Here is a 56452-nt window from a genome sequence, read left to right as displayed (position 1 = left end):
TCCCCTGGCGGAACGCGTTCCTCACATTCCGGCGATCAGCTTCTCCACTCGTTCGTCCACCGAACGGAACGGGTCCTTGCACAACACGGTGCGCTGCGCCTGGTCGTTGAGCTTGAGGTGCACCCAGTCGACGGTGAAGTCGCGGCGCTGCTCCTGGGCGCGGCGGATGAAGTCGCCGCGCAGCCGGGCCCGAGTGGTCTGCGGCGGAACGGACTTGCCCTCGAAGATCTTCAGATCGTTGCAGATCCGGGCCGCTTGTCCCTTTTTCTCCAGCAGGTAGTACAGGCCCCGTCGGCGGTGGATGTCGTGGTAGGCGAGGTCTATCTGGGCGACCCGCGGGTGCGACATGGTCATGTTGTGCTTGGCCCGGTACCGCTCGAGGAGCTTGTACTTCATGACCCAGTCGATCTCGGTGCCGATGCGGTCGAGGTCCTCCGACTCGATCGCGTCCAGGGTGCGGCCCCACAGCTCCAGGACCTGTTCGACGGTGCCGGTGCGGATGCCGCGGCGCTCGCAGAAGTCCAGGGCCTTCTCGTAGTACTCGCGCTGCACCTCCAGCGCGGACGCCTCCCGGCCGCTGGCCAGGCGCACCTTGCGCCGGCCGGTGATGTCGTGGCTGACCTCGCGGATCGCCCGGATCGGGTTCTCCAGCGTGAGGTCGCGCATCACGGTGCCCGCCTCGATCATGCGCAGCACCAGGTCGGTGGCGCCGACCTTGAGCAGCATGGTCGTCTCGGACATGTTCGAGTCGCCCACGATGACGTGCAGCCGGCGGTAGCGCTCGGCGTCCGCGTGCGGCTCGTCGCGGGTGTTGATGATCGGCCGGGAGCGGGTCGTCGCCGAGGAGACGCCCTCCCAGATGTGCTCGGCCCGCTGGCTGACGCAGTACACGGCGCCGCGCGGCGTCTGCAGCACCTTGCCGGCGCCGCACAGCAACTGCCTCGTCACCAGGAACGGAATGAGGATGTCGGCGAGCCGCGAGAACTCCCCGTGCCGCGCCACGAGGTAATTCTCGTGGCAGCCGTAGGAGTTGCCGGCGGAGTCGGTGTTGTTCTTGAAGAGGTAGACGTCGCCCGCGATTCCCTCCTCGTGCAGGCGTCGTTCCGCGTCCACCAGGAGTCCCTCGAGAATGCGCTCGCCGGCCTTGTCGTGGGTGACCAGTTCGGTCACGTTGTCACATTCCGGCGTTGCGTATTCCGGGTGTGACCCCACGTCGAGATAGAGGCGGGCGCCGTTCCGCAGAAAGACATTGCTGCTTCGGCCCCATGACACGACACGGCGGAAGAGGTACCGCGCCACCTCGTCAGGCGACAGGCGGCGCTGTCCCCTGAACGTGCACGTGACGCCGTACTCGTTCTCCAGCCCGAAAATGCGGCGGTCCATGAGGGAACATTACGCCCGATCCCCCGAGCTGAAACGAGGTTCGAGGGCACGGTTCGGATCATTTTCCGAACGAGCCGCAACCACCGCCCGCCCGGCGGGAACTGCCAGTACCCGTCCCGTGGCGAGCAAAACCAGCAGACCCACGCCGCCCGCCAGCCCCGGCACGGCGAATCCCCACAGGGTTCCGCCCGCCTCGACCACCGGCCCGGTGAGCCCCGTACCGACCGACGCACCCACGGTGAACGTCGTCACCAGCCAGGAGAACGCCTCCGTGACCGTGCCCCGCGGCGCGTGCCGGTCGACCAGGACGAAGGCGCAGGCGATGGCGGGCGCGAGGAACAGTCCGGCGACCACGGTGAGCAGCGTCATCGTCACCGGGCCGGGCATCAGCATCAGCGGCAGGTAACACACCGCCAGAAGGGCCACCAGCACCTGCAGTCGCCGCGTGGGCTCGCCGGTCCACTGCCGGGCCCCGTACGCCGTCCCGCCGATGAGTGCGCCGAGGCCGATGCCGGCCATCAGCCAGCCGTACACGTGGTCACCGCCGTGCTCGTCGGCGTACGACACCGCCGCCACGGCGATCGATCCCATGGCGCCGCCCACCGCCAGGAACGCGCCCAGCAGCGCGAGCAGTCCCGACGAGCGCAGCGCGCCCAGCCAGTGCGCCTCGCGCGGCGCGGACCGCCAGGCGCGCGAGGGCGGCGAGACGACCACGGACAGGGCGCCCAGCACGCCTATGCCGTTCACCACCAGCAGCGCGCCCTGCGCCGACCACAGGGAGACGCACACCGTCACCAGCAGCGGCCCGACGGTGAACATCACCTCCTGCGCCACGGCGTCCATGGCGTACGCCCGGTGGACCTGCTCCTCCTTGGGCAGCACCGAGGACCACAGCGCCCGCAGCCCGCCCTCCAGGGGCGGGGTGAAGAGCCCGGCCGCGGCCACGGCCGCGTAGGCCACCGCGAGCGAATCGGTTCCGGCGAACGCGAACACCGCCATCGCCAGGGCCGACAGCACGGCGGCGGGCAACTGCACCCGCGGCTGTCCGCGCAGGTCCACCAGGCGTCCGAGCACCGGCTGCCCGACGGCGTTGGCGACGCCGTACACCGCCGCCAGCGCACCCGCCAGGCTGTACGTGCCGCCCTCCGCGCGCACGAAGAGCACGATCGCGATGGCGGCGGTCGCGTTGGGCAACCGTCCCACGAGCGTGCCCACGAGCAGCCGGGTGGCGTGCCGTGCCCGGAGGATCTCCAGGTATCCCGTGGCCATGCCGACCCCTTCAGTCAGCCCCCGATGTCCATCGGAAGCATCGAAGTGTTACGTATAACGAGCGACTCCATACGTACCATGTCCGCTGTTCACCAGTCCAGACGAAGGAGCGGCCCGACGGTGCCACGAGCCAGCACCCGCCCCACGAGCCGGGACGTCGCCCAGGCCGCCGGAGTCTCCCAGGCCGCGGTCTCCCTGGTCCTCGGCGACAAGTGGCGCGGCCGGGTCTCCGAGGCCACGGCGGAGCGCGTCCGCGAGGCCGCGCGCACGCTCGGCTACCGCCCCAACCTGGCCGCGCGGAATCTGCGCCTGGGCCGCACCCGCACGGTGCTGCTGGTGGTGCCCGCGCTCACCACGGAGTTCTTCGCCGGTGTCTACACGGGAGCGGCCCGGGTCGCCGCCCGGAACGGCTTCGGCGTGGTCCTCTACCCGTCCCCCGAGGGCATCGGCCCGGCCCGCGACCCGTTCGCGTCCGCGGAGGCGGCCCTGGACGGCGTCATCGCCTCCTCCATGGCGGCGGAGGCGCTCACCGCGATCCGCGGCGACCAGTTGCCGCTGGTGATGCTGGACAGCGATCCGGAGGGCAGCGTGGGCGCGGCGACGGTCAACCTCGACATCGCCGACGGCGTCCGCCAGGTCACGGATCATCTGCTGGGCCTGGGCCACCGCCGTTTTCTTCACCTGGCGGCGGACGTGGCGTCCTGGACCTTCGAGGTGCGGGCCCGCGAGCTGGCCTCGCGGCTGCGTGGCGTCCCCGGCACCTCGCTGCGCACGGCGCGGTCGCCGATCTCCATCAGGGGCGCGGAGAGCGCGGCGGAGGCGGCGCTGGCGCATCCGGACCGCCCGACGGCGGTGGTCTGCGACGACGACCAGCTGGCGGCCGGCATGTACAAGGCGGCCCGCCGCTTGGGCCTGCGCATCCCGGAGGACCTCTCGGTCACGGGGCTCGACGATCTGGCGCTGGCGACGGCGATCGACCCGGAGCTGACGACGGTCCGACTGGACGCGGAGCTGTTCGGCGAGCGCGGCATGCACGCGCTGCTGGCGGTCCTGGACCAGCGCACGCCCGAAGCGGGTGACATCCCGGTCGACCTGGTCGTACGCGGCTCGACCGGCCCCGCACCCTCACCGACCTGACACACCTCGCCCCGGCAGCCGGCGGCCCCCGAGGACGACGGCCGACATCCTCCCCCTGGAGGGAGCCGGCCGCCGACGGCGCCCATCCTCCTCCCCTCTGGAGAGAGACGGCCGCCGACGGCGCCCATCCTCCTCCCCTCTGGAGGGAGACGGCCGCCGACGGCGCGGAGGGGCCGGGGCGGGGGTGTCCGCCCGCAGTGACTGGCGCGTCAGCACCCCGCGCTTCCGAACCGACCGATTCCGCGCCGGTCCGAGGACGGACACCCCCGTCCCGGCCCCGCCCCACCCACCGAACGCGGGCGCTACCCAAGCCCCCACCGGACGGACCCCTGCGCCGCAGGCATCCCCCCACCGGAGTCGGTCCCGGCCGACCACAGGCATCCCCCGCCCGGCCGAGGCCCAGAGGCCCAGCGAACCAGCGGACCAGCGGACCAACGGACCAACGGACCGGACCGGACCGGACCGGAGAACTACTCCACGTCCCCGCCGGAGTCCGTCTCGTCCTCCGCCTCGGAGGCCGTCTCCGCGCCCCCGGCCTCCAGGAGACGCCCCAGCTGCCGCCCACCGATCCGCTTGAACTTCCGCTTCTGCGGCCGTGTACGGTCCAGCACCGCCACTTCCAGCCGCTCCGCGGGAATCTCCCGCTCACTGCCGTTGGTGTCCCGCGACAGCGCCTGCACCGCCAGCTTCAGCGCCTCCGCCAGCGTCATCCCGTCCCGGTGGCGCTGGTCCAGGTACCCGCTGATCTGCTCCGCGTTGCCGCCCACGGCCACCGAGCCGTGCTCGTCCACGATGGAGCCGTCGTGCGGCAGCCGGTAGATCTGGTCCTGCTCCGGGGTCTCCCCGACCTCGGCCACGACCAGCTCGACCTCGTAGGGCTTCTCCCCCACGCTGGAGAAGATCGTGCCCAGCGTCTGCGCGTACACGTTCGCCAGGCCCCGGGCGGTCACGTCGTCCCGGTCGTAGGTGTAGCCCCGCAGGTCGGCGTAGCGCACGCCGCCGATCCGCAGGTTCTCGTACTCGTTGTACTTGCCGGCCGCGGCGAAGCCGATCCGGTCGTAGATCTCGCTGAACTTGTGCAGCGCACGGGACGGGTTCTCACCGACGAACACGATGCCGTCGGCGTACTGCAGCACAACCAGGCTGCGGCCACGGGCGATGCCTTTGCGGGCGTACTCCGCCCGGTCGGCCATCGCCTGCTGAGGTGAGACATAGAACGGCGTCGACACCGGTTATCCGTCCCTTTCTGTCGAAGTCACTGGACCACCCTGAACAACAAACGCCCGCGGCCTACAGCAGCGAGGCCCGCGGACCGTCCGGCTGCTCCAGCCGCCGCTCCAGGACGGACCGGGCGATCCCGGCCGCCTCGTCCTCGGAGAGCCGGCGGAAGCCGTCCTCGGTGATCACGGTGACGATGGGGTAGATCCGGCGGGCGACATCGGGACCACCGGTCGCCGAGTCGTCGTCTGCCGCGTCGTACAGCGCCTGCACCACCAGCGTGGTGGCCTCGGCCTCGCTCAGGTCGTCCCGGAACAGCTTCTTCATCGCACCGCGCGCGAAGATCGATCCGGAACCGGTGGCGGCGTATCCCTGCTCCTCCGACCGGCCGCCCGTGACGTCGTAGGAGAAGATCCGGCCCTTGTCCCGGTCCACGTCGTACCCGGCGAACAGCGGGACCACGGCCAGGCCCTGCATGGCCATGCCCAGGTTCGAGCGGATCATCGTCGAGAGCCGGTTCGCCTTGCCCTCCAGCGACAGCTGAGCGCCCTCGACCTTCTCGAAGTGCTCCAGCTCCAGCTGGAACAGCTTGACCATCTCGACGGCCAGGCCCGCCGTACCGGCGATGCCCACCGCGGAGTACTCGTCGGCCGGGAACACCTTCTCGATGTCCCGCTGCGCGATGACGTTCCCCATCGTGGCCCGCCGGTCACCGGCGAGGACCACACCACCGGGGAACGTGACGGCGACGATGGTCGTGCCGTGCGGCGCCTCGATGGCACCCTGCACGGGCGGCAACGTCCTCTTGCCCGGCAGCAGTTCCGGCTGGTGCTCGGAGAGGAAGTCCATGAAGGAGGAAGAGCCCGGCGTCAGGAAGGCAGCCGGCAGACGCCCGGTGCTACGAGTGTTGGCTTCCACGAAGTTCCTTCCAGTATGCGGCTGCCCGACGAACAGCGTCGGGAACATCTCCCAACTTGCCGATGGCCGAATCGCAGTTGCAGCACATTACGCCACGGACCCTACCCGCCTCACGGCAATGATCCACATGCTCGGCGGAGGCTTTCGAACGGCCTCCGGCGGCGCGGAGGCGGCCCGGGGCGCGGGCCGGGTGGCCCGCGCCGCGAACAGCGCTCCGCACCACCGCCGGCTCACGCCCCGGACGCCCCCGCTGCCTTCGGGCCGAAGGCTACTGGCCGCCCTTCTGGACGAACGACCGCACGAAGTCCTCGGCATTGGCCTCGAGCACGTCGTCGATCTCGTCCAGGACGTCGTCGACGTCGTCCGACAGCTTCTCGTGACGCTCCTTGAGCTCCTCGGAAGCCTGCGCGTCCTGCGCCTGCTCCTCGACCTCCTCGGTGGACCGGGTGGCCTTCTGCTGTCCGCCGCCGGTGTCCTTGGTCGCCATCACCCTCACCCCGCTCGGTTCGCCCGACACACTTGCTCGGTCAAGATCAGACCCTACAAGCCGGGTCCGACAATGCCCCCGCAGTTGCTCCAACGTACGGGGACCACCTCGATGATTCCCGGACCGGGGATTTTCCACCCTGTCCGGCCCGTCCTTCACGGATACCCGCAGGTACCCCCTGAGCCCCGGCTCACCCGCCGGACAACACCCTGACCAGGTCTTCCGCCGTCCGGCAGCGGTCCAGGAGCTCCTTGACGTGATTACGCGTTCCGCGAAGCGGTTCCAGGGTTGGGACCCGCTGCAGGGAGTCCCGGCCCGGCAGATCGAAGATCACCGAGTCCCAGGAGGCCGCGGCCACGTCGTCCGCGTACTGCTCCAGGCACCGTCCGCGGAAGTAGGCGCGGGTGTCCTCCGGCGGGCTCGTACGGGCCCGCTCGACCTCGGCCTCGTCCAGCAGCCGCTTCATCCGTCCGCGGGCCACCAGTCGGTTGTAGAGGCCCTTGTCCGGGCGCACGTCGGCGTACTGCAGGTCGACCAGGTGCAGCCGGGCCGCGTCCCAGTCCAGGCCGTCCCGGCGCCGGTAGCCCTCCATCAGCTCCCGCTTGGCCACCCAGTCCAGCTCGCCGGCCAGGCTCATCGGGTCGTTCTCCAGCCGCGTGAGCGTGTCCTCCCAGCGCGCCAGGACGTCCTTGGTCTGGTCGTCGGCGTCCGCCCCGAACCGTTCCTCCACGTACTTGCGGGACAGCTCGTAGTACTCCATCTGGAGCTGCACCGCGGTCAGCGTGCGGCCGCTGCGCAGCGTGACGAGCCGCTTGAGCGTGGGGTCGTGCGAGACCTGGTGCAGCGTGCGCACCGGCTGGTCGACCGCCAGGTCCACCGCGATGAAGCCGTCCTCGATCATCGACAGCACCAGAGCCGTCGTACCCAGCTTCAGGTACGTCGAGATCTCGGACAGATTCGCGTCACCGATGATCACGTGCAGTCGGCGGTACTTCTCCGCGTCGGCGTGCGGCTCGTCCCGCGTGTTGATGATCGGACGCTTCAGGGTGGTCTCCAGGCCCACCTCGACCTCGAAGTAGTCCGCACGCTGGCTCAGCTGGAAGCCGTGCTCGTGGCCGTCCTGGCCGATGCCGACACGGCCGGCGCCGGTGAAGACCTGCCGGGAGACGAAGAACGGCGTCAGGTGGCGCACGATGTCCGAGAAGGGGGTCTCCCGCTTCATCAGGTAGTTCTCGTGCGTGCCGTAGGACGCGCCCTTGTTGTCGGTGTTGTTCTTGTACAGGTGGATCGGCTGGGCGCCGGGAAGCTGGGCGGCCCGTTCCGCCGCCTCGGCCATGATCCGCTCGCCCGCCTTGTCCCACAGGACGGCGTCGCGCGGGTTGGTCACCTCCGGGGCGCTGTACTCGGGGTGGGCGTGGTCCACGTAGAGCCGCGCGCCGTTGGTGAGGATGACGTTGGCCAGGCCGATGTCCTCGTCGGTGAGCTGGCTGGAGTCGGCGGCCTCACGGGCGAGGTCGAAGCCTCGCGCGTCCCGCAGCGGATTCTCCTCCTCGAAGTCCCAGCGGGCCCGGCGGGCCCGGTGCATCGCCGCCGCGTAGGCGTTCACGATCTGGGACGAGGTGAGCATGGCATTGGCGTTGGGGTGGCCGGGAACGGAGATTCCGTACTCCGTCTCGATGCCCATTACTCGCCGTACGGTCATGCGGCCCTCCTTGCCCGGCGGCGTCCCCGGTCGGGGGCGCTGCTGTACCGCTGGCGCTCCGGTGCGTGTGCGGTGCCCGACCCCGCACTGCGCGACTCGGCGGTACGGACGAGCCTAGAACGCCTTCGCCCTGGTGGGGAGATCATTTGCGTCATTGCTGTGCTCCAGCCGTGGCACCGAAAAACAGTCGGCTGCGGGTACCCGCTGAGGGCACCCGCAGCCGCCCTGGCTTTTACAGGTACTGACCGGTATTCGCCACCGTGTCGATGGAGCGTCCGGTGTCCGCGCCCTGCTTTCCGGTGATGAGCGTACGGATGTACACGATCCGCTCGCCCTTCTTTCCGGAGATGCGGGCCCAGTCGTCGGGGTTGGTGGTGTTGGGCAGGTCCTCGTTCTCCTTGAACTCGTCCACACAGGCCTGGAGCAGGTGCGAGACGCGAAGACCCTTCTGGCTCTTCTCCAGGAAGTCCTTGATCGCCATCTTCTTGGCGCGGCCCACGATGTTCTCGATCATGGCGCCGGAATTGAAGTCCTTGAAGTAGAGGACTTCCTTGTCGCCATTGGCGTAGGTGACTTCCAGGAAGCGGTTCTCCTCGGATTCGGCGTACATCTGTTCCACGGCGGTCTGGATCATGCTCTGGACCGTCATGGCCTTGTCGCCGCCGTGCTCGGCGAGGTCGTCGCCGTGCAGCGGGAGGCGCTCGGTGAGGTACTTGCCGAAGATGTCCTTGGCCGCCTCGGCGTCGGGACGCTCGATCTTGATCTTCACGTCCAGCCGGCCGGGCCGCAGGATGGCGGGGTCGATCATGTCCTCACGGTTGGAGGCGCCGATCACGACCACGTTCTGCAGGCCCTCCACGCCGTCGATCTCGGCGAGCAGCTGCGGGACGATGGTGTTCTCCACGTCCGAGCTGACACCGGAGCCACGGGTGCGGAAGAGGGACTCCATCTCGTCGAAGAAGACGATGACGGGCGTGCCCTCGCTGGCCTTCTCCCGGGCCCGCTGGAAGACCAGGCGGATCTGCCGCTCGGTCTCGCCGACGTACTTGTTCAGCAGCTCGGGGCCCTTGATGTTGAGGAAGAAGCTCTTGCCGGCGGCCTGGCCGGTGACCTCGGCGACCTTCTTGGCCAGCGAGTTGGCGACGGCCTTGGCGATGAGCGTCTTGCCGCATCCGGGCGGCCCGTACAGCAGCACGCCCTTGGGCGGCCGCAGTTCGTGCTCCTTGAACAGGTCCGGGTAGAGGTACGGCAGCTCGACCGCGTCGCGGATGGCCTCGATCTGGTTGCCGAGGCCGCCGATCTGCTCGTAACCGATGTCGGGGACTTCCTCGAGGACGAGCTCCTCGACCTCGCTCTTGGGGACGACCTCGTAGACGTACCCGGAGCGGGGTTCCAGGAGCAGGGCGTCGCCGGGGCGGATGGTGACGTCCAGCAGCGGCTCGGCGAGCCGCACCACCCGCTCCTCGTCGGTGTGCCCGAGCACCAGGGCCCGCTCGCCGTCCTCGAGGATCTCCTTGAGGGTGACGATGTCACCGACACGCTCGAACTCCATGGCCTCGACCACGTTGAGCGCTTCGTTGAGCATCACTTCCTGGCCGCGCCGGAGCTCCTCGAGCTCGACGCCGGGGCTGACGTTCACCCGCAGTTTGCGACCGCCGGTGAAGATGTCGGCCGTGCCGTCCTCGTTGGCCGTGAGGAAGACACCGAAGCCGGCCGGGGGCTGCGCCAGCCGGTCGACCTCCTCCTTGAGGGCCACGATCTGGTCGCGGGCCTCACGGAGCGTGTTGGCGAGTCGTTCGTTCTGGGCGGACACGCCGGCCAGGTTGGTCTGCAGCTCGACGATCCGCTCTTCGAGAATCCTCGTGTGTCGCGGAGAGTCGGCGAGCTTGCGTCGCAGGACGGCGATCTCCTGCTCAAGGTAGGCGATCTGCCCGGCCGGGTCGTCGGACCCGCGTCCCGGGCGGATGCCGCGGTTCATGTCGTCGTCGTGGGCTGCCACGGTCCTCACCTCCTCCAAGGGGAGCTGGACGCTTCCAGACCCTACCTGGGCGGGTGTCGATTGAAACCCCTAGATCACAAAGACGGTCGGGGTGTGTCCGATCTTCACCCTTGCGCTCTCCCTCACGCCAGGGGAATACCCACCGATGATGATTGGAACCCAGGCGAAGGTAGGGTCGACGTGTTCAACACCCGTCAGAGCTGGCCGGATTCCCGCCCGGCTCGACGTGGCAGACGACAGGAGAGACGGACGTGCAGCAGGAGGCCGGAGCCCGCGGCGAGGACCTGGAGGTCTGGATCGACCAGGATCTGTGTACCGGCGACGGCATCTGCGCGCAGTACGCGCCCGAGGTGTTCGAGCTGGACATCGACGGTCTGGCCTATGTGAAGAGCCCGCAGGACGAGTTGCTGCAGGACAGGGGGGCGACAACGCCCGTGCCGCTGCCGCTGCTCACGGACGTGATCGACTCGGCGAAGGAGTGTCCGGGCGAGTGCATCCACGTCCGTCGGGTTTCGGACAGCGTCGAGGTGTACGGACCGGACGCCGGGTGACCGTCGTGACACGGCCCGTCACAACCGTCTGATTCCTCACACTCCGGCGCGCGCGTCCCGCCGCGCGCCCGCGCACGGGTCACACGCTCTTGGCCGCGGACGGGGCGGAGCGCACGAACGCGCCGTTCTGCCAGCGCCACTTCACGCTCTCGCGCACGTCCGGGCAGCAACTGGGCACGTCGGCGGACGAGTAGCCGAGGAGCGAGGCGGTGACCTCTCCGTCACGTACGGCGAAGTCGTCGACGTTGGTGCGGTCCTTGGGGTCGACGAGGGTGGCGACCACGCGCGGCTCCGCGCCGTCGGCGCCCCGGGTGAGGACGTACACGCCGTCGGGCGGGGTGCCCATGGGCGCGTCGCAGTGGACGACCGCCACCGTCTCCGGCCGTCCGTCGCCGTCGAGGTCGCCGGACGCCTTCCTCTTCACCACCACCTCCACCGGGCCGCAGTCGAGCGGGAACTCGACGGCAGCGGGGTCGGGCGGCGCGGCGTGCGCCGGAGCGCTCTGCGTCCGAGGTCCGGAGGGCTGGGCCGCGGTGGCGGCGTCGGGCTGCAGGACCGAGGACAGGGCGACGACGCCGGCGACGGCCGTGGCGGTGGCGACCCAGTGGATGGGCCGGGCGTGCGTGTGGGCGAGTTCCGGGACGGCGGAAGGCTGCACGAGGAGTGTCTCCTGTGAGGGCTGTGCCGGTGGGGGTGGCCAGCATCGTGCCACACGTCACAGGACGGAGGGAACGGCGGGGGTGTGCAGTTCCGGTGCCGGGGAACCGGGAGGGGGTGTGCGCCTGCCGTGGTGTCAAGGCGAGGGCGCCGTGGCGCAGTTCCGGGGCGGTTGCCGGGAACTGCGCCACGGCGCCGGTGCGTTGTCCGGGTGGCGGGCCGCGTCAGCGGGCGGCGCCGCCGTCGGCGTTGGGGCCGGCGTAGTCCTCGCCGTAGGCGCCCTTGGCGGGGCGGCGGCGGCGCATGGGCGGCTCGACGCCGTCGGCGAGGCGGCGGGCGGTGAGGAGGAAGCCGGTGTGGCCGATCATCCGGTGGTCCGGGCGCACGGCCAGGCCCTCGATGTGCCAGTTGCGGATCATCGTCTCCCAGGCGGTCGGCTCGTTGAAGCAGCCGATCTCGCGGATGGACTCGACGGTCCGGGCGAGCTGGGTGGTGGTCGCGACGTAGCAGCAGAGGATGCCGCCGGGCACGAGCGCCTTGGAGACGGCCTCCAGGCACTCCCAGGGGGCGAGCATGTCGAGGATGACGCGGTCGACGTCGGTGTCGGACAGGTTGTCCTGGAGGTCGCCGACGGTGAGCTGCCAGGCGGGGTGCGGGCCGCCGAAGTAGCGCTCGACGTTCTGCCGGGCGATGTCGGCGAAGTCCTCGCGGCGCTCGTAGCTGTGCAGCATGCCCTGGTCGCCGATGGCGCGCAGCAGGAAGCTGCTGAGCGAGCCGGAGCCGACGCCGGCCTCCACGACGCGCGCGCCGGGGAAGATGTCGGCGAAGGCGAGGATCTGCCCCGCGTCCTTCGGGTAGACGACGGCTGCCCCGCGGGGCATGGACAGGACGTAGTCGGGGAGCAGGGGGCGCAGCGCGAGGTAGGCGACGTTCCCGGTGGTGCGGACAACGCTGCCCTCGGGAGCGCCGATCAGTTCGTCGTGGGGGAAGGAACCCTTGTGGGTGTGGAAGTTCTTCCCGGCCTCGAGCGTGAACGTGTAGTGGCGGCCCTTGGGGTCGGTCAGCTGAACCTGGTCCCCGACCTTGAAAGGCCCGCGCCTGCGGGCGGCACCGGTCGGTTCGGACATGTGACCAGCCTACCGGTCCCGGCGGGGGCCGCCGACCACGTGGCGGCCGGGGCCGGCCGCGTGACGGTCAGGAGGGACGTGCCATCGCCTTGACGAAGGCCCGCTCCACGTCCGCCGCCGACAGCACGCCGTAGATCTCGCCCGTCTCCTCGACCACGAGGTACTCGGTGGCCGGGGTGGCGCGCAGGGCGTCGAGGAGTTCCTCCCCGGCGAGCTCGGCGGAGACCCGCATGCCGTCGGTGAGGTCCTGGGCGAGTCCGCTGACCGGGACCCAGGGCCTGCGGTGCTCGGGGACGCCGACGATGGCGGCCTCGCGGACCAGGGAGAGGGGGACGCCGTCGGGGTCGACGACGACGAGTGCGCGGGCGCCGGCGGCGTTGGCCCGGCGCAGGGCCTCGGAGAGCGGGGTGTCGTTCTCCACGGGCACCGCGCGGCGGGTGAGCGTGCGGGCGCGCAGCTCGGGGAGGTGTTCGCGCAGCCGGGCCATGCGCAGGCTGTTGCCGGCGCCGGTCCAGATGATCGCCGCGAGGATGGCGGCGAGCAGGGCGTCCAGGACGGTGTCCATGCCGACGTTGTCGACGGCGTCGGAGCCGAGGGCACCGGACTGGGTGAGCAGCGGCAGGCCGATCAGGACGGAGACGGCGAGGGCGCGGCCGACCCAGGCGGCGGCGACGGTGCCGGTCATCGGCTTGCCGCTGATCGCCCAGACGACGGCGCGGAGCATGCGGCCGCCGTCGAGGGGCAGGCCCGGGAGGAGGTTGAAGACGGCCACGATGAGGTTGGAGATCATCAGGCCGGCCAGCAGGACGCCGGGGACGCTGCTGGGGTCGACGGCCAGCAGCGCGAGGTAGAACAGGCCGGACAGCACCAGGGAGAGCAGGGGTCCGACGAAGGCCAGCACGAACTCGCGCCCGGGTGTCTCGGCCTCCTTCTCGATCTCGGAGACGCCGCCAAAGAACTGGAGCTGGATGCGGCGCACCGGGAGTTTGAAGCGCAGTGCGGCGAGGGTGTGGGCGAGTTCGTGGACCAGCACGGAGGCGTAGAAGGCGACCGCGAAGAACAGGGAGACCAGGTAGCTGGCGGCGCCGAGCTCGGGCAGCACCCGGTCGATCTGTCCGCCGAACACCCAGGTGATGAGGATCGCGACGAGGAACCAGCTGGGCGCCACGTAGACGGGCACGCCGAAGGGCCGCCCCATCAGCAGTCCGCCGCGCCGGTGCTCCTGCGGCCGCTGCGGGCCCGCTCCCGGGCCGGACCCGGAGGGGGTGTGCGGCCGGTCGGCCGCCTGGCCGTCCGCGGCGCCCCGCCCGGTCCCGGCCGTACGGCGGTGGTCGTCCTCGGCGTTCTGCGGGGGCCCGGCGGGCGGCGGGACGGTCTGGTGGCCGGTGTCCTCGGCGGGCGGGGCCGGCCGCGGCTCGGACGGGGTTTCGGCGGCGGCCGCGTCCGGCTCAGCGGGCCGGCCCTGCTGTCCGTCGGAAGGCGTGTCGCCGGACGGTCCGGTCTCCGGGGCCCGGTGGTCCTGCGCGGTGGCAGGGGTGGCCGGGGAGGTGTCCGACGGGGCGTCGGAGCGCGGGGGCGTCCCGGGCGCGTGGGGCGTGGGATCGGACGCGGCCGTGGGGTGCGCGCCGGCGTCGTCGGAGGCCGGGACCCGGGGTCCCGAGTGCTCGGCCGACTCGTCGTTGCCGGACCGCGGCTGCCCGCGCCCGCCGCTTACGTCCACCGGTGTCCCCTCGATCGCTGCGTCTCCCGTGCCTGCCGGACGGAAGGTCTCGGGTCGATGGTATGCGGCGTTCGTCGCCCGTTCCGCCCCGGCACCCCCGTCCCGGCGCCTCCTTCCCCTTCTCCCCCGTCTCCCCCGCCGGACACACACTGTCGGTGCCGGGCCGTAAGGTCTTGGGTCATGGAGACGAGCACCGAGGGCGCGGCGCCGCCCGGCAGCAGCGCGGTCCCGGCGGAAGCGGCGGCGGAGACGGCCGTGGTGACCGCGCCCACCGCCCTGCCGCCCGCCTCGCTGTCCCCCTCGCGTGCCGGTGACTTCATGCAGTGCCCCCTGCTGTACCGGTTCCGGGTCATCGACCGGCTGCCGGAGAAGCCGAGCGAGGCGGCGACCCGGGGCACCCTGGTGCACGCCGTGCTGGAGCGCCTGTTCGACGCCCCGGCGGCCGAGCGCACCGCGCCGCGGGCCAAGGCGTTGATCCCGGGGCAGTGGGACCGGCTGCGCGAGTCCCGCCCGGAGGTCGCGGAGCTTTTCGCCGACGACCCGGAGGGCGAGCGGCTCGCGCGCTGGCTGGCGGAGGCGGAGGCGCTGGTCGAGCGCTGGTTCACGCTCGAGGACCCGAGCCGACTCGAACCCGCCGAGCGGGAGCTGTTCGTCGAGGCTGAGCTGGACTCCGGGCTGAGACTGCGCGGCATCATCGACCGCTTGGACGTGGCGCCCACCGGCGAGGTGCGGATCGTCGACTACAAGACGGGCAAGGCGCCCCGGCCGGAGTACGCCGAGGGCGCGCTGTTCCAGATGAAGTTCTACGCCCTGGTGGTGTGGCGGCTGAAGAACGTCGTCCCGCGCCGCCTCCAGCTCGTGTACCTCGGCAGCGGTGACGTGCTGACCTACGATCCGGTGCTCGCCGACCTGGAGCGGGTGGAGCGCAAGCTGCTGGCGCTGTGGGACGCGATCCGGCGGGCGACCGAGACGGGCGAGTGGCGGCCGCGGCCCACGAAGCTGTGCGGCTGGTGCGACCACCGGGCGCACTGTCCGGAGTTCGGCGGCACTCCTCCGCCGTACCCGCTGCTGCCGGTGAGGGCGGCTGAGTCCGACCCGGCCCAACAGGGCAGAATGGGGCCGGACTAGCGAAGGAGACTTACGTGGCCATCCGCGTCCTACTGGTCGACGACCAGCCGCTGCTGCGTACCGGCTTCCGGATGATCCTGGAGGCCGAGCAGGACCTCGCGGTCGTCGGCGAGGCCGGAGACGGCCTCCAGGCCCTGGACCAGGTGCGGGCGCTGCAGCCCGACGTGGTGCTGATGGACATCCGCATGCCGCGGATGGACGGGGTGGAGGCGACCCGGCAGATCACCGGGCCCGAGCGGGACGGGCCGGCGAAGGTGCTGGTGCTGACGACGTTCGATCTCGACGAGTACGTGGTGGAGGCGCTGCGCGCGGGCGCCAGCGGCTTCCTGCTGAAGGACGCCCCGGCCAACGAGCTGGTGCAGGCGATCCGCGTGGTGGCCGCCGGGGAGGCCATGCTCGCGCCGAGCATCACCCGCCGGTTGCTGGACAAGTACGCCACGCATCTGCCGTCCGGTGACGAGCCGGTGCCGGACACCCTGCACACGCTGACGGAGCGTGAGGTCGAGGTGCTGAAGCTGGTGGCGCGCGGGCTGTCCAACGCGGAGATCGCCGCCGACCTGTTCGTCAGCGAGACAACGGTGAAGACGCACGTCGGTCACGTCCTGACCAAGCTGGGACTGCGCGACCGGGTGCAGGCGGCGGTGTACGCCTACGAGAGCGGGCTGGTGCGTCCCGGCGCGCAGTAGCGCACCCTGTGCGGTGAAGCGCCGAGGGCGCCCTCCCCAGCGGGAGGGCGCCCTCGGCGCACGGACGGCTTCGCCGTTCCTGGTGCGTCAGCCGCTGACGCCGCGGCCGAGCTCCCACAGCTGGAGCGCCGACGAGGAGTTGAGCGTGTAGGCGGTGCCGGTGATGTCGTCGCGGGCGGCGACGTACTGCTTGCCCTGCCACAGCGGCAGCACCGGGACGTCCGCGGCGACGATGTCCTGGATCTCCGTCAGGCTGTCGGAGGCGGACAGCCGGTCGGCCTGGCGGCGCGACTCGGGGATCAGGTCGTTGCGGATCTCGGTGTTCGCGTACGGCGAGTTGAGGAAGTTGTCCTCGTCCAGGAAGGGCGCGAGGAAGCCGTCGGCGTCCGGGTAGTCGGGGAACCAGCCCATGCCGTAGACGTCGTACTTGCCCTTCTGGCCGGCGGGGCGGAACGTGGACCAGGGGGTGCCCTCGATGTCGGTCTCGAACAGGCCGCTGTTGTTGAGCTGCTTGCTCAGCTGCTCGAACTCCGCCTTGGTGGCGGGACCGTAGTGGTCGGTCGTGTAGTGCAGCGTCAGCTTCACCGGGGTGCTGACGCCGGCCTCTTCGAGCAGGTCGCGGGCCTTGGCGGTGTTCGGGTCGCCGTACTTGTTGAAGAACGCGTTGGAGTGGCCGGTGATGCCGGCGGGGACCAGCGAGTACAGCGGCTCGGCCTGGGAGCCGTAGACCTTGCCGACCAGCTCGCTGCGGTTGACGACCTGGGCCATCGCCTGGCGGACGGCCTTGTCCTTCACCGTCTCGGCCTCGGTGTTGAAGGCCAGGTAGCGGATCTCCAGGCCGGGCGACTCGACCAGCTCGATCTCGCTGTCGGTGGCGTTGCCGAGCTCACGCACCTGTTCCGGCGACATGGTGCGGGTCATCACGTCGATCTCGGCCTTCTCCAGCGCGTCGCCCATGGCGTCGGCGCTCTCGAAGGAGACCATCTCGACCTTTTCGTTGTTCATCTTCAACGCGCCCTTGTAGGACGGGTTCTTGGTGAACACGGCGCGGACGAGCTCGTTGTTCTCGACCTTGCCCTCGAGGACGTACGGGCCGGAGCCGTCCACCTCGAAGCCCTCGCGCAGCTTGTCCTTGGCGTAGTCGTCCGGGTTGACGATTCCCGCGACCGGGGTGGACAGCTTGTACGGGAAGGTGGCGTCGGCCGTCTTGAGGTGGAAGATCACCTCGCGGTCGCCCTGCGTCTCGACGGTGTCGATGGTGGACAGCAGGGCGAACACACCGCTGTCGGCCTTGATGGCGCGGGCCCGGTCGATGGAGTACTTCACGTCGGCTGCGGTGATCGCGTCACCGTTCGCGAACTTCAGGCCGTCGCGCAGGGTGCAGCTGAAGCGCTCGTTGCCGGCGTCGGTGAACCCGCAGGTCTCGGCGGCATCGGGGACGGGTTCGCCGTCGCCTCGGGGCTGGACCATCAGGGTCTGCACGGTCTGGCGCAGGATGTTCCAGGTACCGACGTCGTAGGCGAAGGCCGGGTCGAGGGGCGCGAGGCCCTCTTCCTCCGATGCGGTGAACCGGTCCGTGGTGCCCACGACGATCGCATCGCCGTCGCCGCTCCCGCCCTCGGTGTCGCCGCAGGCGGCGAGCACCGGCGCGAGCAGGCCCATCGCGGCCGCCAGCACCAAAGTCTTGCGGTTCATGCTCGAGTTTCTCCAGGACTGTCGACTCCGTGTATCCGGCACGCAGGGGTTGTTGCAGCGGATCACGGGATGGGGGCGAGGTTCTCGCGACGACATTAGTCCGCGCCCGCAGCGGGGTTCGCGGCGCCCGGAGTTGAGGGCTCATCACGCAGTGAAACCGGGTGTGAACGGATCGACGAAGGTGCGCCGGGAAGGATTGGTGCACCTTCCTACCAATCGGGACACAAGGGCGTACGGAGAGCCACCGAAACGGGACGGACTGCACAGGTGGACATCGTTGTCGACCCTCTGTCGTGTGGCGAACATCACAAGTGAAAAGGCCTGCAGGGGCAGGAATTCAGCCGACCGGAACGGATCGAATTCTTTCGGAACCCGGGGCCCGCCGACCGCTCCGAACGGCCTGAATTCCGCCGGTAACACGACTGCACGCTGGGTGAACGTCTAGCGCATTTCCGTCATCAGACCGTGCAGGAATGACAGGTCCACGTCTTCCAGTGAGGACACGACCGTGCGCCGGGCGGCCGGGGTGATCGGACCCACCGACGGCACCGCGACGACCTGGCAGCCCGCGGCCTCGGCGGCGGTGACACCGGTCACGGTGTCCTCCACGACGGCGCACCGCACGGGGTCCACACCGAGCCCGGCGGCGGCCGCGAGATACGGGTCGGGGTGCGGCTTGGTGCGCGGCACCTCGTCGCCGGCGACCGACAGCGCGAAGTGCTGCGGGCCCAGGGTGGTGAGCACCCGGTCGATGATGCGCCGGTGGGAGGCGGAGACCAGTGCCGTGGGGATCTCGTGCTCGGACAGTTCGGCGAGCAGCCGCGCGGCGCCCGGCATCAGCGGCAGGGCGTGGTCGATACGGGCCTCGAAACCGTCGTTGAGCAGCACCGTCAGTTCGGCGAGGCCGATGTCGGCCCCGGTCGCCTCGATGAGGAACCCCGCGCTGCGGGTCATGGGGCCGCCGACCACGACATGGCGCCAGGAGTCGTCGAGGGTGTGGCCGAGGGAGGCGAAGACCTCCACCTCGACGTCCCACCAGAAGCCCTCGGTGTCCACCAGGGTGCCGTCCATGTCGAGGAGCACGGCCTGCAGGGCCGAGCCTTCCCCCGTACGGATTCCGAGCGCGGGGACCGTACTGGTCATCCACGTACCTCCTTCAGGGACGATCAGGCCGGTTCCCACGAGGGGAACCGGCCTGCAGTGGACCGACCAGTGTACGACGTACGGGACGCGAATGCCTGGTGTGACCGGTGCGGCGGCGCGCCCGGGCCTCAGCGGGCGTTGAAGTACTTCGCCTCCGGGTGGTGGATCACGATGGCGTCCGTGGACTGCTCCGGGTGCAGCTGGAACTCCTCGGACAGGTGCACGCCGATGCGCTCCGGCCGGAGCAGGTCGGCGATCTTGGCGCGGTCCTCCAGGTCGGGGCAGGCACCGTAGCCGAGGGAGAAGCGGGCGCCCCGGTACTTCAGGGCGAACATGTCCTCCATCGCGGCCGGGTCCTCCCCGGCGAAGCCGAGTTCCGAGCGCACCCGCGCGTGCCAGTACTCCGCGAGGGCCTCGGCCAGCTGCACGGACAGGCCGTGCAGCTCCAGGTAGTCGCGGTAGGCGTTGGCCTCGAACATCCGGGCGGTCTCCTCGCCGATGCGGGAGCCGACGGTGACGACCTGGAGGCCGACGACGTCGGTCTCGCCGGACTCCTCCGGGCGGAAGAAGTCGGCCAGGCACAGGCGGCGGCCGCGGCGCTGGCGCGGGAAGGTGAACCGGGTGCGCTCGTTGCCCTGCTCGTCCAGGACGATCAGGTCGTCGTCCTTGGAGACGCACGGGAAGTAGCCGTAGACCACGGCCGCCTCCAGCAGGTTCTCCGTCTGCAGCCGGTCCAGCAGGCCGCGCAGCCGGGGCCGGCCGTCGGTCTCCACGAGCTCCTCGTACGTCGGGCCCTCGCCGGTGCGGGCCTGCTTCAGACCCCACTGCCCCTTGAACAGGGCGCCCTCGTCGAGCCAGCTCGCGTACTCCTTGAGCTGGATGCCCTTGATCACGCGGGTGCCCCAGAAGGGCGGCTCGGGGACCGGGTTGTCGGTGGCGATGTCGGAGCGGACGTGGCCGGCCTCGGGGCGTTCCTCGACCTCCACGGCCGTCGCGCGCACGCGGCGCTGCCGCAGCTCGGGCAGCTGGGCGCCGGGCACTCCGCGCTTGATGCCGATGAGGGCGTCCATCAGGCGCAGGCCCTCGAAGGCGTCGCGGGCGTAGCGGACCTCGCCCTGGTAGATCTCGTGCAGGTCCTGCTCGACGTAGGCCCGGGTGAGCGCCGCCCCGCCGAGGATGACCGGGTAGTCGGCGGCGAGTCCGCGGCTGTTGAGCTCCTCGAGGTTCTCCTTCATGATCACCGTGGACTTGACCAGCAGTCCGGACATGCCGATGACGTCGGCCCTGTGCTCGGCGGCGGCGTCCAGGATCGCGGAGACGGGCTGCTTGATGCCCAGGTTGACCACGTTGTAGCCGTTGTTCGACAGGATGATGTCGACGAGGTTCTTGCCGATGTCGTGCACGTCGCCGCGCACGGTGGCGAGCACGATGGTGCCCTTGCCCGCCTCGTCGGTCTTCTCCATGTGCGGTTCGAGGTGGGCGACGGCGGTCTTCATCACCTCGGCGGACTGGAGCACGAACGGCAGCTGCATCTGGCCGGATCCGAACAGCTCGCCGACGACCTTCATGCCGTCCAGCAGGGTGTCGTTGACGATGTCGAGCGCGGGCCGCTCGCGGAGGGCCTCGTCCAGGTCCGCCTCCAGGCCGTTGCGCTCGCCGTCGATGATGCGGCGCTTGAGGCGCTCCTCCAGCGGCAGGGCGGCCAGTTCCTCGGCCTTGCCGGCCTTCAGCGACTTGGCGGTGGCGCCCTCGAACAGCTGCATGAGCTTCTGCAGCGGGTCGTAGCCCTCGCGGCGGCGGTCGTGGATCAGGTCGAGGGCGGTGGTGACCTCCTCCTCGCTGAACCGGGCGATCGGCAGGATCTTCGAGGCGTGCACGATCGCCGAGTCCAGGCCGGCCTTGACGCACTCGTCCAGGAAGACGGAGTTCAGCAGGATGCGGGCGGCCGGGTTGAGGCCGAAGGAGATGTTCGACAGGCCGAGCGTGGTCTGCACCTTCGGGTGGCGCCGCTTGAGCTCGCGGATGCCCTCGATGGTGGCGATGCCGTCCTTGCGGGACTCCTCCTGGCCGGTGCAGATGGTGAAGGTCAGGCAGTCGACGAGGATGTCCTCCTCGCGGATGCCCCAGTTGCCGGTGAGGTCGGCGATCAGCCGCTCGGCGATCTCGACCTTCTTCTCGGCGGTGCGGGCCTGGCCCTCCTCGTCGATGGTCAGCGCGATCAGCGCGGCGCCGTGCTCCCTGGCCAGCTGTGTGACCTTCGCGAACCGCGACTCGGGGCCGTCGCCGTCCTCGTAGTTGACCGAGTTGATCACCGCGCGGCCGCCGAGCTTCTCCAGGCCGGCCCGGATGACGTCGACCTCGGTGGAGTCCAGCACGATCGGCAGCGTGGAGGCGGTGGCGAAGCGGCCGGCCAGTTCCTCCATGTCGGCGACGCCGTCGCGGCCGACGTAGTCCACGCACAGGTCGAGCATGTGCGCGCCCTCGCGGATCTGCTCGCGGGCCATCTCCACGCAGTTGTCCCAGCGGCCCTCCAGCATGGCCTCGCGGAACTTCTTCGAACCGTTGGCGTTCGTCCGCTCGCCGATCGCCAGGTAGGAGGTGTCCTGCCGGAACGGCACGCTCTGGTACAGGGAGGCCGCGCCCGGCTCGGGACGCGGGTCGCGCTCGGCCGGCGACAGCGGACGCACCCGCTCCACGAGCCGGCGCAGGTGCTCCGGCGTCGTACCGCAGCAGCCGCCCACCAGGGACAGCCCGTAGTCCTGGACGAAGGTCTCCTGGGCGTCCGCCAGCTCGGCCGGCGACAGCGGGTAGCGCGCGCCGTCCTTGGTGAGCTCGGGCAGGCCGGCGTTCGGCATGCACGACAGGCGGACACGGGAGTGGCGGGCCAGGTAGCGCAGGTGCTCGCTCATCTCGGCGGGGCCGGTGGCGCAGTTCAGGCCGATCATGTCGATGCCGAGGGGCTCCAGCGCGGTGAGCGCGGCGCCGATCTCGGAGCCGAGCAGCATGGTGCCGGTCGTCTCCACCGTGACCGACACGATCAGCGGGACCTCGAACCCGGCGATCTCCATGGCCCGGCGGGCGGCGATGACGGAGGCCTTGGTCTGCAGCAGGTCCTGCGTGGTCTCCACGAGCAGCGCGTCGGCGCCGCCCGCGAGCAGGCCCTCGGCGTTCTGCTGGTAGGCGTCGCGGATGGCGGCGAACGTGGTGTGGCCGAGGGTGGGCAGCTTGGTGCCCGGGCCCATCGAGCCCAGCACCCAGCGCGGGCGGCCGTCGCGCGCGGCGAACTCGTCGGCCGTCTCGCGGGCGATGCGCGCGCCCGCCTCGGACAGCTCGGTGACGCGCTCGGCGATGTCGTACTCGCCCAGTGCGGTGAGGTTGGCGCCGAAGGTGTTGGTCTCCACGCAGTCCACGCCCGCGGCGAAGTACTCGGAGTGGACCGAACGGACGATGTCCGGGCGGGTCAGGTTCAGGATCTCGTTGCAGCCCTCGAGGTTCTCGAAGTCCTCGAGCGTGGGGTCCTGGGCCTGGAGCATGGTGCCCATGGCTCCGTCGGCGACCACCACTCGGGTGGCGAGCGCCTCACGGAGAGCGGACACGCGGGTCCTGCTGTCGGCGGAAGGGGTCAGCGGCAACGAGGCCATGAATGGGGCTCCCTCAGGTGCGACGGCTGTCGGCTTTGCGGCGACCCGGAGAGCTTCCGTTCGAGCTCCCCAGGCGAGGCGCACGCCGCCAGGGTATCCGGGACCGCGTCCCGATGTTCAGGGCGTCCACGGGCCGGACGAGGATGGCCGACGGACGACGTTCGGAGTAGGAGTGGCGGAACCGATCACGGCCAACCATTAGCGAGAGGTCGGCATCGACCGGTAGTGTTCGACATTGCCGAACAGTGGCAGCGGCGTCGCGGGTCGACGGTCGAAGGGGACGGAGGCAGTACGGCGATGGCACGGAACATCCAGTCGCTCGAACGGGCGGCGGCGATGCTGCGGCTGCTCGCGGGCGGCGAGCGGCGGCTCGGCCTGTCGGACATCGCCTCCTCGCTGGGCCTCGCCAAGGGCACCGCCCACGGCATCCTGCGCACCCTCCAGCAGGAGGGCTTCGTCGAGCAGGACGACGCCTCCGGCCGCTACCAGCTGGGCGCCGAGCTGCTGCGCCTGGGCACCACGTACCTGGACGTCCACGAGCTGCGGGCGCGCGCCCTGGTGTGGGCGGACGACCTGGCCCGCTCCAGCGGCGAGAGCGTCTACCTGGGCGTCCTGCACCAGCAGGGCGTACTGATCGTGCACCACGTCTTCCGGCCCGACGACAGCCGGCAGGTCCTGGAGATAGGGGCCATGCAGCCGCTGCACTCCACGGCCCTGGGCAAGGTGCTCTCGGCCTACGACCCGGTGGCCCACAGCGAGGCCCTGGAGGCCGACCGCAAGGCGTTCACCGACCGCACCGTGTGCGACCTCGACGGCTTCGAGCACATCCTCGACCTCACCCGGGCCCGAGGTTACGCGGCGGACGTGGAGGAGACCTGGGAGGGCGTCGCCTCCCTCGCCGCACCCATCCACGACCGGCGCCGCATGCCGGTCGGCGCGGTCGGCATCACGGGCGCGGTCGAACGGCTGCAACGGGACGGCGAGCTGCGGCCCGAGCTGATCGCGGCGGTGCGGGACTGCGCCCGCGCGGTCTCGCGGGACCTGGGCGCCGGGCGGTTCTGAGCGGAGCGGAATCACGCACGGGGACCGGGACGCCGTACGGCGTCCCGGACACAGCCGCGCCCGGCGGTTCCGCAGCCGGCCGCCGACCCGAGCGTTGCGGAGCCGGCCGCACCCGAGCGATTGCGGAGCCGGCCGGACCAGGGCTTTGCGGAGCCGGCCGGACCCGAGCGATTGCAGCGCCGGCCGGACCCGAGCGTTGCAGAGCCGGCCGAACCAGGGCCGGAGGCGTTCCTGACCACAGCCGCGCTCGGCGCGTTCCGGAGCCGGACGGCGGCCGGCGCCTTGCGGGGACACTCGGCGACCGGGGCGTTCGGGGGCCGGTCGGCGGCCGGGGCGTTCCGGACCCTGTCGGCGGCCGGGGCGTTCCGGAGCCTGTCGGCGGCCGGGGCGTCGAAGGCCGACCGACGGCCGGGGCGCAGCGGAGCCGGTCGCGCCGGGGCATCGCGGGAGACAGCACGGGCCTCACGAACCAGGGCGCACACGGGCCGGCGCACCCGGCGTGCGGGCGGCGGAACGGCGCCGGGAACCGGCAGCCCGCGGCGATCAGTAACGATCGCGCTTTCGACAACCAAACTCTTGACGCATGCCGGGCGTCGGACAAGACTCCCGTCCATCGGTCGGCATTGTCGAACACTTACCGGCAATACGCGCTAGAGTGTGACAACGCCAAGGGCCGGCATCGCTCTCATCACGAGGGCGCCAATCCCCGGTGGGACCCGGGGGTCGGCTCCCTGGACGAAGGACAAAGGAGTCGCGGGTGTCCAGCTCCGACATCTTCATCGGCGAGACCATCGGTACCGCCATACTCATCCTGCTCGGCGGCGGTGTGTGTGCCGCCGTGACGCTGAAGGCCTCCAAGGCCCGCAACGCCGGGTGGCTCGCCATCGCCTTCGGGTGGGGCTTCGCCGTCATGACGGCGGTGTACATCGCGGGGCCGCTCTCGGGCGCCCACCTCAACCCGGCCGTGACCGTGGCCCTCGCCATCAAGGACGGCGGCTGGAGCAACGTGCCGGTCTACTTCGCCGGAGAGTTCCTCGGCGCGATGATCGGTGCGGCGCTGGTCTGGCTCGCCTACTACGGCCAGTTCCACGCGCACCTCACCGACAAGGAGATCGTCGGCGGTCCGGGCGCGCAGACCACCGCCGCCAAGGCGGTCGAGGCGCAGGAGAAGGGCGCGGGCCCGGTGCTCGGCATCTTCTCCACCGGCCCGGAGATCCGGAACACGGCGCAGAACCTCGCCACCGAGATCATCGGCACCTTCGTGCTGCTGCTCGCCGTGCTCACCCAGGGCCTGAACGACGCGGGCAACGGCCTCGGCGTGCTGGGCGGCCTGATCACCGCGCTCGTGGTCGTCTCGATCGGCCTGTCGCTGGGCGGCCCGACCGGTTACGCCATCAACCCGGCCCGTGACCTCGGCCCGCGTGTCGTGCACGCCCTGCTGCCGCTGCCCAACAAGGGCGGCTCCGACTGGTCCTACGCCTGGATCCCGGTGGTCGGTCCGCTGATCGGCGGCGCCCTCGCGGCCGGCCTCTACAACGTCGCCTTCGCATAGGGGTGACCAGGTCGCCCCGAACGCCGAATGTTGTAGCAGCGCCGTACGCACAGCCCCGTAACCAAGGAACTCCCAGGAGCACACAGTGACCGACGCCCACACCGCCGGCCCCTTCATCGCCGCCATCGACCAGGGCACGACCTCCTCCCGGTGCATCGTCTTCGACCGCGACGGACGCATCGTCTCCGTCGACCAGAAGGAGCACGAGCAGATCTTCCCGAAGCCGGGCTGGGTCGAGCACGACGCCACCGAGATCTGGACCAACGTCCAGGAGGTCGTCGCCGGAGCCGTCGCCAAGGCCAACATCACCCGCGACGACATCAAGGCCATCGGCATCACCAACCAGCGCGAGACCACCGTGCTGTGGGACCGGCACACCGGCGAGCCCGTCCACAACGCCATCGTCTGGCAGGACACCCGCACCGACGGCCTGTGCCGCGAGCTGGGCCGCAACGTCGGCCAGGACCGCTTCCGCCGCGAGACCGGCCTCCCCCTCGCCTCCTACTTCGCCGGTCCGAAGGCCCGGTGGCTGCTCGACAACGTCGAGGGCCTCAAGGAGCGCGCCGAGGCCGGCGACATCCTGTTCGGCACCATGGACACCTGGGTCATCTGGAACCTGACCGGCGGTGCCGACGGCGGCCACCACGTCACGGACGTCACCAACGCCTCCCGCACGCTGCTGATGAACCTGCACACCATGCAGTGGGACGAGAGGATCGCCGAGTCCATCGGCGTGCCCACGGCCATGCTCCCCGAGATCCGCTCCTCCGCCGAGGTCTACGGCGAGATCAGGGGCGGCAAGCTGGGCGAGCTGCTCGGCGGCATCCCGGTCGCCTCCGCGCTGGGCGACCAGCAGGCGGCGCTGTTCGGCCAGACCTGCTTCGCCGAGGGCGAGACCAAGTCGACGTACGGCACCGGCACCTTCATGGTGATGAACACCGGCGACAAGATCATCAACTCCTACTCGGGCCTGCTGACCACGGTCGGCTACAAGATCGGCGAGCAGGACACGGTCTACGCCCTGGAGGGCTCGATCGCCGTCACCGGCTCGCTGGTGCAGTGGATGCGCGACCAGATGGGCCTGATCTCCACCGCCGCCGAGATCGAGACGCTCGCGCTCTCCGTCGAGGACAACGGCGGCGCGTACTTCGTGCCGGCCTTCTCCGGCCTGTTCGCCCCGTACTGGCGCTCCGACGCCCGCGGTGTGATCGCCGGCCTGACCCGGTACGTCACCAAGGCGCACCTGGCGCGCGCCGTGCTGGAGGCCACCGCCTGGCAGACGCGGGAGATCGCGGACGCCATGACCAAGGACTCCGGCGTGGAACTGACCGCCCTCAAGGTCGACGGCGGCATGACCTCCAACAACCTGCTGATGCAGACCCTCTCGGACTTCCTGGACGCGCCCGTGGTGCGCCCCATGGTCGCCGAGACCACCTGCCTCGGTGCCGCCTACGCCGCCGGCCTCGCCGTCGGCTTCTGGAACAGCACCGACGACCTGCGCGCCAACTGGCGCCGGGCCGCCGAGTGGACCCCCCGCATGGACGCGGAGACCCGCGACCGTGAGTACAAGAACTGGCTCAAGGCCGTCGAGCGGACCATGGGCTGGATCGACGACGAGAGCTGACGAGGAGTAAGAAACAGAATGACCAGTCAGTCCACCCTGCAGTCCGTGCCTGCCCTGGGGACGCGCCCGGCATCCGGCTCGAACCCGAGCCGTGCCGAGACCCGGGAGCAGCTCTCCAAGGCGTCGTACGACCTTCTCGTGATCGGCGGCGGCATCCTGGGCATCTCCACCGCCTGGCACGCCGCGCAGTCCGGCCTCAGGGTGGCCCTGGTGGACGCCGGTGACTTCGCCGGCGCCACCTCCTCCGCCTCGTCCAAGCTGCTCCACGGCGGCCTGCGCTACCTGCAGACCGGCGCGGTGAAGCTGGTCGCGGAGAACCACTTCGAGCGCCGTGCGGTCTCCCGGCAGGTGGCCCCCCACCTGGCGAACCCGCTCACGTTCTACCTCCCCGTGTACAAGGGCGGGCCGCACGGCGCGGCGAAGCTGGGGGCCGGCGTCTTCGCGTACTCGATGCTGTCGGCCTTCGGCGACGGCGTCGGGCACCTGCTCTCGCCGGCCAAGGCCGCGCAGGACGTGCCGGAGCTGCGCACCGAGAACCTCAAGGCCGTGGCCGTGTACGGCGACGACCAGATGAACGACGCGCGCATGGCGCTGATGACGGTCCGCGCGGCCGCCGAGTCGGGCGCGGTCGTCCTCAACCACGCCGAGGTCACGGGCCTGCGCTTCACCCGGGGCCGGGTCACCGGCGCCGAGCTGCGCGACCGCCTCTCCGGCGAGGAGTTCGGTGTGAACGCCCGGCTGGTGCTCAACGCCACCGGCCCCTGGGTCGACCACCTGCGCCGCATGGAGGACCCCGGTGCCGCGCCGTCCATCCGGCTGTCGAAGGGCGCGCACCTGGTGCTGAAGCGGACCTCCCCGTGGAAGGCCGCGCTGGCCACGCCGATCGACAAGTACCGGATCACCTTCGCCCTCCCGTGGGAGGACATGCTGCTGCTCGGCACGACCGACGAGGAGTTCGAGGGCGACCCGGCGGACGTCGCGGTCAACGACAAGGACATATCCCAGATCCTCGACGAGGCCGCGTTCTCCATCCGCGACCAGCAGCTCGACCGCGACCTGATCACCTACGCGTTCGCGGGCCTGCGGGTGCTGCCGGGCGGCCCCGGGGACACGGCGAAGGCCAAGCGGGAGACGGTCGTCACCGAGGGCCGCGGCGGGATGCTGTCCGTCGCGGGCGGCAAGTGGACCACGTTCCGCCACATCGGCCGTACGGTGATGCGCAAGCTGCAGGAGCTGCCCGGGCACCCGCTGGGCGACGACTTCGAGCCGGTCTCCGCGCTGCCGAAGAAGCTGCCGCTGCCGGGTGTCGCCAATCCGCGCGCGGTCGCCCACCGGCTGCTGGTCGACGGCCCCGCGCCCGGCCCGCGGATGGCCGCGGACACCGCCCGGCACCTGGCCACCCACTACGGCTCGCTGGCCTTCGACATCGCCCGCCTGGCCAACGACGACCCGGCGCTCGCCCAGCGCGTCCACCCCGACGCCCCGGAGATCTGGGCGCAGGTCGTCTGGGCCCGGGACCACGAGTGGGCCGAGACCGTCGACGACGTGCTGCGCCGCCGCACCACCCTGACGATCCGCGGCCTGGCCACGGACGAGGTGCGCGCCAACGTCCAGGACCTGCTCGACAAGAAGTGACCGAGGTCCCGCCGGCTCCTGGGCACGGGAGCCTGCGGGGTACGGCAGGGGCGGTTCCGCGACGGCGGGGCCGCCCCTCCGCCTGCCCGGGCCGAGGCCCCTCCCGCGGCCCTGCGCACACCGGTGGTGCACCGGCGCGGGCCGCATAATGGGCGGATACATCGGACGTCTGTGCCGCAGGGAGGCCGGTCAATGGCAGTCACCGACGAGGCGATCGAGAAGATCAAGTCAATGATCGTCTCCGGCGCGCTGCGTCCCGGCTCCCGGCTGCCCAAGGAGAGCGAACTCGCCGCCGACCTGGGGCTGTCCCGCAACTCGCTGCGCGAGGCGGTGCGGGCCCTGTCGCTGATCCGCATCCTGGACGTGCGGCAGGGCGACGGCACCTACGTCACCAGCCTCGACCCGCAACTCCTGCTGGAAGCCCTGAGTTTCGTGGTCGACTTCCACCGCGACGACACGGTCCTGGAGTTCCTCGCGGTGCGCCGCATCCTGGAGCCGGCCGCGACGGCCCTCGCGGCGCCGCTGATCACCGAGGGGCAACTGGACGCGTTGTCGCGGCAGTTGGACGAACTGGGCGAGGACCCGCCGGTCGAGGACCTGGTCGCCGCGGACCTGGAGTTCCACCGCGGCATCGTGCGCAGCTGCGGCAACTCCGTGCTCTGTTCCCTGCTCGACGGCCTGTCCGGCCCCACCACGCGGGCCCGCGTCTGGCGCGGTCTGACCCAGGAGGACGCGGTCGGCCGCACCCTGCGCGAACACCGGGCCATCCTCGCCGCACTGCGCGACCGGGACGCCGAGGCCGCGCGGTCCTGGGCGACGGTGCACATCGCGAGCGTGGAGCAGTGGCTGCGGTCCACTCTGTGAACGATCGCCTCCGGTTCGTCGGCTCCCGGATCGCCGAAGGGTGTTTCCCGCTGCAGGTTGGGGCAGTGATGGGAGCACTCCCCCCGTGAGGGGGCTGCGGACCCCCCGTGGTCACGCCGTAAGGTTGGGACGTACGCGAGGGCACGTCGGAAGGAGGCGCTGGGTGATCGAGCTCGAGGGGGTTCCCGAGCTGATCGACCCGGTCATGGTGGCCGCGTTCGAGGGCTGGAACGATGCCGGTGACGCTGCCTCCACCGCGGTCGCGCACCTGGAGCGGGAATGGAAGGGCGAGGTGTTCGCGGCGCTGGACGCCGAGGACTACTACGACTTCCAGGTGAACCGCCCCACGGTCTTCATGGACGGCGGGGTCCGCAAGATCACCTGGCCGACGACGCGGTTGTCGGTGGTCCGGGTCGGCGGCGAGAAGCCGCGCGACCTGGTGCTGGTCCGCGGCATCGAACCGTCCATGCGGTGGCGCTCGTTCTGCAACGAGATCCTCGGCTTCGCGCACGAACTCGGCGTGGAACTGGTGGTCGTGCTGGGCGCGCTGCTCGGCGACACCCCGCACACCCGTCCGGTCCCGATCAGCGGCACCACGTCCGACCCGGACCTGGCCCGCCGCATGGATCTGGAGGAGACCAAGTACGAGGGCCCCACGGGCATCGTCGGCATCCTCCAGGAGGCGTGCACGCACGCCGGTGTGCCCGCGGTGTCGCTGTGGGCGGCGGTGCCGCACTACGTGTCGCAGCCGCCGAACCCGAAGGCCACGCTGGCCCTGCTGAACCGGCTGGAGGACCTGATCGACGTGCGCATCCCGCTGGGCGAGCTGCCCGAGGACGCGCGCGCCTGGCAGCTGGGCGTGGACCAACTGGCCGCGGAGGACAGCGAGGTCGCCGAGTACGTCCAGACGCTGGAGGAGGCCCGGGACACCGCCGAGCTGCCGGAGGCGTCGGGCGAGGCGATCGCCCGCGAGTTCGAGCGCTATCTGCGGCGCCGTGACGGGGCGTCGGGGCCGCCGGGCGGACATGCCACGGCCGACGGTTCGGAGAGCACGCCGTACCGGCGGGACGCTCCGGGCGGTCGCTCCCGCCCGCCGCGGACGCCGAAGCCGGAGACGGACCCGGGCCCGGACACGGGTACCGGCGCGGACTCGGGTACCGGCGCGGACTCGGGTACCGGCGCGGACTCGGGCACGGGCACGGGCCCAGGCACGGACACGGGCCCTGGCACGGACACGGGCCCTGGCACGGACACGGGCCCGAACGGCGGGAAGGGCTCCGACGGCGAGGAGTCGTCGGAGGACTGAACGGTCCTGGAGGACCGAGCGGTCCGATGGGCAGCGAGAAGGGGCGCCCCGTCCGAGGACGGGGCGCCCCTTCGCCGTGTTCGCCGGTGAGCGCGTACGCGGCCGGTTACAGCGCCACGCCGAGCAGGGCGTCCACCGCGCGGGAGACCACGCCGGGGGCGCCGGTGTCGGTGCCGCCGCTCGCCTCCTGCAGCCCGACCCAGCGGTCGACGGCGGCCAGCGCGGCGGGCGCGTCCAGGTCGTCGGCGAGGGCCTCGCGGATCTCCTCGACCAGCGCCTCGGCGGGCGGGCCGTCGGGGCGGGAGACCGCGGCGCGCCAGCGGCCAAGGCGGGCCTCGGCGTCCCGGAGGACCTGGTCGGTCCACTCCCAGTCGGCGCGGTAGTGGTGGGCGAGCAGCGCCAGCCGGATCGCCGCCGGGTCGACGCCGTCGCGCCGCAGCGCGGACACGAAGACCAGGTTGCCCTTGGACTTGGACATCTTCTCGCCGTGCAGGGCGACCATGCCGGCGTGGACGTACGCCTTGGCCATGGGGAACTCGCCGGTGAGCACCTGGGCGTGCGAGGCGCCCATCTCGTGGTGCGGGAAGACCAGGTCGGAGCCGCCGCCCTGGACGTCGAAGCCCATGCCGAGGTGGTCGAGGGCGATGGCCACGCACTCGATGTGCCAGCCGGGCCGGCCCCGGCCGAGCGAGCCGCCGTCCCAGCTCGGCTCGCCCTCGCGGGCCGCCATCCACAGCATCGGGTCGACCGGGTTCTTCTTGCCCGGGCGTTCCGGGTCGCCGCCGCGTTCGGCGGACAGCAGCCGCATCGCGGCGGCGTCGAGGTTCGAGACCTGACCGAAGTGCGGGTCGGACTCGACGGAGAAGTAGATGTCGCCCTCGAGCTCGTAGGCGGCGCCGTGGTCGCGCAGGCGCTCGACGAGCGGGACGATGCCGGGTATCGCCTCCACGGCGCCTATGTAGTGCCGGGGCGGCAGCATCCGCAGGGCGGTCATGTCCTCACGGAAGAGGGCGGTCTCCTGCTCCGCGAGCGCGGCCCAGTCGACGCCGTCCCGGTCGGCCCGCTCCAGCAGCGGGTCGTCGACGTCGGTGACGTTCTGGACGTAGTGCACCTGCCGCTTGGTGTCGAGCCACACGCGCTGTACGAGGTCGAACGCGTTGTACGTCGCCGCGTGTCCGATGTGGGTGGCGTCGTAGGGGGTGATGCCGCAGACGTAGATACGGGCGACGGGACCGGGGTCGAGGGTGACCGGGCCGCCGGTCGCGGTGTCGTGGATCCTCAGGTCGCGGCCCTGACCGGGCAGGGCGGGGACCTCGGAAGCGGGCCAGGCATGCATGCCATGAGCCTAACCGGACCGGGGTTCCAGATACGAACCGGAGCAGCCCGGATGACCGGGAAGGCACTCTTGCGCGTGGGCTCCCGGCGTGCTGTGCGCCGCGGTCAGACCGGCGGCCAGGGGATCGCGGGCCACTCGCCGCCGGGCACCGGGTGCACGCCGGAGGTGAGCATCGCCTCGACGCGCGCGTGGGTGGCGTCGATCTCCGCGCGGGTGATGAGCGGGGCCAGGCGGTCGGCGAGGGCGCCGCCGTCCGTGAGGGCCGCGCCGAGGCCCTCGAGGACCTCCACCGCCTCCTCGGTGAGCGGCTCACCGGCCCAGCCCCACAGCAGGGTGCGCAGCTTGTCCTCGACGTTGAAGGTGACGCCGTGGTCGATGCCGTACAGCAGGCCGTCCGCGGTGGGCAGCAGGTGACCGCCCTTGCGGTCGGCGTTGTTGATCACCGCGTCGAGCACGGCCAGCCGGCGCAGCCGCGGGTCGTCGGCGTGCACCAGCAGCGCGGTGCGGCCCTCGCCGACCTCCGCGAGGCCGATCGCCTTCCAGCCCGGCTCCGGTTCCTCGCCGTCCACGAGCGCCAGCAGCTCCGCGCCGGGCGCGGTCTCGATCCACAGCTGGCACATGCCCTCGCCGTACGGCCCGTCCCGCAGCACGGTGGGCGGCACCAGGTTCCAGCCGGTGGCCCGCGAGACCTCGTACGCGGCGACCTCCCGGCCCGCGAGGGTCCCGTCGGGGAAGTCCCACAGGGGGCGCTCCCCCGCGACCGGCTTGTACACGCACGCGGCCTCGCGGTCCTCGTGCGTCACGGTGCAGTACAGGGCGGCGTTCGACGCCTCACGGATGCGTCCGCGCACGGTCAGCTCGCCCTCGGCGAGCAGCACCGCGGCGGCCGGGTCGGCGGCGTTCACGCTCCGCGGCGGTATCCGTTCTGGCGCGGACATACGTGTCCTTCCGGGTCGAGCGGGAGGCTGCACAGCGGGCACGGCGGCCGCCCGGCGTTGACGACGTCGAGGGCGCGCTTGGCGAAGGCGCGGGCCTGCGCGCCGGTGAGCCGGACGCGGAGCATCGGCGGACCGTTCTCCTCGTCCTGGAGCAGCCGCTCCTCGGCCTCGGCCAGGTCCTCCTCGGAGTCGGCGTCGAGTTCGACGAGGGCCTGCGCCTCGACGATCATGCGCTGCTCCTCGCCGTCCCAGGCGAGCGCCATGGTGCCGACCCGGAACTCCTCCTCGACGGGGGTGTCCAGCGGGGCGGTGTCGGTGATCTCGGTCGGCGCCATGGCGGGCACCGCGGCGCTGCCGCCGCTGCGGCGCACCACCTCGTCGAGCAGTTCGTCCATGCGTTCGGCGAGCGCCGCGACCTGGGTCTTCTCCAGGGCCACGCTGGTCACCCGGGAGCCGGCGGAGGCCTGGAGGAAGAACGTACGGCGCCCTGGCAACCCGACCGTACCGGCCACGAAACGTTCCGGTTGGTCGTAGAGGAACACCTGACGGGACACGTCCTGTCTCCATTGAGAGTTGTGGGAAGGGGCGGCTGTTCGGAGGGAGCGCAACGCTGCGGTCGCTTCACCCTACTGCGGCCGACGATCACGGTGCGCCCGCGTCGCCCCCGACCGTGGCGTCGTCGGCGGGCGTCTCCTCGCGCGGCGCCAGCGAGGTGAAGTCCCCGGTGTCGCCGAGACGGACGAGAAACGGCCGCAGCCGGGTGTAACGGATCGCGGTGATGGAACACGGTTCAACGGAAATCCGCTGGAAGAGGTCGAGATGAAGTCCGAGTGCGTCGGCGACGAGGGACTTGATGATGTCACCGTGCGAACACATGAAATAGACGGCGTCGGGGCCGTGGTCGCGTTCCACGCGCGCGTTCCACTCGCGCACCGCCTCGGCGGCGCGGGTCTGCATCGCGCGCATGGACTCCCCGCCGGGGAACGCCGCCGCCGAGGGGTGCGCCTGCACCACCTCCATCAGCGGTTCGTCCTTGAGTTCGGCGAGCTTGCGGCCCGACCAGTCGCCGTAGTGGCACTCGCCGATGCGCTCGTCGGTGTGGGCGGTGAGGCCGGGCCGGGCGTCCAGGAGGGGCCGGACGGTCTCCTGGCAGCGTTGGAGCGGGCTGGTGACGACCTCGGAGAGCGGCAGCTGGGCGAGCCGTCCGGGCAGGGCGGCGGCCTGGGCGGCGCCGCGGTCGTCGAGGGCGACGCCGGGCGTCCAGCCGGCGAGCAGTCCCTCGGTGTTGGCGGTGGAGCGTCCGTGCCGGACCAGGAGCAACGTGGGCATGCCGCCCAGGGTAGGCGCACCGGTGTGTGCGGTGTCCGTCGAGTGGGAGGAGAGTGCGTTCTGTGATCGTCGACTGTGCGGTCTACCGGGAGGGGCAGCGGTCGGAGGGGCCCGAGGACTTCTCGGACGCGCTGGCCGAGGCGCGGTCGGCGGGAGGGTTCGTGTGGATCGGGCTGCACGAGCCGACGGCCGGCGAGTTCGACCTGGTCTCGCAGGAGTTCGGGCTGCACCCGCTGGCGGTGGAGGACGCCCTCAAGGCCCATCAGCGGCCCAAGCTGGAGGTGTACGACGACTCGCTGTTCCTGGTCCTCAAACCGGTGCTGTACGAGCCGCGGACCGACACCGTCTCCACCGGGGAGATCATGGTCTTCCTCGGCGACTCGTTCGTGGTGACCGTGCGGCACGGCGAGGGTTCGCCGCTCGGTGCCGTACGGAGCCGGCTGGAGCGGGAGCGGGAGCTGCTGGGCAAGGGGCCGACGTCGGTGGTGTACGCGGTCGCCGACGCCGTCGTGGACCACTACCTGGACGTGGCGACCGAGCTGCAGACCGACCTGGAGCAACTGGAGGAGGAGGTCTTCTCCCCGGACGGGGGCGGGTCGCGGCACACCGCGTCCCGGATCTACAACTTCAAGCGGCAGATCCTGGAGTTCCGGCGGGCGACGGGACCGCTCGTGCTGCCGATGACCCGGCTGGCGGGGGTCGGCTCGTACGGGGCGGGGGTGCCGTTCGTGGCGGGCGGAGCGCGGCCGTTCTTCCGTGACGTGCACGACCACCTCACCCGCGTGAACGAGTCCGTGGAGGGGCTGGACCGGCTGGTCTCGGACATCCTGTCGGCTCATCTGGCGCAGATGAGCGTGCGGCAGAACGACGACATGCGGAAGATCTCGGCGTGGGCGGCCATGGCCGCGGTGCCCACGATGATCGCGGGGGTCTACGGCATGAACTTCGAGCACATGCCGGAGCTGCGGTGGGGGTGGGCGTATCCGGCGGTGATCGTGGTGATGGCCGCGCTGGAAGTGCTGCTGTTCCGGCTGTTCAAGCGGCGCGGCTGGATGTAGGGCCGGCCGGGAGGCGCGTCAGGCGAACTCGGGTTCCGGGCTGGGCGGGCCGCCCAGCGCGTTGCGGCGCTCGGGCATCCTGAGGGAGACCATGCGGCGCCAGCCGCCCAGGCGTTCGTACGCGTACACCGCGTGGATGCCTGCCGCCAGGAGCGCTGCCTTCGGCCTGGACCAGCCGAGGATGCGGCCCATGCGGGCCATCACGGCGAGGCTGACGTCCCGGTGGACGCGGATCTCCGCCAGCGCGCACTCGCGCAGCGCGCGCTGGATGGCGCGGCCGTGTCCGGCACGGGCGAGGCGCAGCAGTTCCTCGTGGCAGTAGGCGAGGTGGTTGTCCTCGTCGGCGGAGATCATCCTGACCGCGCGGCCCAGGTCCGGGTGGTCGGCGAAGTGCTTGCGGAGCAGGTCCATCTGCTCGGAGGCGCGTTGTTCGGTGACCCTGCTGTGGGCGAGGTAGACGAGGACGTCCTGCACGGTGAGCGGTTCGTCGCGGCGCAGTCGGTCGTGGGCCAAGCCGATGCCCCGGCGCTCCAGGAGCATCGTGTAGTCGGTCTCCGGCGGCACCGGGACGGGCCGCAGACCGCGCTTCTTCATCAGCGCGTTGAAGATGCGGCCGTGCTTGTCCTCGTCGGCGCCGTGCCGGGTGATCTTGGGGGCGAGTCCGCGCTCTGTGTCGGGGACGAGCGCGGCGATACGGGCGTTCTCCCAGCCGCCCTGGGACTCGCCGCCGGCCGCGATGGAGCAGAACAGGGCGAAGGACTCGTCGTTGTCGACGATCTCCTGGAACAGGCTCTTGGCCGAAAGCATGGTGCGCCACCTCTCCGCGAACCTCCGCGGCCGTCCGGTCCTGCGGCCCCGCGAAGAACGAGTCAAGTGCGCGCGGCGCGGCACGGCAACAGGTGTGCCCGGCAAGTCCGCCGGAAGGAGTACGCACGGGCCCGCACCGGTGCGTAGCCCTGCCCCTCGCCCGGCGGCCGAGGGGCAGGGGCCGCCGGCCGGGCGGCGGGAGCGGTCGGGCGGGCCACCCGGGACCTGTCGTTCGGATCAGCCCGGCTGTGAGGTGCGGTGTCCTTCGACCGGCCCGAGCGGACTCCGCGACCCCGGGACGATCCGAACGACGGGCCCTACGCGAGGCCGGCGCGTTCCAGGGCCTCGGTGCCGGCGCGGAGCGAGGCGAGGCGCTCGTCGAGCGTGAAGCCGGCCGGGGCGAGGGTCAGGGTGGTGACGCCGGCGGCCGCGTACGCCTTCATCCGGTCGGCGATGCGGTCGACCGAGCCGAGGAGCGTGGTGCTGTCGATCAGGTCGTGCGGGACGGCGGCGGCCGCGCCCTGCTTGTCGCCGGACAGGTACTTGTCCTGGATCTCGGCGGCCTCCTGCTCGTAGCCCATGCGCTGCGCGAGCTGGTTGTAGAAGTTCTGCTTGCGGCTGCCCATGCCGCCGACGTACAGCGCGGTGTAGGGGCGGAAGGTGTCGGCGAGCGCGGTGACGTCCTTGTCGTCGCCGACGGCGAGGGGGACGGTGGGGCAGATGTCGAAGCCGTCGAGGGTCTTGCCGGCCTTCTCGCGTCCGGCCCGCAGGTGCCTGACGGCGGTGTCCTCGAGGTGCTCGGCGGCGGGGAAGATCAGCAGCGCGCCGTCGGCGATCTCACCGGTCTGTTCCAGGTTCTTCGGGCCGATGGCGGCGATGTAGAGCGGGATGTGCTCGCGCTGGGGGTGCACGGTGAGCTTGATCGGCTTGCCGGGGCCGCCGGGCAGCGGGAGGGTCCAGTGCTCGCCGTCGTAGGAGAGGCGTTCCCGGGTCATGGCCCGGCGGATGATCTCGACGTACTCGCGGGTGCGGGCCAGGGGCTTGTCGAACTTGACGCCGTACCAGCCCTCGGAGACCTGCGGGCCGGAGACGCCGAGGCCGAGGCGGAAGCGGCCGCCGGACAGGGAGTCCAGGGTGGCGGCGGTCATCGCGGTCATCGCGGGCTGGCGGGCCGGGATCTGGAAGATGGCGGAGCCGACGTCGATGCGTTCCGTCCGGGCGGCGACCCAGGCGAGGACGGTGGCGGCGTCGGAGCCGTAGGCCTCGGCGGCCCAGCAGACGGCGTAGCCGAGACGGTCGGCCTCCTGAGCCACGGCGAGGTTGTCGGCGTCCATCCCGGCGCCCCAGTAGCCGAGGTTGATCCCTAGCTGCATGACCCGCTCCCCTTACCGCTGAGTAACGTCGTTTGCGGGAGACCTTATACCTCCGGCGGCCGGTGGCGTCCCCTGCCGGACGGCGGGGCGGACGGTGGGCGGTCGTGTGCCGCCGCGGGCCCGGACGGTGGTGTCGGCGGGGCGGACGGCATCGCCCCGCCCGCCTGCCGGAACCGTCGGAAATCCGTTGTCCACAGGCCCCCACACCGCAGGCTCCGGCCAGTAATGTCGGCGTTCATGGAGCAGAGGCATCTCGGCCGTACCGGCCTGCGTGTGTCCCGGATCGGACTCGGGACTCTGACCTGGGGTCGGGACACCGACGAGCACGACGCCGCGGACCTCTTGAAGACGTTCTGGGAGGCGGGCGGGACGCTCGTCGACACCGCCGACGTGTACGGCGACGGCGAGGCCGAGTACCTGCTCGGCAGGCTGCTGGACGGGCTGGTGCCGCGCCGGGACCTGGTGATCTCCACGAAGGCCGGGAGCGTCCCGGACCCGGACCGCAGGTTCGACGGCTCGCGCGGACATCTGCTCGCCGCGCTCGACGCCTCGCTCGCGCGCCTGGGCACCGACTACGTCGACCTGTGGCACGTCCACGCCTACGACCCCGCCACCCCGCTGGAGGAGACGCTCCAGGCGCTGGACATCGCCGTCGGCAGCGGGCGGGTGCGCTACGCCGGCGTCTCCAACTTCTGCGGCTGGCAGCTGGCCAAGGCCGCGACCTGGCAGCTGGCGGCGCCGGGCACGCGGACCCGGCTGGCGAGCACGCAGATGGAGTACTCGCTGCTCCAGCGGGGCGTGGAGCGTGAGGTGCTGCCCGCGGCCGTCGACCTGGGGATCGGGCTGCTGCCGTCGTCGCCGCTCGGGCGGGGCGTGCTCACCGGCAAGTACCGGGGCGACGCCACTCCGCCGGACTCCCGCGGGGCCTCGGAGCACCTGGCGCCGTTCGTGGCGCCGTACCTGGACGACACCGCGAGCCGGATCGTGGACGCCGTGACGACCGCGGCGGACGGGCTCGCCGTGACCGCGCTGCAGGTGGCCCTCGCCTGGGTGCGGGACCGGCCCGGCGTGGCCGCGCCCATCATCGGGCCGCGCACCGCGCAGCAGCTCACGGCGGCATTGTCGGTGGAGGCCCTTAGTCTTCCTGACGAGATCTGCCGGGCGCTCGACGATGTGTCGGCGCCCGTGCACCGCTATCCCGATCACGACTGGAGCACGCTGTGAGCACCGAGCCGCCCGAGACCACGGAGGACGCCGAGCCGGAGGGCGCGCCCGCCGAGGGCGCGCAGGATTCCCGGGCCGCGCAGGACTCCGAGGCGGCGGCCGCGCAGGTCTCCGAGGCCGAGGCCGAGCTGGCCGCGCAGCGCCTGGAGCGGGAGCGGATCGAGCAGCGGAAGGCGCAGCGGCAGGCTCCGATCGAGGCCGGCGCCAAGCTGAGCGGCAGGGCCGCCGATCTGCTCGCCGCCGTGCGGGCCGTGGAGAGCGGTGAGAAACCGGCCGCCACGGTGTTCGAGGAGGCGCGGCCCGCGCCGCGCCGGCCCGCTCCCGAGCCGGTGCGGCGGCAGCCGGTGGCGGTGCCGGCCGAGGCCGCTGCGCCCGCTGCCGATGCCGTGGAGGCGGTGCGGGGCGTGCTGGCGCAGGGCGGCGCGCCGCAGGGGCTCGCCGCGCAGGCCGCCGCCGTGCTGGGCGAGGACGGGGCCGAGGTGCTGCGCGCCGACCCCTGGCAGCTGCTGCGGGTCGCCGGGGTGCGGCCGGAGCAGGCCGACGGGTTCGCCAGGGCGCTGCTGGGCGCCGGGGCCGGGCCGGACGACGAGCGGCGCGGGCGTGCGGTCACCGTGTGGCTGCTGGAGCAGGCGGCGCTGGCCGGACACACCGCCCTGGACCTGCCCGCGCTGGCGGCCGCGCTGGGCCGGCAGGGAGTGCCGGATGCCGAGGACGCCGTGCAGAACGCCATCTCCGAGGGCGACGTGCTGGTCTTCCAGGACGCGATCGGGGAGGCCGGCGATGCGCAGGAGGACGAGGAGCGGCCGGTCAGGGTGCTGGTGGGTCTTGAGCGGTACGCGCTGGCGGAGGAGAGCCTCGCCGACGGCCTGGCCCGGCTCGTCAACTCCGTGCCCGAGCGGGGCGACGCGGGTGAGGAGTGGGAGCGCGCGGCCGCCTCGGCTGCGGGCTCCGCGGCCGAGCTGATCCGCGCGGTCGCCGGGCACGGGCTGGTGCTGCACACCGGCGGGGAGGCCTCGCTGGCCGAGCCGGCGGCGCTGCTGGACGCCGCGCACGGCCTGGGCCTGCGCGCCTGGGCCGCCACCCACGGCCCCGTGGGCCGAGCGCGGTTCGCGGCGGCGAAGGGATCGGGGGTGGCAACGGTCGCCGGGCTGCTGTCGGGCGCCGAGGGGCCCGGGCGGGACGCCGACGGGGCGCTGGACCTGGACCTGCTGGTGGTGCTCGACGCTCCGCAGCTGGACGTCGAGACCGCGGCGCTGGTGACGGAATCGCTGCCGGACGGGGCGCGGCTGGTGCTGGCCGGTGATCCGAATGTGCTCTGGTCGGTGGGTCCCGGGCGGGTGTTCGCGGACCTGCTGGCGGCGCGGGTGTGCCCGCAGATCGCCTCCCGTCGGCCTGATCCGGGGCCGCTGGGCGAGCTGGTCTCCGGGATCGGCGTGGGCGAGCTGTACCAGGTGGAGGCCCCCGGCAAGGAGGTCGTGATCGTGCCGGTGCGGGACGCCGGGGAGGCCGTGCACCGGACCGTGCAGCTCGTGGCCGACTCGGTGCCGCGTGCCATCGGCGTGCCGGCCGAAGAGACGCAGGTGATCACCCCGGGGCACGGAGGCGCGGTGGGGACGCGGGCGCTGAACGCGGCACTGAAGGAGCGGCTGAATCCCGGCCCGGGGCGCTTCGGCGGCTTCGACCCCGGTGACCGCATCGCCTACTCCCCCGCTCCGGGCCGTACCCTGCCGGGCCGGGTGGTGACGGCCGACGGCGAGGGGCTGCACCTGGCGTGCGGGGGCGAGGAGATCGTCGTACCGAGGGAGCGGGTGGAGCAGTCCGTGCGGCACGGGTGGGCGCTGACCGCGCACCAGGCCGTGGGCTGCCGGTGGCCGGCGGTGGTCGTGGTGCTGCCCGGTGACGCCACGCAGGCGCTGAGCCGGCCCTGGGTGTACACGGCGTTCAGCAGGGCCGACCGGCATCTGTCCGTGGTGCACGGGGTGGAGCAGGCGCTGCCGCGGGCGGTGGCCGAGGTGGCGGCGAAGCCGCGCACGACCCGGCTGCCGGTGCTGCTCGCGCCGCAGGTCCCGGCCCTGGACGGCTGAGCACGGCACGGCGGCGGCACCCACCGGGATGCCGCCGCCGCGGGGACGGGGGTCAGCGGTCCGCGTCGAGGGGTTCCAGGTCGTCGTCCTCGTCCAGCACCGGATCGAGTGCGTCGTCGTCCTCGTCCCCGTCTTCGTCGTCCTCGTCGTCGTCGAGGTCGTCGTCGAAGACGGCGCTGACGTCGAAGCGGCACACCACCTGTTGCGGGTCCACCTGCTCGAACGGCGCCTCCAGCCACTCGCCGGGTTCCGCGGGTTCGTCCGATGCCGTCACCCAGAGCGTGGAGTCGCCCTCCTCCAGGCCGAACTCCTTGTGCCGGGAGGCGATCTCGTCCGGTTCGAACTCGCCGAACAGCAGGCCGAGCGCGCCGTGGACGGTGCCGGAGGCTTCCGAGCCGTCGTCCTCCGCCGCCTCGATCCGCTGCGCGTGGGCGAGCAGCCGCTGCGGTTCGGCGACGGCGTAGTCGCGGCGGATCAGCACGCTGAGCGCGTTCGGTTCCTCGGGGCCGGCGTACGGCGGCAGCGCGTCCTCCGCGCTGGGGATCTCGAAGGGGGTGACCTCGTCGTAGCGGTCGTAGAGCAGTTCGTCGTACGCCTCCGCGGCCGCGGCCAGCTCGTTGAACGCCTCGTAGACGGCCGGGTCGTCCTCCCCCGACCGGCGTTCGACCGCGGCCAGGTGGCGGTCGAGCGCGGTCTTGACCGCCTCGGCGGCGGCGCGTACCTCGGCAGCGGTGGACTGCGCAGCATCAGACATAGTGCAGACGCTATCCGTACCGGGGCCCGGACCGCACAATAGATGCGATGCCGGAATACGAATTTGTCGACGTGTACGTGCCGCGCGGGGTGTCCCGCAGGGAGACGGCACGTCTGCTCACGGACCATGCCGAGTACGGTCACTGGGAGTTGTACCGCCTGACGCTGATGCGTGACGGCAGTCGCAGGGTGCGGCTGCGGCGGCGGATCATTCGCCAGGTGCGCGCCACCTGGTGAGTCCGGGTGGCCCGAGGAGAATCAGAGATCGGAGCGGACCCCGCGGTCGCGGGGTCCGCTCCGTGTGCCCGCGGTCACGCAGCGGCCCGTGCCTTGCGGTAGAGGACCGCGCCGGCGAGCAGCGCGCCCGCGCCGGCCGGCAGGACGAGGCCCATCGGCAGCTCGCTGCCGGTCCGGGCGAGCTGTGCCTCGGGACGGGGCTGTGCGATGTGCTGGGCGCCCGGCTCGTTGTCGTGCGTCGAACCGCCCGGGGTGGTGGGGGTGCTCGGCTCGTCGCCGGGCTGTTCGGGGGTGACCGGGTCGCCGGGGTCCCCGGGCTCGCCGGGCTGTCCCGGGGTCTGGTGGCCGGAGCCGCCGTTGCCGCAGTCGTTGCCCTCGGTGGCGTTGCCGGCGCCGAGGACGTTGACGCTGTTGCCGCAGACGTTCACCGGGACGTGGATCGGCGCCTGGATCTGGTTGCCGGAGCCCACACCGGGCGAGTCGCTCGTGTGACCGTCGGCGTGCGAGCCGCCGTGGCCGCCGGAGCCCTCGTGGCCGTCCGTGGCGGAGCCGCCCTGGTTGGCGCACGAGTTGCCCACGGCCGGGTTGAGGACACCGACGACGTTGACGGTGTTGCCGCAGACGTTGACCGGCACGTGCACCGGGGCCTGCACCGTGTTGCCGGAGAGCACTCCGGGCGAGCCGGCGGCGACGCCCGCAGCGCCGGAGTCGGCGTGGGCGGCACCGCCCGCGGCGGCGAGCACACCGGTGGCGGCCGCCATGGTCATCAGACCCTTGCGGGTGACCTGTCGCATTACTGAAATCCCTGCCTTCGACCTGGTCCCGGGAATTGGGTTCCGCCGGATTCCCGGTGTTCCGACGTATTCACAGACCCGTCGGCCCCGGAGCGCGTGGCGCGCGCTCCGGGGCCGACGGGCTCAGACCCTCAGAGGGCTTGCCCTAAGGGGCGGGGCACAACGTCACTTGTTGATGCAGGTGTTGCCGAAGGCGGGGTTCAGCAGCCCGATCACGGAGACCGTGTTGCCGCAGACGTTCACCGGGATGTGCACCGGGACCTGAACGACGTTGCCGGAAACGACACCCGGGGAGTGCACGGCGGCACCCTGGGCACCCGAGTGGGCGGAAGCCATACCCGCGCCCGCGAGGACCAGCCCACCGGTGGCAGCCGCGACAGCGACGACCTTCTTGATCATTATTCCTCCTTGTTGGCAAAGCGATCCAAAGTCGCGGATCACATCACGGGTAACGAGGAGGGAGCATTGAGGCTACGAGCTTATCGTCGGATTCACTCTTCCCGGTCAACTCCGCACGCCTGACCGATTGTTGGGTTATCGGGTGGCCGTCTCAGGACGCGTCGAGGAACCGGTCGAGCACCCGCACGCCGAACTTCAGACCGTCCACCGGCACCCGCTCGTCGACGCCGTGGAACATGCCGGCGAAGTCCAGCTCCGGCGGCAGCTTCAGCGGCGCGAAGCCGAAGCAGCGGATGCCGAGGTCGTCGAAGGACTTGGCGTCGGTGCCGCCGGAGAGCATGTACGGCACGGCGCGCGCGATCGGGTCCTCGGCGCGCAGCGCGCTCTGCATGGCGTCCACGAGCCGGCCGTCGAAGTCGGTCTCCAGGGCCTTGTCCGCGTGCACGTCCTCCCGCTTCACCCGGGGGCCGAGGATCCGGTCGAGGTCGGCCAGGAACTCCTCCTCGTAGCCGGGCAGGAAGCGGCCGTCGACGTGCGCGGTGGCCTGGCCCGGGATGACGTTGACCTTGTAGCCGGCGCCGAGCATGGTGGGCGCGGCCGAGTTGCGCAGCGTGGTGCCGATCATGCGGGCGATCCCGCCGAGCTTGGCGAGCGTCTCGTCCATGTTCTCCGGGTCGAGCTCGGTGCCGAGCGCGTCGGAGAGCTCGTCCAGGAAGGCCCGTACGGTCTTGGTGACGCGGACCGGCCACGTGTGCCGGCCGAGCCGGGCGACCGCCTCGCACAGCTCGGTGATCGCGTTGTCGTCGTTGGTCATGGAGCCGTGCCCGGCCGTGCCGTCGACGGTGAGCCGCATCCAGTGCATGCCCTTCTCGGCGGTCTCGACGAGGTAGAGCCGCAGCTTCTCGTTGACGGTGAAGGAGAAGCCGCCGACCTCGCCGATCGCCTCGGTGACGCCCTCGAACAGCTCCGGGTGCTTGTGCACCAGGTGCTTGGCGCCGTACGTGCCGCCGGCCTCCTCGTCCGCGAGGAAGGCCAGGACGATGTCGCGCGGGGGCTTGCGCCCGCTGCGCAGCCGGTCACGGACGACCGCGAGGGTCATCGCGTCCATGTCCTTCATGTCGACGGCGCCGCGTCCCCAGACGCATCCGTCGGCGATCTCGCCGGAGAAGGGGTGGTGGGTCCAGTCGTCCGCGTTGGCCGGAACGACGTCGGTGTGGCCGTGGATCAGCAGCGCGGGCCGCGAGGGGTCCTCGCCCTCGATCCGGGCCACCGTGGAGGCGCGTCCCGGGTGCGACTCGAAGATCTGCGGTTCCAGGCCCACCTCGGCGAGCTTCTCGGCGACGTACTCGGCGGCCTTGCGCTCGCCGGGCCCCGAGTGGTCGCCGTAGTTGCTGGTGTCGATCCGGATCAGCTCGCGGCAGAGGTCCACGACCTCGTCCTCACCGGTGACGCTCCTGGCCGTGTCCGTATCGCTCACGTGCTTCCTCCCGCTGTCCCTGCTGGTGTCCCCGGTGGTGGGGTCTGCTCATCCTCCCTCTCCGCGGCGCGTGCCCCAAGACCCGGCCCGGCCGGTCACACGCCGTTCACGCGACGGCGCTGCGGGCCGGGGGTGATCGGCCACCCCGGAACACCTGGTAATGTTTACGTCGTCGCCGCGGGGGGAAACCCGCGCGACAGACACCTTGTCCGGGTGGCGGAATGGCAGACGCGCTAGCTTGAGGTGCTAGTGCCCTTTATCGGGCGTGGGGGTTCAAGTCCCCCCTCGGACACATGAAGCGTGAGGGCCGCGACCGCGAGGTCGCGGCCCTCACGGCGTTGTCGCGGAGGATGACCATGAGCGCTCGTTCCTGCCCCTGCGGGCTGCCCGAGGCGTACGACGACTGCTGCGGCCGGTTCCACTCCGGGGCCGCCGCCGCTCCGACGACCGAGCGGCTGATGCGGTCGCGGTACTGCGCCTTCGTGCGACAGGACGCCGGTCACCTGCTGCGGACCTGGCACCCCCGGACCCGTCCGGAACGCATCGACTTCGACCCGCGGCTGCGGTGGACCGGGCTGGAGATCCTGGCCACCACCGACGGGTCCGCCTTCCACTCCACCGGCACGGTGACCTTCCGGGCCTCCTACCGGGGCGGCTCGCTGCACGAGCGCAGCCGCTTCGAGCGGGTCGGCGGGGCGTGGGTGTACGTCGACGGGGAGTTCCTGGAGTAGCCCGACTAGGGCGCCAGGACGTCCAGTTCCTGGAGGGCGCCCTCGGTGATCTGGCGGGTGAGTTCCTCCGCGCGGGCGGCGTCGCGCTCGCGGACCGCCTCCGCGACCTGCACGTGCAGGGTGACGGCGGCGGGGTCGGGGTCCTCGAACATCACGTCGTGGTGGGTTCGGCCGGCCAGGACCTCGGCGACGACGTCGCCGAGGCGGGCGAACATCTCGTTGCCGGAGGCGGTCAGGATCACGCGGTGGAAGGCCACGTCGTGGACGAGGTACTCCTCCAGCTGGTGACCGCGTGAGTGGGCGACCATGCCGAGGGCGCACTCGGTGAGTTCGGCGCACTGCCGCGCGGTGGCGTGGCGCGCGGCCAGGCCGGCCGCGGCGGGTTCGATCGCCGAGCGGAGCACGGTGAGGGAGCGCAGTTGCCGGGGACGGTCCGCACCGGCCAGGCGCCAGCGGATGACCTGCGGGTCGTAGACGTTCCACTCGCAGGCCGGCAGGACCGTCACGCCGACGCGGCGCCGGGACTCGACCAGGCGCATGGACTCCAGCACGCGGACCACTTCGCGCATCACGGAGCGCGACACGTCGAACCGCTGCGCGAGCTCGTCGGTCCGCAGCACGCTGCCGGGAGGGTACTCGCCCGCGGTGATCTCGGGGCCGAGGATGTCCAGTACGCGACCGTGCAGCCCCCGGCCCGTTGTGCTCATGCACTCAGCGTACGGGGTGGATCACACGAACAAAAAGTCAGACTTATAAGTCACACGGTCTTGAAAACGTCGTACTAATGGGCTTCAGTTGCGTGGACATCACGTGTCAACGAAGACAGCAGACAGTGAGGCAGCGATGAACACCCCCCATGTCGTCGTGGTCATGGGCGTCGCGGGCACCGGCAAGACCACCATCGGTCCCCTGCTCGCGGCCCGGTTCGGCGTCCCCTACGCGGAGGCCGACGACTTCCACCCGCAGGCCAACATCGCCAAGATGTCGGCCGGTGTCCCGCTCACCGACGAGGACCGGCTGCCGTGGCTGGACGCGATCGGTGACTGGGCGCGCGGGCGGGCCGGTCTCGGCGGCGTGGTCAGCTGCTCGGCGCTGAAGCGGTCGTACCGCGACCGGCTGCGGGCCGCCGCGCCCGACGTGGTCTTCGTGCACCTCACGGGTGACCGCGCGCTCATCGAGGACCGGATGTCGCACCGGCAGGGGCACTTCATGCCCACGGCCCTGCTCGACTCCCAGTTCGCCACGCTCCAGCCGCTGGAGCCGGACGAGACCGGAGTCGCCGTGGACGTGTCGGGCAGCCCGGAGGAGATCACCGGGCGGGCGGTCACCGCCCTCGCGGCCCTCCCCGAGCCGACCGCCTAGCCCCCGCCCACGCCCACGCCCACGCCCACGCCCACGCCCACGCCCACGCCGGAGGGTTACCTCCCGGAACCGGCACCTGAACGGGCGCCCCCACCGCCCCGCTTTCCCCCGTCCCCGTACCACCCCGAACCACAAGGGATCCACCGTGACCAGACTCAGCGTCGAGATGCTGGCAGCGGACGTACCCGAGCCGATCACTTCGGCCGGCCACGCTCAGCTGGGCATCGCCGTCCTGGCGGGCATCGCCGTCATCGTCCTGCTCATCACCAAGTTCAAGCTGCACGCCTTCCTGGCGCTGACCATCGGGTCGCTGGCGCTCGGTGCGTTCGCGGGCGCACCGCTGGACAAGGTCATCACCAGCTTCAGCACCGGACTCGGCTCCACCGTCGCCGGTGTCGGCGTGCTCATCGCCCTCGGGGCGATCCTCGGCAAGATGCTGGCCGACTCGGGCGGCGCCGACCAGATCGTCGACACCATCCTCGCCCGGGCGAGCGGCCGCGCGATGCCGTGGGCGATGGTGCTGATCGCCTCGGTGATCGGTCTGCCCCTGTTCTTCGAGGTCGGCGTCGTCCTGCTGATCCCGGTCGTGCTGATGGTCGCCAAGCGCGGCAACTACTCCCTGATGCGCATCGGCATCCCGGCGCTCGCCGGTCTGTCCGTGATGCACGGCCTGGTGCCCCCGCACCCCGGCCCGCTGGTCGCGATCGACGCGCTCGGGGCCAACCTCGGCGTGACGCTCGCGCTGGGTGTGCTCGTCGCCATTCCGACGGTGGTCGTCTCCGGTCCGCTCTTCTCCCGTTACGCCGCCCGCTGGGTGGACGTCCCGGCCCCCGACCGGATGATCCCGCAGCGCGCCTCCGACGACCTCGACAAGCGCCCCGGGTTCGGCCCGACGCTGGCGACGATCCTGCTGCCGGTCGTGCTGATGCTGGCCAAGGCGCTGGTCGACATCGTCGTGGACGATCCCGAGAACACCGTGCAGCGCGTCTTCGACGTCATCGGCTCCCCGATGATCGCCCTGCTCGCCTCGGTGCTCGTCGGCATCTTCACGCTGGGCCTGCCGGCCGGGTTCAGCAAGGAGCGGGTCTCGCAGCTGGTCGAGAAGGGTCTCGCGCCGATCGCGGGCATCCTGCTGATCGTCGGCGCGGGCGGCGGCTTCAAGCAGACGCTGATCGACTCCGGTGTCGGCCAGATGATCCTGGACATCTCCGAGGACTGGTCCGTCCCGGCGATCCTGCTGGGCTGGCTGATCGCGGTGGCGATCCGGCTGGCGACCGGTTCGGCGACCGTGGCGACCATCTCGGCGGCCGGCCTGGTCGCGCCGCTCGCGGCCGACATGTCGACCACGCACGCCGCCCTGCTGGTCCTCGCCATCGGTGCCGGCTCGGTCTTCTTCAGCCATGTCAACGACGCCGGTTTCTGGCTGGTGAAGGAGTACTTCGGGCTGAGCGTCGGCCAGAACATCAAGACGTGGTCGGTCATGGAGACGATCATCTCGGTGGTCGCCGGCGGCCTGGTCCTGCTCCTCTCGCTGATCCTCTAGGGGCGCGGAGATGACTGCTCATCCTCTCTTCGACATCAGCGGCCGTACGGCCCTGGTGACCGGCTCCAGCCGGGGAATCGGACTCGCCCTCGCCCGCGGCCTCCTCGAGGCCGGGTGCCGGGTGGTCCTCAACGGACGCGACGGCGAACGCCTCGCCAAGGCCGCGGCGGAGCTGCCGGGCGACGTCCACACGGCCGTGTTCGACGTGACCGACGGTGCCTCGGTGGCCGCCGGCATCGCGGATGTCGAGGAGCGGGTGGGCCCGCTCGACATCCTCGTCAACAACGCGGGCATGCAACTGCGGGCCCCGCTGCTGGAGTTCACCGACTCCGACTGGCACCGCATCCTCGACACCAACCTCACCAGCGCGTTCCTCGTCGGCCGGGAGGCCGCCCGGGGGATGACGGAACGCGGGCGCGGGAAGATCATCAACATCTGCTCGCTGCAGAGCGAGGTGGTCCGCCCCGGCATCGCGCCCTACGCGGCCACCAAGGGCGCGCTGAAGATGCTCACCAAGGGCATGTGCGCGGACTGGGGTCCGCACGGAGTGCAGGTCAACGGGCTCGGCCCCGGCTACATCGAGACCGAGCTGACCGAACCGCTGGTGAAGGACGCGGAGTTCAGCGCCTGGGTGCGCGGGCGTACGCCCGCCGGGCGCTGGGGCCGCACCGAGGACCTGGTGGGCGGGGTGCTGTTCCTGGCCTCCCCCGCGGCCGACTTCGTCGGCGGGCAGGTGCTGTACGTCGACGGCGGCATGACGAGCGTGCTGTGAAAGGAGCGGCGGGCGTGCTGGGTTGTGTGATCCACGGCCGGGAGGACCTGCGGGTCGAGGAACTGGCGGCGCCGGTTCCCGGGCCCGGGCAGGCGCTGGTGGCCGTGCGGTACGGCGGCGTGTGCGGGTCCGACCTGCACTACTGGCGGCACGGTGGCGTGGGCGACTTCCGGCTGCGCGAGCCGATGCTGCTCGGGCACGAGGTCGTCGGCACGGTCGTCTCGTACGGTGACGGGGCCTCGGGTCCGGCCGCCGGCACGGCGGTCGCCGTGCACCCGGCGACGCCGTGCGGGGTGTGCCCGGAGTGCGCGGACGGGCGGCGCAACGTGTGCCGGGACACGCGGTACCTGGGCAGTGCGGCGCGCTTCCCCCATGTGCAGGGCGGTTTCGCGGCCCGGATCGTCGTGCCGGCCGAGCAGGTGCGGCCGCTTCCCGCCGGGCTGGAACCGCGCCGGGCGGCGCTCGCCGAGCCGCTGTCCGTCGCACTGCACGCGGTGCGGCGGGCCGGGGAGGTGGCCGGCCGGCATGTGCTGGTCACCGGGGCCGGCCCCATCGGCTGCCTGGTCGTGGCGGCGGCGAAGGCGGCGGGAGCGGCGCGGGTGACCGTGACGGACCTGCTGCCGGAGGCGCTGGAGTACGCGCGCGTCGCGGGCGCGGACACGCTCGTGCGCGCCGACGACCCGCAGGACGCGGGGTGGCCGGCCGAGGTGGACGTGGCGGTCGAGGCGTCGGGCGTGGCCGCCGGGCTGGACGCGTGTCTGCGGCGCGTGCGGCGGGGCGGGGTCGTCGTGCAGCTGGGGATGCTGCCGCCGGGGCAGAGCCCGTTCGCGGGCAACCTCGTGGTGAGCCGGGAGATCGAGCTGCGCGGGGCGTTCCGCTTCGACGGCGAGTTCGACGCGGCGCTCGAACTGCTCGCGTCCGAGCCCGCCTTCGACGGGCTGGTCAGTGCGGTCGTCCCGGTGCGGGACGCGGAGTCGGCGTTCACGCTCGCCGCGGACCGGAGCCGGTCCTGCAAGGTCCTGCTGGACTTCGGTCCCTGAGCCGTTCGGTCCTTTCCACGGCCCCGGCGGGTCCACCGACCCGCCGGGGCCGACACGTTCTCCGGGGCCGGAGCGCTCTCCGGGGCCGGCGCGTTCGTCCGGTTCCGGCGGGGTTCCCGGCCCGGCGCGTTCGCCCGGCTCCGGCGCGGTTCCCAGGCCCGGCGCAGTTCCTCGGTCCGGCGCGTTCGCCCGGCTCCGGCGCGGTCCTCGGTCCGGCGCGTTCGTCCGGTTCCGGCGCGGTTCCCCGGCCCGGCGCAGTCCCTCGGCCCGGTGCAGTTCCTAGGTCCGGCGCGTTCGCCCTGTCCCGGCGCAGTCCCTCGGCCCGGCGCGGCTCCCCGGCCCGGCCCGTTCGCCCGGCCCCGGCGCAGACCCTCGGCCCGGCTCGGCTCCCCGGCCCAGCCCGTCCGCCCGGCTCCGGCGCGGTTCCTCGGCCCGGCGCAGACCCTCGGCCCGGCTCGGCTCCCCGACCCGACCCGTCCGCCCGGCCCCAGTGCAGTTCCCCGGCCCGGCGCGGCTCCCCGACCCGGCCCGTCCGCCCGGCCCCGGCGCAGACCCTCGGCCCGGCCCCGGCGCAGACCCTCGGCCCGGCACGTTCCCCGGTCCCGACGCGGGGGCGCCGACGGGTGCTGTCGGCGCCGCGGCCCGGCCGCCCCCGTGCGGCGAGCCACGCCGGTGCTCCAGTGAGGGCCGTGCCGGAAGGCCGAGGCCGCTCATAGGCAGCCGCGCCCCGGTCGGCCGGGGGCGCGGCTGCCTACGGGGTCGGTGCGGGCGCGTCTCCCGCGAGCTGCGCCGGCTCCCGCGAGGTGCCCGCCCGTTCCTACGGCGTGCGCTCGGCTTCCTTCTCCAGCTGGAACGCCTCGTTGCCGAGCCCGATGCGGGCGTGTGCCTCGGGGTTGCGGGCGCGCAGCACCGCGCCCTGCACCAGGCCGACGACGAGAGCGAGGCCGACGACGCCGGGCAGGATCCAGCTCAGCGAGGAGCCGGGGCCCGCGCCGACCAGCACGTCGAAGTCCTTGACCGTGTAGCCGGCGATCACCACCAGGGCGATGCCCGCCAGTGCGGAGGTGACCAGTCGCCAGGCCTGCGCTCCCGCGGCGCCGCGCCGGACGAAGAAGACGACGACGGACAGGGAGGCGATGGCCATCAGCACGATGACGCCGAGGGCGCCGATGTTGCCGCCCCAGGTGAACAGGTGCAGCACGGGCGCGGTCGGGTCGCCGGTCGGCTTGTCGTCGGTGAGCGCGAAGACGATGACCAGGACGGCGGCGATGACGGTCTGGAGCAGCGAGCCGGTGCCGGGGGCTCCGCTGCTTCCGGTGGTGCGGCCGAAGGCGGCGGGCAGCAGGCCCTCGCGGCCCATGGCGAAGGCGTACCGGGCGACGACGTTGTGGAAGCTGAGCATCGCGGCGAACATGCCGGTCACGAAGAGGATATGCAGGATGTCGGTGAAGGTGCCGCCAAGCCGGTCCTCGGTGAGGAAGAACAGCAGGCCGGCGCTCTGCTCCTGGGAGGTGCCGACGATCGCGGAGGGGCCGGTGGCCACGGTGAGGGCCCAGCTGCTGACGGCGAAGAAGACGGCGACGCCGCTGACCGCGAGGAACATCACGCGCGGTACCAGGACGTGCGGCCTGCTGGTCTCCTCGGCGTACACGGGGGCCTGCTCGAAGCCGAGGAAGGCGGCGATGCAGAAGCACAGGGCGGTGCCGACGCCGGCGCCGGAGAGCGTGTCCGGGTTGAAGGCGTGCAGCGACAGGCCCTCCTTGCCGGGGTCGGCGACGGCGGCGATGTCGAAGACGACGACCAGCAGCACCTCGATGACCAGCAGGACACCGAGCACGCGCGCGTTGACGTCGATCTTGAGCCAGCCCAGCGAGCCGACGGCGAGGACGGCCGCGAGCGCCGGGATCCACCAGGCGATCTCGATGTCCGCGTAGGTGGCGAACAGGCCGGAGACCTCGAAGCCGAAGATGCCGTAGATGCCGATCTGCAGGGCGTTGTAGGCGACGAGCGCGACCAGGGCGGCGCCCGCGCCGGCGGTGCCGCCGAGGCCGCGGGAGATGTAGGCGTAGAAGGCACCGGCGTTGTGGACGTGCCGGCTCATCTCGGCGTAGCCGAGGCTGAACAGCACCAGCACGATGCCGAGGACGACGAAGAGCAGCGGCTGGCCGACGATGCCCATCACCGCGAATGTGGTGGGCATGACACCCGCGACGACCATGAGGGGCGCGGTCGCGGCGAGGACGGACAGCAGCAGGCCCCCCGTGCCGAGGCGGTCGGCGCGCAGGGCGCGCTCCTGGCCCTTGAAGGTGCTGATGCCGCCGGCTGTGGCTCTGCTGGTGCTCGAACTGTCCGTCGTCATCTCGAGAATCCTTGGGTCGGTTGCGTGGATGCGGGGGGGTGGGGGCTGGGGTCAGGCCGTGCCCAGGGCGGCGGCTCGGGCGGTGCGGAAGGCGGTGCGGGCGTCACGGTCGGGGTAGGACCAGGGCGCCGCGGTGGCGTGCTCGCCGATCCGGTGGAACAGGGCGGCGGCCTCGGCGCCCCGCCCCTCGCAGACCTTGGCGTGGGCGAGGAAGTTCAGGTCGACCAGGCGGCGCGGATGGCCCTCGTGCTCCCACTCCAGCCACCAGTCGAAGGCCGCCTTCATCACCTGCCGGGCGCGGCGGCCGACCCAGTGGCCCGAGGCGACCGGGTCGGCGGGCTCGTGCCCGGCGGCGGCCAGGGTGCGGAAGCGCTCGGCGTGCGCGATGACCGGCAGGACCGCCAGCGGCGAGTCGGCGGGCGCCTGTTCGGCGGCCCAGTTGGCGAAGTCGTACACCTCGTGCAGCGGGTCGGGGCCCGCCTCGACGCGGCGCTCCGCGAGCCAGGCGACCACCAGGTGGTGGGCGTGGTGGTGGTCCGCGTACCGGCTGCGCACCTGCTCGAAGAGGCGGACCACGTCCCCGTCGGTCCCCTGCGCGCACTCCAGCAGGAGCAGCCCGAGCCAGGGGGTCGGGTCGGTGGGCACGCGTTCGGCCGCGGTGTGGCAGGCCTCGCGGGCGCGGGCGGTCTTCTCCTTGCCGCGCAGCGCGCGCCGCACCTGGGCGAGGGCGAGCAGCACGGAGGCGTCGGAGGAGTCGGGTTCGGCGAGCAGCCACTCCCGGGCCCAGGCGGCGCAGTACGACTCCCGGGCGAGCACGGTGATCCGGTGGCCCCGGCGGTCCCAGTCGTCTCCCGTCTGGACCAGCAGGGAACGGGCGTTCTGCCAGCGGCCCTGGGCCAGCGCGCTCCGTGCGGCGACGAGTTCGGCGTCGTCGAGAGCCTCGTCGAAGGCCTGTGCCGCGCGTTTGCGGCCACGGCCGAGGGGAGGCGGGGGTGGGGACACCGCGGGAACTTCCTCACGCGCTCTTCTTTGTGGTTCCGCTCATGACGTGATCGGTACGCAGTGGTCGACTGCCGATTTGGCATGAGCTGGTCACTCACAGCAAACCGTCAGCCAACGGATCACGTCAAGGGCATACGGTGCGTTACTCGCGTCAACCGGATTGACAAACGGGCGACTTGTGACGCCGGGGCCGAAACGTCCGTCCGATGACGCGCCGAAGCCGCCGCCCTTCCCGGTCGGCAGGCGGACGCGCGGCACACACCGCGAGGAGCCGCGGCGCACCGGAAGAAGCAGCGGCGGTCGTCGCCCGCGGGGCCGTCGCCCTCAGCGGGCGGGGCGCGCTCCCCTGCTTGGATGGCCGTATGAGTGCTGACGAGATCATCGACATCGTCGACGAGAACGACCGGGTGGTCGGGCAGTCCCCGCGCGGCGAGGCCTACGCACGCCGGCTGCGCCACCGCTGCGCGTTCATCCTCGTCCGGGACGGCGAGGGCCGGATCTTCGTCCACCGGCGCACGCCGACCAAACTGGTCTTCCCGTCCCGCTACGACATGTTCGTCGGCGGAGTCGTCGGCGCGGGCGAGAGCTACGACGAGGCGGCCCTGCGGGAGGCCGAGGAGGAACTGGGCGTGACCGGGCTGCCCCACCCGGAGCACCTCTTCACGTTCTGCTACGACGACGGCTCCGGCCTCAGCTGGTGGTCGGCGGTGTACGAGGTCCGCTGGGAACGGCCGGTACGGCCGCAGGCCGAGGAGGTCGCCTGGTACGACTTCCTGCCGGAGGCCGAGCTGGAGCGGCGCCTGGGCGAGTGGGACTGGACCCCGGACGGGCTGGCGGCGTACGAGCGGCTCAGGGCGCACCGGGCCGGCACGGCGGGGCCGTCCGGGGACTCGGGAGACGGCGGGGTCACAGGGGACGGCGGGACCGGCGGGACCGGCGGGACCGGCGGGACCGGCGGGACCGGAGCGGGCTCGGGGAGCGCGGGGTGAGCGGCTTCGTGCGCACGCTCCGGCTGTGGTTCGCGCCGGAGGAGGTACGGCGGGAGGGCGCGACGCCCGACTACCGGTTCTCGCTGGCGAACGAGCGGACGTTCCTCGCCTGGCTGCGCACCGCGCTCGCACTGATCGGCGGCGGCTTCGCCGTCGACCAGTTCCTGCCGGACCTGCGCTGGGGCTGGCGGGTGGGACTGGCGCTGGCGCTGCTCGCCGCCGGCGCCCTGTGCGCCCTGCGCGCGGTCAATCACTGGGTGCGCTGCGAGCGGGCCATGCGGCGCGGCGAGGACCTGCCGGAGTCGCGGTTCCCTGCGCTGCTGAGCGTCGTCGTCGCGGTGGTGGCGCTGGTGATGGTCGTCGTGGTGCTCGTCGGGTGGGAGGGGTGAGCGGGCCGGCGGCCGGGGCACCGGCACGGGATCCCGGGCTCCAGCCGGAGCGGACCCGGCTCGCGTGGCGGCGTACGACGCTGTCGACGACGGTGGTGGCCGTGCTCGCCGCGAAGGCGGCGCTGGCGGGCGGGGGGACGGTGGCCGGGGTGGTGGCGTGCGCGGTGTGCTGCGCCTGCTGGCTGGTGTTCCTGCGGATCGCGCACCGGCGGATCCGGGACCTGGCGGCGGCGGTGGCGCCGGGTGCCCCGGTTCCGGGGTACGCGGGTGGAGCGGTGCTGTGCACGGTGGTGATGGCGGTGTGCGGGGCGGCGCTGGTGTGGCAGGGGTGAGGATGCGACGGACGGGGTCGGCCAGGAGGGCACGGGCCCACTTCGCGCCGCACGCACCCGGCTCCCGACGTACGCACCCAACACCCGCCGCACGCAACCCGGTTCCCGGCGCGCGCAACCCGACTTCGGCCGTACGGACGCGGCGCAGCTCCCGCCGCACGCACCCCGGCTCCCGGCGCGTGGACCGCAAACTCCCGCCGTACGAGGCTCAGTTCCCGTCGGACCGGCCCGGACGGTCCACCGTGACCACGATCTTGCCCCGGGTCCGGCCCTGCTCGCTCAGGCGGTGGGCCTCCGCCGCCCGGGACAGCGGGAAGGTCTCCGCGACGTGCACGCTCACCGTGCCCGCTTCCGCGAGTTCCGACAGGCGCCGCAGGTCCTGCGGGTCCGGGCGGACGAACCAGTACCGTCCGCCGTAGTCCACCACCGCCGGGTCCACGATCGACGCCAGGCGGCCGTCGGGGGCGAGGAGGTTCGCGGACGCCTTCAGCGCGTCGCCGCCGACGACGTCGAAGACCGCGTCCACACCCTCGGGCGCCAGCCCCCGTACCCGCTCGGCCAGGCCCTCGCCGTAACCGACCGGCTCCCCGCCCAGCCCGCGCACGAAGTCGTGGTTGCGGGCGCTCGCCGTGCCGATGACCCGGGCGCCGAGGTGGGCGGCGAGCTGGACGGCGACGGAGCCGACGCCGCCGGCCGCGGCGTGCACCAGGACCGTCTCGCCCCGCTTGACCTCCAGGATCCGGTGCAGCACCTGGAAGGCGGTGAGCCCCACCAACGGCAGTCCGGCCGCCTCCTCGAAGGACAGGTTGCGCGGCTTGGGCGCCAGCGTCCGCACCGGGGCGGCCACGTACTCGGCGAAGGTGCCGCCGGACAGCACGTCCGTACGCACATAGCCCATGACCTCGTCACCGGCGGCGAACTCCGGGACGGCGGGCCCGGTGCGCACGACGACGCCGGAGACGTCCCAGCCGGGAACGACCGGGAAGACGGAGCGCAGCGCCTGGTCCAGATGGCCCTCGCGGCACTTCCAGTCCACCGGGTTGACGGCCGCCGCCCGCACCTCCACCAGGACCGAGTCCGGGCCCACCCGGGGATCTGCGACCTCCCCGAACTCCAGCACCTCGGGACCGCCGTACCGTGAGTAGCTGATCGCCTTCATGGGTCCGACCCTCCGGGGTCGGCCCGGACCGCGCAACCCGAATGGGCGGATGTACGCCGTTCGCGTGGCGGCCGGACGCCGGGTGACAGGCGGCGAACGCCTATCGTGGCCCCGGTCACGTTTCGTCCCCACCCTGGACGGCATACCGACCGGTCGGCATCATGAGCGGGTACTGTTCACCTGCCCGTAGGAGCGACGATGAGCCCCGACCACCCGCCCGGACTCGATCTCGACCGGCTGCTCGGCCTGCTCGAACGGGAGCGGCCCGGCCTGGTGAACGGCCCGCTCTCCGGCCGGCTGATCGAGGGCGGCAGGTCGAACCTCACGTACGCGGTCTCCGACGGCACCTCCCGCTGGGTCGTACGGCGGCCACCGCTCGGCCACGTCCTCGCCACCGCGCACGACATGAAGCGGGAGCACCGGGTGATCAGCGCCCTGCACCCCACCGCCGTACCGGTGCC

The 56452-nt window shown here is 72.0% G+C and carries 50 protein-coding genes, 1 tRNA gene and 1 pseudogene (1 of these 52 cut by a window edge); 24 read left to right on the top strand and 28 right to left on the bottom strand.

The features are described from left to right. Positions 1–21: 21 nt before the first annotated feature. Together pafA and FGW31_RS28220 are read right to left on the bottom strand one after the other, a co-directional pair. Positions 22–1383: a Pup--protein ligase gene (gene pafA, locus FGW31_RS28225; protein ID WP_142196373.1), complete on the bottom strand. Its 1362-nt coding sequence runs from the start codon at positions 1381–1383 to the stop codon at positions 22–24. Positions 1384–1392: 9 nt separating this feature from the next. Next, on the bottom strand, positions 1393–2652 hold the full coding sequence (locus FGW31_RS28220; protein WP_142196372.1) for an MFS transporter: 1260 nt from the start codon (positions 2650–2652) through the stop codon (positions 1393–1395). A 78-nt stretch (positions 2653–2730) separates the two neighbouring features. Here FGW31_RS28220 and FGW31_RS28215 point away from each other — a divergent pair, with 78 nt between their 5' ends. After that, positions 2731–3789 (top strand): LacI family DNA-binding transcriptional regulator, encoded by a 1059-nt coding sequence (locus FGW31_RS28215; RefSeq protein ID WP_142196371.1) that lies wholly within the window; start codon positions 2731–2733, stop codon positions 3787–3789. A gap of 470 nt (positions 3790–4259) precedes the next feature. On the opposite strand, the gene prcA is transcribed toward FGW31_RS28215, so the two are convergent. From prcA to arc, 6 genes and pseudogenes are all read right to left on the bottom strand, one after another. Continuing rightward, entirely contained in the window at positions 4260–5018 is a 759-nt protein-coding gene (gene prcA, locus FGW31_RS28210; protein WP_142196370.1) for a proteasome subunit alpha, read from the bottom strand. A gap of 61 nt (positions 5019–5079) precedes the next feature. Beyond that, positions 5080–5925: a proteasome subunit beta gene (prcB, locus tag FGW31_RS28205; RefSeq protein ID WP_142196369.1), complete on the bottom strand. Its 846-nt coding sequence runs from the start codon at positions 5923–5925 to the stop codon at positions 5080–5082. Next, a pseudogene (locus FGW31_RS28200) lies at positions 5877–6070 on the bottom strand (endonuclease domain-containing protein); the annotation flags it as partial. The pseudogene FGW31_RS28200 and the gene prcB, both read right to left, overlap by 49 nt. A gap of 123 nt (positions 6071–6193) precedes the next feature. Then, positions 6194–6412 (bottom strand): ubiquitin-like protein Pup, encoded by a 219-nt coding sequence (locus FGW31_RS28195; protein ID WP_142196368.1) that lies wholly within the window; start codon positions 6410–6412, stop codon positions 6194–6196. A gap of 190 nt (positions 6413–6602) precedes the next feature. Beyond that, positions 6603–8114: a depupylase/deamidase Dop gene (gene dop / locus FGW31_RS28190; protein WP_370009849.1), complete on the bottom strand. Its 1512-nt coding sequence runs from the start codon at positions 8112–8114 to the stop codon at positions 6603–6605. Between the two features lie 232 nt (positions 8115–8346). Next, positions 8347–10113, bottom strand: coding sequence for a proteasome ATPase (gene arc, locus FGW31_RS28185; protein WP_142196367.1), 1767 nt, complete (start codon positions 10111–10113; stop codon positions 8347–8349). Positions 10114–10364: 251 nt separating this feature from the next. On the opposite strand from arc, the gene FGW31_RS28180 reads away from it, so the two are divergent. Further along, positions 10365–10664: a ferredoxin gene (locus FGW31_RS28180; RefSeq protein WP_142196366.1), complete on the top strand. Its 300-nt coding sequence runs from the start codon at positions 10365–10367 to the stop codon at positions 10662–10664. 79 nt (positions 10665–10743) lie between these two features. Here the strand turns inward: FGW31_RS28180 and FGW31_RS28175 are convergent, their stop codons facing one another. The 3 genes from FGW31_RS28175 to FGW31_RS28165 form a co-directional block, all read right to left on the bottom strand. Next, positions 10744–11322 carry a hypothetical protein gene (locus FGW31_RS28175; protein ID WP_142196365.1) on the bottom strand — a complete coding sequence of 193 codons (579 nt, stop codon included), beginning with the start codon at positions 11320–11322 and terminating at the stop codon, positions 10744–10746. A gap of 223 nt (positions 11323–11545) precedes the next feature. Next, positions 11546–12448 (bottom strand): tRNA (adenine-N1)-methyltransferase, encoded by a 903-nt coding sequence (locus FGW31_RS28170; RefSeq protein WP_142196364.1) that lies wholly within the window; start codon positions 12446–12448, stop codon positions 11546–11548. Positions 12449–12515: 67 nt separating this feature from the next. Then, complete coding sequence (locus FGW31_RS28165; protein WP_142196363.1) at positions 12516–14168, bottom strand: site-2 protease family protein; 1653 nt, start codon at positions 14166–14168, stop codon at positions 12516–12518. Between the two features lie 180 nt (positions 14169–14348). Between FGW31_RS28165 and FGW31_RS28160 the strand changes: the two genes are divergently transcribed. Beyond that, on the top strand, positions 14349–15296 hold the full coding sequence (locus tag FGW31_RS28160) for a RecB family exonuclease (RefSeq protein WP_142196362.1): 948 nt from the start codon (positions 14349–14351) through the stop codon (positions 15294–15296). Positions 15297–15310: 14 nt separating this feature from the next. Next, a complete protein-coding gene (locus FGW31_RS28155) occupies positions 15311–15982 on the top strand; it encodes a response regulator (RefSeq protein ID WP_121545344.1) in 672 nt (223 codons plus the stop codon). 87 nt (positions 15983–16069) lie between these two features. Here the strand turns inward: FGW31_RS28155 and FGW31_RS28150 are convergent, their stop codons facing one another. From FGW31_RS28150 to metH, 3 genes are all read right to left on the bottom strand, one after another. Continuing rightward, positions 16070–17677 (bottom strand): ABC transporter substrate-binding protein, encoded by a 1608-nt coding sequence (locus FGW31_RS28150; RefSeq protein WP_142196361.1) that lies wholly within the window; start codon positions 17675–17677, stop codon positions 16070–16072. 441 nt (positions 17678–18118) lie between these two features. Beyond that, positions 18119–18820, bottom strand: a complete 702-nt coding sequence (locus FGW31_RS28145; protein WP_142196360.1) for an HAD family hydrolase — start codon at positions 18818–18820, stop codon at positions 18119–18121. Positions 18821–18948: 128 nt separating this feature from the next. Then, complete coding sequence (gene metH, locus FGW31_RS28140; RefSeq protein ID WP_142196359.1) at positions 18949–22461, bottom strand: methionine synthase; 3513 nt, start codon at positions 22459–22461, stop codon at positions 18949–18951. A 297-nt stretch (positions 22462–22758) separates the two neighbouring features. On the opposite strand from metH, the gene FGW31_RS28135 reads away from it, so the two are divergent. The 6 genes from FGW31_RS28135 (at position 22759) to FGW31_RS28110 (ending at position 30504) form a co-directional block, all read left to right on the top strand. Further along, positions 22759–23523 (top strand): IclR family transcriptional regulator, encoded by a 765-nt coding sequence (locus FGW31_RS28135; RefSeq protein ID WP_142196358.1) that lies wholly within the window; start codon positions 22759–22761, stop codon positions 23521–23523. Between the two features lie 757 nt (positions 23524–24280). After that, positions 24281–25075 (top strand): MIP/aquaporin family protein, encoded by a 795-nt coding sequence (locus tag FGW31_RS28130; RefSeq protein WP_142196357.1) that lies wholly within the window; start codon positions 24281–24283, stop codon positions 25073–25075. Between the two features lie 85 nt (positions 25076–25160). Beyond that, entirely contained in the window at positions 25161–26699 is a 1539-nt protein-coding gene (gene glpK, locus FGW31_RS28125) for a glycerol kinase GlpK (protein ID WP_142196356.1), read from the top strand. Positions 26700–26717: 18 nt separating this feature from the next. Beyond that, a complete protein-coding gene (locus FGW31_RS28120) occupies positions 26718–28334 on the top strand; it encodes a glycerol-3-phosphate dehydrogenase/oxidase (protein WP_142196355.1) in 1617 nt (538 codons plus the stop codon). A gap of 192 nt (positions 28335–28526) precedes the next feature. Next, the gene (locus FGW31_RS28115; RefSeq protein ID WP_142196354.1) at positions 28527–29198 is read left to right on the top strand and encodes a FadR/GntR family transcriptional regulator; all 672 of its coding nucleotides are present in this window, start codon (positions 28527–28529) and stop codon (positions 29196–29198) included. 163 nt (positions 29199–29361) lie between these two features. Next, positions 29362–30504: a PAC2 family protein gene (locus FGW31_RS28110; protein WP_142196353.1), complete on the top strand. Its 1143-nt coding sequence runs from the start codon at positions 29362–29364 to the stop codon at positions 30502–30504. Positions 30505–30610: 106 nt separating this feature from the next. Here the strand turns inward: FGW31_RS28110 and mshC are convergent, their stop codons facing one another. The 4 genes from mshC to FGW31_RS28090 form a co-directional block, all read right to left on the bottom strand. Beyond that, complete coding sequence (gene mshC / locus FGW31_RS28105) at positions 30611–31840, bottom strand: cysteine--1-D-myo-inosityl 2-amino-2-deoxy-alpha-D-glucopyranoside ligase (protein ID WP_142196352.1); 1230 nt, start codon at positions 31838–31840, stop codon at positions 30611–30613. 104 nt (positions 31841–31944) lie between these two features. After that, positions 31945–32778 carry an SCO1664 family protein gene (locus FGW31_RS28100; protein WP_182675183.1) on the bottom strand — a complete coding sequence of 278 codons (834 nt, stop codon included), beginning with the start codon at positions 32776–32778 and terminating at the stop codon, positions 31945–31947. After that, positions 32742–33332: a DUF3090 domain-containing protein gene (locus FGW31_RS28095; RefSeq protein WP_142196350.1), complete on the bottom strand. Its 591-nt coding sequence runs from the start codon at positions 33330–33332 to the stop codon at positions 32742–32744. Before FGW31_RS28095 ends, FGW31_RS28100 begins: the two co-directional genes overlap by 37 nt. A gap of 88 nt (positions 33333–33420) precedes the next feature. Continuing rightward, complete coding sequence (locus FGW31_RS28090; RefSeq protein ID WP_142196349.1) at positions 33421–34107, bottom strand: histidine phosphatase family protein; 687 nt, start codon at positions 34105–34107, stop codon at positions 33421–33423. 62 nt (positions 34108–34169) lie between these two features. Between FGW31_RS28090 and corA the strand changes: the two genes are divergently transcribed. After that, complete coding sequence (gene corA, locus FGW31_RS28085) at positions 34170–35165, top strand: magnesium/cobalt transporter CorA (RefSeq protein WP_182675185.1); 996 nt, start codon at positions 34170–34172, stop codon at positions 35163–35165. A gap of 18 nt (positions 35166–35183) precedes the next feature. Here corA and FGW31_RS28080 read toward each other — a convergent pair whose 3' ends face one another. Next, positions 35184–35972 (bottom strand): ferritin-like domain-containing protein, encoded by a 789-nt coding sequence (locus FGW31_RS28080; protein ID WP_142196347.1) that lies wholly within the window; start codon positions 35970–35972, stop codon positions 35184–35186. Positions 35973–36289: 317 nt separating this feature from the next. Next, positions 36290–37345 carry an LLM class F420-dependent oxidoreductase gene (locus tag FGW31_RS28075; protein ID WP_142196346.1) on the bottom strand — a complete coding sequence of 352 codons (1056 nt, stop codon included), beginning with the start codon at positions 37343–37345 and terminating at the stop codon, positions 36290–36292. Positions 37346–37582: 237 nt separating this feature from the next. On the opposite strand from FGW31_RS28075, the gene FGW31_RS28070 reads away from it, so the two are divergent. After that, the gene (locus FGW31_RS28070; protein WP_142196345.1) at positions 37583–38569 is read left to right on the top strand and encodes an aldo/keto reductase; all 987 of its coding nucleotides are present in this window, start codon (positions 37583–37585) and stop codon (positions 38567–38569) included. Continuing rightward, positions 38566–40653: an ATP-dependent DNA helicase gene (locus tag FGW31_RS28065; protein WP_182675187.1), complete on the top strand. Its 2088-nt coding sequence runs from the start codon at positions 38566–38568 to the stop codon at positions 40651–40653. Before FGW31_RS28070 ends, FGW31_RS28065 begins: the two co-directional genes overlap by 4 nt. Before the next feature lie 52 nt (positions 40654–40705). Here the strand turns inward: FGW31_RS28065 and FGW31_RS28060 are convergent, their stop codons facing one another. Continuing rightward, positions 40706–41407: a hypothetical protein gene (locus FGW31_RS28060; RefSeq protein ID WP_142196343.1), complete on the bottom strand. Its 702-nt coding sequence runs from the start codon at positions 41405–41407 to the stop codon at positions 40706–40708. Positions 41408–41454: 47 nt separating this feature from the next. Here FGW31_RS28060 and FGW31_RS28055 point away from each other — a divergent pair, with 47 nt between their 5' ends. Then, positions 41455–41643: a DUF5703 family protein gene (locus tag FGW31_RS28055; RefSeq protein ID WP_142196342.1), complete on the top strand. Its 189-nt coding sequence runs from the start codon at positions 41455–41457 to the stop codon at positions 41641–41643. Between the two features lie 74 nt (positions 41644–41717). Here FGW31_RS28055 and FGW31_RS36130 read toward each other — a convergent pair whose 3' ends face one another. The 3 genes from FGW31_RS36130 to FGW31_RS28040 all read right to left on the bottom strand — a co-directional run bounded on the left by FGW31_RS36130 (position 41718) and on the right by FGW31_RS28040 (position 44313). Further along, on the bottom strand, positions 41718–42437 hold the full coding sequence (locus FGW31_RS36130) for a chaplin (RefSeq protein ID WP_142196341.1): 720 nt from the start codon (positions 42435–42437) through the stop codon (positions 41718–41720). 165 nt (positions 42438–42602) lie between these two features. After that, positions 42603–42836 (bottom strand): chaplin ChpH, encoded by a 234-nt coding sequence (gene chpH / locus FGW31_RS28045; RefSeq protein WP_142196340.1) that lies wholly within the window; start codon positions 42834–42836, stop codon positions 42603–42605. Between the two features lie 151 nt (positions 42837–42987). Then, positions 42988–44313: a M20/M25/M40 family metallo-hydrolase gene (locus FGW31_RS28040; protein ID WP_142196339.1), complete on the bottom strand. Its 1326-nt coding sequence runs from the start codon at positions 44311–44313 to the stop codon at positions 42988–42990. Between the two features lie 207 nt (positions 44314–44520). Here FGW31_RS28040 and FGW31_RS28035 point away from each other — a divergent pair. Both FGW31_RS28035 and FGW31_RS28030 read left to right on the top strand, forming a co-directional pair. Then, positions 44521–44605: transfer RNA gene (locus tag FGW31_RS28035), tRNA-Leu, on the top strand. A gap of 64 nt (positions 44606–44669) precedes the next feature. Beyond that, the gene (locus tag FGW31_RS28030) at positions 44670–45044 is read left to right on the top strand and encodes a YchJ family protein (protein ID WP_142196338.1); all 375 of its coding nucleotides are present in this window, start codon (positions 44670–44672) and stop codon (positions 45042–45044) included. A 5-nt stretch (positions 45045–45049) separates the two neighbouring features. Here FGW31_RS28030 and FGW31_RS28025 read toward each other — a convergent pair whose 3' ends face one another. Next, entirely contained in the window at positions 45050–45751 is a 702-nt protein-coding gene (locus tag FGW31_RS28025) for a FadR/GntR family transcriptional regulator (RefSeq protein ID WP_142196337.1), read from the bottom strand. A gap of 136 nt (positions 45752–45887) precedes the next feature. On the opposite strand from FGW31_RS28025, the gene FGW31_RS28020 reads away from it, so the two are divergent. The 4 genes from FGW31_RS28020 to FGW31_RS28005 all read left to right on the top strand — a co-directional run bounded on the left by FGW31_RS28020 (position 45888) and on the right by FGW31_RS28005 (position 49761). Beyond that, entirely contained in the window at positions 45888–46406 is a 519-nt protein-coding gene (locus tag FGW31_RS28020; RefSeq protein WP_142196336.1) for a gluconokinase, read from the top strand. Positions 46407–46551: 145 nt separating this feature from the next. Next, positions 46552–47949, top strand: a complete 1398-nt coding sequence (locus FGW31_RS28015; RefSeq protein WP_142196335.1) for a GntP family permease — start codon at positions 46552–46554, stop codon at positions 47947–47949. A gap of 10 nt (positions 47950–47959) precedes the next feature. After that, positions 47960–48721 (top strand): SDR family oxidoreductase, encoded by a 762-nt coding sequence (locus FGW31_RS28010; protein WP_142196334.1) that lies wholly within the window; start codon positions 47960–47962, stop codon positions 48719–48721. Positions 48722–48735: 14 nt separating this feature from the next. Next, positions 48736–49761, top strand: coding sequence for an L-idonate 5-dehydrogenase (locus FGW31_RS28005; RefSeq protein WP_161174345.1), 1026 nt, complete (start codon positions 48736–48738; stop codon positions 49759–49761). A gap of 817 nt (positions 49762–50578) precedes the next feature. Here the strand turns inward: FGW31_RS28005 and FGW31_RS28000 are convergent. Together FGW31_RS28000 and FGW31_RS27995 are read right to left on the bottom strand one after the other, a co-directional pair. Then, positions 50579–52120 carry an APC family permease gene (locus tag FGW31_RS28000; RefSeq protein ID WP_142196332.1) on the bottom strand — a complete coding sequence of 514 codons (1542 nt, stop codon included), beginning with the start codon at positions 52118–52120 and terminating at the stop codon, positions 50579–50581. A gap of 51 nt (positions 52121–52171) precedes the next feature. Beyond that, the gene (locus FGW31_RS27995) at positions 52172–53122 is read right to left on the bottom strand and encodes a hypothetical protein (protein WP_142196331.1); all 951 of its coding nucleotides are present in this window, start codon (positions 53120–53122) and stop codon (positions 52172–52174) included. 362 nt (positions 53123–53484) lie between these two features. On the opposite strand from FGW31_RS27995, the gene FGW31_RS27990 reads away from it, so the two are divergent. Genes FGW31_RS27990 through FGW31_RS27980 form a run of 3 tightly spaced genes read left to right on the top strand, consistent with a single transcriptional unit; the run spans position 53485 to position 54832 of the window. Further along, positions 53485–54111, top strand: a complete 627-nt coding sequence (locus FGW31_RS27990; protein WP_142196330.1) for an NUDIX hydrolase — start codon at positions 53485–53487, stop codon at positions 54109–54111. Further along, entirely contained in the window at positions 54108–54500 is a 393-nt protein-coding gene (locus FGW31_RS27985) for a YidH family protein (protein ID WP_142196329.1), read from the top strand. The genes FGW31_RS27990 and FGW31_RS27985 overlap by 4 nt, the downstream gene beginning before the upstream one ends. Then, on the top strand, positions 54497–54832 hold the full coding sequence (locus FGW31_RS27980; RefSeq protein ID WP_142196328.1) for a DUF202 domain-containing protein: 336 nt from the start codon (positions 54497–54499) through the stop codon (positions 54830–54832). Before FGW31_RS27985 ends, FGW31_RS27980 begins: the two co-directional genes overlap by 4 nt. 208 nt (positions 54833–55040) lie before the next feature. Here FGW31_RS27980 and FGW31_RS27975 read toward each other — a convergent pair whose 3' ends face one another. Further along, positions 55041–55991: an NADP-dependent oxidoreductase gene (locus FGW31_RS27975; RefSeq protein WP_142196327.1), complete on the bottom strand. Its 951-nt coding sequence runs from the start codon at positions 55989–55991 to the stop codon at positions 55041–55043. Between the two features lie 198 nt (positions 55992–56189). Between FGW31_RS27975 and FGW31_RS27970 the strand changes: the two genes are divergently transcribed. Then, positions 56190–56452: the beginning of a phosphotransferase family protein gene (locus FGW31_RS27970; protein WP_142196326.1), read on the top strand. The gene runs 760 nt beyond the window's last position; the window shows 263 of its 1023 coding nt (coding positions 1–263); it begins with the start codon at positions 56190–56192; the stop codon falls past the right edge of the window.

It is taken from the genome of Streptomyces calvus, from assembly GCF_006782915.1.
Classification (GTDB): domain Bacteria; phylum Actinomycetota; class Actinomycetes; order Streptomycetales; family Streptomycetaceae; genus Streptomyces; species Streptomyces calvus.
The sequence above is the reverse complement of the archived record's forward strand: the minus strand, read 5'-3'. Positions and strand labels throughout refer to the sequence as shown.

What these genes read in the sequence shown, in the direction of transcription:
- pafA (WP_142196373.1), bottom strand. Translation starts at nt 1,383, where the DNA reads ATGGACCGCCGCATTTTCGGGCTGGAGAACGAGTACGGCGTCACGTGC.
- FGW31_RS28220 (WP_142196372.1), bottom strand. Translation starts at nt 2,652, where the DNA reads ATGGCCACGGGATACCTGGAGATCCTCCGGGCACGGCACGCCACCCGG.
- FGW31_RS28215 (WP_142196371.1), top strand. Translation starts at nt 2,731, where the DNA reads ATGTCCGCTGTTCACCAGTCCAGACGAAGGAGCGGCCCGACGGTGCCA.
- FGW31_RS28195 (WP_142196368.1), bottom strand. Translation starts at nt 6,412, where the DNA reads ATGGCGACCAAGGACACCGGCGGCGGACAGCAGAAGGCCACCCGGTCC.
- dop (WP_370009849.1), bottom strand. Translation starts at nt 8,114, where the DNA reads ATGACCGTACGGCGAGTAATGGGCATCGAGACGGAGTACGGAATCTCC.
- FGW31_RS28170 (WP_142196364.1), bottom strand. Translation starts at nt 12,448, where the DNA reads ATGTCCGAACCGACCGGTGCCGCCCGCAGGCGCGGGCCTTTCAAGGTC.
- FGW31_RS28160 (WP_142196362.1), top strand. Translation starts at nt 14,349, where the DNA reads ATGGAGACGAGCACCGAGGGCGCGGCGCCGCCCGGCAGCAGCGCGGTC.
- FGW31_RS28150 (WP_142196361.1), bottom strand. Translation starts at nt 17,677, where the DNA reads ATGAACCGCAAGACTTTGGTGCTGGCGGCCGCGATGGGCCTGCTCGCG.
- FGW31_RS28145 (WP_142196360.1), bottom strand. Translation starts at nt 18,820, where the DNA reads ATGACCAGTACGGTCCCCGCGCTCGGAATCCGTACGGGGGAAGGCTCG.
- metH (WP_142196359.1), bottom strand. Translation starts at nt 22,461, where the DNA reads ATGGCCTCGTTGCCGCTGACCCCTTCCGCCGACAGCAGGACCCGCGTG.
- FGW31_RS28135 (WP_142196358.1), top strand. Translation starts at nt 22,759, where the DNA reads ATGGCACGGAACATCCAGTCGCTCGAACGGGCGGCGGCGATGCTGCGG.
- FGW31_RS28120 (WP_142196355.1), top strand. Translation starts at nt 26,718, where the DNA reads ATGACCAGTCAGTCCACCCTGCAGTCCGTGCCTGCCCTGGGGACGCGC.
- FGW31_RS28115 (WP_142196354.1), top strand. Translation starts at nt 28,527, where the DNA reads ATGGCAGTCACCGACGAGGCGATCGAGAAGATCAAGTCAATGATCGTC.
- mshC (WP_142196352.1), bottom strand. Translation starts at nt 31,840, where the DNA reads ATGCATGCCTGGCCCGCTTCCGAGGTCCCCGCCCTGCCCGGTCAGGGC.
- FGW31_RS28100 (WP_182675183.1), bottom strand. Translation starts at nt 32,778, where the DNA reads ATGTCCGCGCCAGAACGGATACCGCCGCGGAGCGTGAACGCCGCCGAC.
- FGW31_RS28090 (WP_142196349.1), bottom strand. Translation starts at nt 34,107, where the DNA reads ATGCCCACGTTGCTCCTGGTCCGGCACGGACGCTCCACCGCCAACACC.
- FGW31_RS28080 (WP_142196347.1), bottom strand. Translation starts at nt 35,972, where the DNA reads ATGCTTTCGGCCAAGAGCCTGTTCCAGGAGATCGTCGACAACGACGAG.
- FGW31_RS28075 (WP_142196346.1), bottom strand. Translation starts at nt 37,345, where the DNA reads ATGCAGCTAGGGATCAACCTCGGCTACTGGGGCGCCGGGATGGACGCC.
- FGW31_RS28070 (WP_142196345.1), top strand. Translation starts at nt 37,583, where the DNA reads ATGGAGCAGAGGCATCTCGGCCGTACCGGCCTGCGTGTGTCCCGGATC.
- FGW31_RS28060 (WP_142196343.1), bottom strand. Translation starts at nt 41,407, where the DNA reads ATGTCTGATGCTGCGCAGTCCACCGCTGCCGAGGTACGCGCCGCCGCC.
- FGW31_RS28055 (WP_142196342.1), top strand. Translation starts at nt 41,455, where the DNA reads ATGCCGGAATACGAATTTGTCGACGTGTACGTGCCGCGCGGGGTGTCC.
- FGW31_RS36130 (WP_142196341.1), bottom strand. Translation starts at nt 42,437, where the DNA reads ATGCGACAGGTCACCCGCAAGGGTCTGATGACCATGGCGGCCGCCACC.
- chpH (WP_142196340.1), bottom strand. Translation starts at nt 42,836, where the DNA reads ATGATCAAGAAGGTCGTCGCTGTCGCGGCTGCCACCGGTGGGCTGGTC.
- FGW31_RS28030 (WP_142196338.1), top strand. Translation starts at nt 44,670, where the DNA reads ATGAGCGCTCGTTCCTGCCCCTGCGGGCTGCCCGAGGCGTACGACGAC.
- FGW31_RS28025 (WP_142196337.1), bottom strand. Translation starts at nt 45,751, where the DNA reads ATGAGCACAACGGGCCGGGGGCTGCACGGTCGCGTACTGGACATCCTC.
- FGW31_RS28020 (WP_142196336.1), top strand. Translation starts at nt 45,888, where the DNA reads ATGAACACCCCCCATGTCGTCGTGGTCATGGGCGTCGCGGGCACCGGC.
- FGW31_RS28010 (WP_142196334.1), top strand. Translation starts at nt 47,960, where the DNA reads ATGACTGCTCATCCTCTCTTCGACATCAGCGGCCGTACGGCCCTGGTG.
- FGW31_RS28000 (WP_142196332.1), bottom strand. Translation starts at nt 52,120, where the DNA reads ATGACGACGGACAGTTCGAGCACCAGCAGAGCCACAGCCGGCGGCATC.
- FGW31_RS27990 (WP_142196330.1), top strand. Translation starts at nt 53,485, where the DNA reads ATGAGTGCTGACGAGATCATCGACATCGTCGACGAGAACGACCGGGTG.
- FGW31_RS27975 (WP_142196327.1), bottom strand. Translation starts at nt 55,991, where the DNA reads ATGAAGGCGATCAGCTACTCACGGTACGGCGGTCCCGAGGTGCTGGAG.